The organism is Vreelandella songnenensis (genome assembly GCF_003002925.1).
GTDB classification, from domain to species: Bacteria; Pseudomonadota; Gammaproteobacteria; order Pseudomonadales; family Halomonadaceae; genus Vreelandella; species Vreelandella songnenensis.
The window spans coordinates 1-41,154 of record NZ_PVTK01000014.1; the positions used below are offsets into that span (position 1 = coordinate 1).

Genomic DNA, 41,154 nt, shown 5'->3' on the forward strand with positions numbered 1-41,154 from the left:
GGCATAGCTCCTTGATGGGCAGTCCTGCTTCGGCTTCGCCCAGAAAACCGATGATCTGTTCTTCGCTGAAACGCTTCTTCATGTCCAATCTCCTTACGCATAGGATCGGACTCTAAAGTGTAGCGCTACTCAATCAGGGGGTGACGTCGCAGTTTGCTCAATAAATTTAGTGAGGATCAGCTAGTAGCTGATTCAGCTGGTAAGATTTTGAAATCCGTGTATTTCCAGTATTTATGCTAATAATGGCTAGCCATATCTCTTATTCTATATGGGGATATGCTTATGGCATATAAAGAAGGATGGTAGGCTATTAAAACCATCACTCACAGGCCATGAGGGAAGTAGCATGAAGACGTTTGCACATTCAGCGAGTACGGGTAACGGGATGCCGGAGGTTGCGGGTTTTTTCGATCCGCGTACCTTCAGCGTTCAATACATCGTCAGCGACCCTGTGACGCAAGCGTGTGCCATTATCGACCCGGTGCTGGATTTCGATGAGAAGTCCGGCGCCACGGCCACCCACCATGCCGACGAGCTGCTGGCCTACGTGGCCAAAAACGGCCTGCGCGTCGAGTGGATACTGGATACCCACCCCCATGCAGATCACTTTTCCGCCGCCCATTACCTGAAACAGAAAACCGGCGCGCCGACGGCCATCGGCCAGCGCGTGACCCAGGTGCAGGCGCTCTGGAAAGAGATCTATCACTGGCCTGACATGCCAACAGATGGCCGCCAGTGGGACACTCTGTTTGCCGAGGGGGACACCTTCGCGATTGGCGAGCTCAAAGGCCGGGTAATGTTGTCGCCGGGCCATACGCTGGCCTCGATTACCTACGTTATCGGCGATGCGGCGTTTATTCACGATACGCTGTTTCAACCGGATTTTGGTACCGCGCGGGCGGATTTTCCCGGGGGGAGCGCCGAGGCACTCTGGGATTCGATCCAGGCCATTCTTGCGCTGCCGGATACCACCCGCCTGTTTACCGGCCACGACTACATGCCGAACGGGCGGGAACCCGCGTGGGAGAGCCGCGTGGCCCAGCAGCGGGAAAACAACCCGCATCTGACGAGCAAGCATCAGGCGGATTACGTGGCGCTGCGCAACAAGCGCGACGAGGAACTGCCCATGCCCAAGCTGATGTTACATGCGCTGCAGGTCAACACCCGCGGCGGGCGTCTGCCGGAGCCCGAAGCCAACGGCAAGCGCTACCTGAAGATTCCCCTCGACGTGCTGGGCGGGGCGAAGTGGGACTAGCTCATTCGCGGCGCAGCGTGATCCGGGTAAGCTCCGAGGGCTTGCCCAGGCGCAGGGCGAAACCGGGCCACAGGGCGGTGCCGTTGTTGACGTAAAGCGTCATGCCGTCGACCTCGTAAAAGCCGGAGGCGAAGCCGTTGTTGGCCTTCGCCACGACCCGATCAAAGCCTAGGATCATGCCTCCGTGGGTGTGCCCGGAAAGCTGAAGATCCACCCCGTGGCGCGCCGCATTGGCGGCATTTTTCGGCTGGTGATCCAGCAGAATGACCGGGGCATCTTCCGGGGCGCCCACAAGGGCCTGTTCCACGCTCGGCGCAGCAAACCCCTTGCCCCGGGCGGAGAGATCCGTCACTCCGGCAAGCGTCAGCGCCGCACCCTCGCGCTCGACCACCGCGTGCTGGTTGGCCAGCATCTGGATACCCAGCGCCTGATAGTGCGCCATCCACTGCTCATAGCCGAAATAGTACTCATGGTTGCCGGGGCTGGCGTAGACGCCGTCCGGGGCTGAAAGCGCCTCAAGCGGTGCCACGTCGTCCCGGCGAACGTCAAGATGGCCGTCGATCAAGTCACCGGTAATCACGATCAGATCCGGCGCCAGGGCGTTGGTCTTGGCCACGACCGTCTCCACCCAGGGCGCTTCGAACAGACGACTGATATGCAGATCCGTCAGGTGGATGATCTGATAGCCGTCAAACGCCTCGGGCAGCCCGGCAATCGTCACCTCAACTTCCTTCAGCGGCGGTATGCGCGCCGCTTGGCTTACCCCAAACGCCGCCACGCCAAGGGCAACAGCGGCCAGAGCGTAGCGCAGGCGTGCGGGAATCTTGAGGCGCTTGCGCCTGACGGCCGCCACGGCCAGGGTGACGAGATCCACCGCCAGCTGCAGCGCTGCCAGCAGCAAGATGGCGCCGAACAGGGTGTTGATCAGCAGTACCAGCGGGCGCGGCACCTCCGGCGAGAACATGCTGCCAAAGGCCAGCCGTGTCAGCAGGTGGTGCTGGGAAACAAGCAGCAGCAGTATGCTCAGCAGGGCCTTGATCCACATCGGCCAGCGCAGCGGCAGCAGACACCGGACAATAACGATCAGGCAGGGGATGGTAACAGCGTAGTGGAACATCAACAGCTCTCGTGTAGAAGGTAGGCGCAAAGGGGTAAGCAAAGCACTAAATCATTCATTCGGCAAAGAAAATCGGCGCGTCACGTTGGCTCAGCTGGCAACCCGCCTTTCGCGCCACCTGTCCCAGGCGGGCGTTGGCCAAAGCGTCTGGAACAGATGATCCAGAAAGGCGCGGATCTTGCGAGTATCGGCATGGCGCTGAGCATAGAGCACGTGAATGTCGCGCCGGGTAGGGGCTACTTCGCCACGCCACGTTTCCAGTACGGGTATCAGCGCTTTCGAGGCCAGCTCGTCGGCAATCAGCCAGGTCGGGAACATGACCAGGCCCTGGCCGAGGGTGGCGGCGCGCACCAGGCTTTCGGCGTCGTTGCTGTAGAGCGAGCCGTCCACCTTGCAGACCAGCGGCTCACGCGCCTGCGGGGCGTGGAAGTACCAGCGCTGGCGGCCCATTTCGCCCTGATAGAGCAGGCAGTCGTGGTGATCGAGTGCTTCGGGGGTGGGCGGTGTGCCTCTTTGCGCCAGGTATTCGGGGGACGCCGCCACGACATAGTTCATCGGGGCGAGGCGGCGCGCCACCAGAGTGGTATCGGCCAGCTCGCCGACGCGAAAGGTGATATCGATACCTTCGCGGACCGGGTCGGTGAGCCGGTCGGTCAAGAGAAGCTCGGCCTTGACGCTTGGGTAGCGGCGCTGAAAGGCGCTCAAGATCGGCACGATCTGGCGCTGGCCGAAGGCGACCGGCGCGTTGATGCGCAAAAGCCCCGACGGCTCGCCGCCCGGCGCCTGCACGGCTTCGGTGGCCAGGTCCAGCTGCTTGAGAATCTCGCGAACGTCCTGATAGTAGCGCTCGCCGGCTTCGGTAAGAGTGACCGCGCGCGTATGGCGGTAGAGAAGCTGCTGACCCAATGACGCCTCTAGGGCGGCGATCTGGCGGGAGATGGACGACACCGCACGGTGAAAGTGGCGGGCGGCCGCGGTGAAGCTGCCGGTGGCGGCCACGCGCTCAAACACGCGCAGGGCATTGAGATCCATGGAGTTGCTCCTTGCGCAATAAAGATTTGCGATTTTTCCGATAGCAGCAACGATACACTTTTACCAGAATGCTTCCTATCGATAACGAACACGCACATTGCGTGTCGGTCTTTAACGGGAGTAAACGATGCGTAAAGGTACTGCATTAGTGGTTGGCGCGACCGGCATCACCGGCGGTAATCTGGCAAGCTTTCTCAACGCCAGCGGCTGGACGGTTTACGGGCTGTCGCGCACCCCGACGACTCAAACGGGCATCCTTCCCGTCACCGCTGACCTGCTGGATCGCAAGGCCACCCGGCAGGCGCTTGCCGCGCTGCCCATTACTCACGTGTTCTACTGCACCTGGATCAAGCGCGACAGCGAGAAGGAGAACGTCGAGGCCAACGGCGCCATGATGCAGAACCTGCTCGATGCCCTGCAGGGGGGCGATATCGAGCACGTGTCACTGGTTACCGGCACCAAGCAGTATCTGGGCTCTTTTGAAAGCTATGGCAGCGGCAAGACGGAGACGCCGTTTCGCGAATCCGCCCCCCGCGTGCCCGGCGAGAACTTCTACTACGCGCTGGAAGACACGATGTTCGCCGCCGCCGAGCGCGACGGTTTCAGCTGGAATGTCCACCGCCCGCACACCGTGATCGGCTACGCCCTGGGCAACGCCATGAACATGGGCGTAACGCTTGCGGTATACGCCTCCATCTGCAAGGAAACCGGCAAGCCATTCACCTTCCCGGGCTCACAAACCCAGTGGAACGCGCTGACTGACCTGACCGATGCACTCCAGCTGGCGCGCCAGATGGAGTGGGCGGCCACGACGCCTGGCGCGCATGACCAGGCGTTCAATACCGTCAACGGTGACGTGTTCCGCTGGCGGCGGATGTGGCAGGAGATGGGCGAATTCTTCGGGCTGGACGTGGCCGACTGCCCAGAAACGCCACAGCCGCTGGAAGAGCAGATGGCCGACAGCGCCGACACCTGGAAGCAGATCGCCGCGAAGCACGACCTCGTCGAGGCAGACGTGACCAGATTGGCCTCCTGGTGGCACACCGACGCCGACCTGGGCCGCGAGCTCGAATGCGTCAACGACACCACCAAATCGCGTGATTTCGGCTTCGACCACTTCCGCGAAACCCGCGGCGCGTTCTTCGATCTGTTCACCCGCCTGCGCGCCGAGCGCATCATTCCCTGAGCCTGTACTTTAAAGCAGATAAACCGGGGTGCCTGCTGGCACCCCGGTTGGCGTTCAAGGCGTTCAAGACCGGCTAGGGCAGTACCCCCGAGTGCAGCTTGAGGTTCAAAAGTGCTGCGGCGCTCTCGCCCGCCACGGCGCCCAGCACGACCGCGCTCAGCAGGCCGTTGCCGGAAAGGTAGCCGCTGTCGCTTGAACCGGACACCCCGCGGGCGGCCCCACCGGCGGCGAACAGGTTGGGCAGCGCCTGGCCCTGGGGAGTTAGCACTCGCGCCTGAGGGTTGATTTCGAGCCCGCCCTGGGTATGAAACAGCGCCCCGGTCACGCGAATGGCGTAGTAGGGCGGCGCGAGCAGAAGGCTTGGCTCGAACCGGCGGCCAAACGTGTCCACCGTTTTCTGGTCTGCGTGCTGCTCCATGGCGGCAAAGGTGTTCTCGAGGGCAGCCAGGGGCAGGTTCAGGCCGGCCGCCATCTCGTTCAGGCGCTCAAAGCGGCGCACGGCGCCGGCTTCGAACGCGTTGCGGTAGTCCTCGAAAGCCAGCATTGACGCGTGAATGCGCTCGTCGAACACGTTCCAGGCGATCTTGTCGGGCTGAGCCAGCACCTTGGCCGCCTGCTCCGAGTAGCCGCCGTGCTCGTTGGAAAAACGTGCGCCCTGCACGTTGACCTGAATACCGCCCTGCATCATCACCGCCCAACTGATCAGTGTCTGGTGCGGCGTGGCAAGCGAGCCGTGGCCCTGGCAGGCGCCAAGGTCCTTGGTGCTCACCCCCATGGCCTGACCCCACAAGAGCGCGTCGCCCTGGTTGCCTTCGTGGCCGTAATAGAGCGCGTGCTTGAGCGACGGAATATGGCGATCCACCAGTTCCGGATTGCCGCCGTAGCCGTTGCAGGCGAGTATCAGCGCGTCGCAGCCGATGGTTTCCCGGCTGCCGTCGGGGCGCTCGAGCGTCACACCGCGTACCCGCCGAGCGTCATCCACGTGCAGATCGACAACCCGCGCCTGGGTAAGAATATCCACTCCGGCGGTTTCCACAGCACCCAGCAGCGCGCCCATCAACTCCTCGCCGGTGCGCCGGGGCGTGGCGTGCATGCGCAGGTGGGTATGGCCCGGGTAGAGAAAACCCTCTACCAGCTCGAAAGGCAGCCGGTGCTGCTCGGCAAGCCATTCGATGACGGGGCCCGAGCGCGTCGCCAGCACATCCACGATGGCAGGGTCCGCCTCATGGCCGTTCTTGCGCTGAATGTCGGCAGCCATCTCGGCGGGTGTGTCGTTTACACCCAGGGCCTTTTGAAAGCGCGTGTTGGCGGCGGGAATGAAGCCTGAAGACATCGCCGTGCTGCCCCGGGGGAGCGCGTCGCGCTCCAGCACCGCAAGCTCGATGCCCGCTTCCTGAGCGGCCAGTGCCGCCACCAGCCCGCAGGCTCCGCCGCCGATGATCAAAAGCGGCAGGTGGGCATCGAATTCAGTGGTGTGGGTGTAGGGAACGATCGCCATTACGCCTGCTCCGCGTGAGTGAAGGCATCCAGAATCTCGCCCGCTGGCGCCTGCCACACTTCAGCGTGCCCGCTGATATGCGCAAGCACTTCTTCCAGACAGGCGATGCGGTGTGGCTGGCCGACAAGCCAGGGGTGAAGGTTCAGGGCGAACAGGCGCCCGCCGGCGGTGCGCGACTCCTCCAGCAGAAAATCGAACGCATCCTTCACCTGGGTCACCCAGGCATCTTCCGAGTGCAGGTTCTGGCTCATCACGAACTGATCCTCGATCTCGGTGGAAAGCGGCATCATGGTGAGTGTGTTTTTTGAGGCCGTCTTCCAGACATAGGGCAAATCGTCGTTGACCCAGTCGGCGCAGTAGGTAATGCCGTTCTCGGACAATAAGTCCGGCGTGTTGAAGCTCTGGTGCTTGGCCGGGCTCAGCCAGCCGCGAATGCTCTGGCCGGTCACGCGGCGCAGGGTCTGTACCGAGCGCTTGACCAGCTCGGCCTCTTCCTCGATGGGCTGGCCGCCGTAGTGCAGGTGGTCCATGTTCCAGCCGTGGGCGATGAACTCGCCGCCGTGTTCTTGAAGACGCCTGACCAGATAAGGCGTCTGCTCGGCGAGCTGGGCGTTGATCGCGAAGGTGGGCGTAATATCGTGTTGCTTGAGCGCCTTGAGAACGCGGTAGATGCCGACCCGGTTGCCGTAGTCGCGCAGCGAAAAATGGCGCAGGTCCGGGTAGGGCATGGTCATGCCGTTGGGGACCTTGAACGGCTCGCCGCGCTGGTTTAACGGGTAGAACTGCAGCGAAATATTGATCCATACCGCCAGCGTCTTGCCGCCGGGCCAGGTAATCGGGGGGCGTTCCCCGAGCATCGACCAGTCATAGCGGTCGTGGTCGTAGCCGTGGCGGCGCTTGGGGTAATCGAGATAGTCGTCGTTGAGCGCCATGGCGTTACGCCTCCCTGCCGGCGGTGGCGGCCTGGACGGCCATGCTGTCGAGTGCCGCATCAAAATAGTGCTTCAGGTAGTAGTCGGCGATTTCGCGGCCGGTGGCGACCCACACGTCCGGATGGCCGGTAATGTACGCGAGCGCCTCTTCGAACGCCTTGATGCGGTGCGGGCAGCTCACCTGGTAGTTGTGAGTGGGGATGCACATCACCGTGCCGGACTCGGCGCCCTCGGCATACAGCCGGTCGAAGTGGCGCTTGAGCATGGTGGCATACTGGCGCGGCTCCACCTTGTTCACCGCATAGACGATGGTATCGTTCATCTCGAGCGAGTAAGGCATGGAGATGAACCGCTTGCCGGAGCGCACGCGTACCGGCGTGGGCTGGTCGTCGTGGAACAGGTCGCAGGTGTAGAGTCCGCCATCGCTTCCAAAAAGCTCCTCGCCCACTTCGGCGAACAGATCCAGCGTGCGCTCGGAGTGCGAAAGCGCCGGCGCCAGATACCCGGCGCAGGCCTGGCCCGTATGCCGGTGAATGGTCTCCATGCTGTCGCGGATCATGGCGCGCTCCTGGGCCTCGCTCAGACCGTAGGTGTAGCGCGTGTTGTAAATGCCGTGGCTGAAGAACTCCCAGTCGCGCTCCTTGCACATCTGGATGATTTCCGGATGGTGCTCGCAAAGCGCCGTCGACAGCGAAACGGAGCCGCGAATGCCGTACTTGTCCAGCAGCGCCATCTGGCGCTGGTGGCCTACCCGGTTGCCGTAATCGCGAATGCTGAAGCCCGGAACCGCCGGATGTGGGTGCGGCCAGGGCTTACGGCTGGGGTTCTGGGGCGGGTCGAGCTCGTAATACTCGATATTGGGCGCGACCCAGAAGGCGACCTTCGCACCACCCGGCCACTCGATTTTGGGACGCTGGTCATAGGCCCAGTAGTCGTATACGCCAAGGGATTCCTTCATGGTTTGCTCCTCAGCCCTCGAGCCATGCCAGCACGTCGGCCACGGGCATGACGTCGGCGTATTTCAGGTGCAGGTCGGTCAGGTTGGCGTAGTGGTAGCTCTCGTGCTTGTCGGCCACGCACTCCATCGGCACGATGGTGCGATAGCCGCGGGATAAGCTCTCTACCGCGGTGGCGCGAATGCAGCCCGAGGTCGAGCCGCCGGTGATGATCACGGTATCCACCTGATGCCACACTAGAAGCGACTGCAGCGGGGTCTCGAAAAACGCCGAGGGCATGCGCTTGGTGTAGATCACATCGCGGGCGCGGTCGATCTCGGCGCGCTCGTCGAATTCGGCACGCTCAGAGCCGTACTTGATGTTCTGCAGCGAGTCCGGGGTGTCGGTGCGCGTGCCCCACACGCCGGCATCTTCGGCGGAGTCCAGAAAGGCCACGTGAGTCCAGACCACAGGCCACCCCTTTTGCCGAAAGCCGCGGGCCAGCTGATTGGTGTACTCGAGCTGTTTCGGGTCGGTTTCGTAGGCGGTCTTGAAAAGATCCGTGCGGGTATAGGCCTTCTGCGGGTCGACATTGACCAGTACGGCCTTCCTGCCGAAGCCGAAGGGCACCCGCTGAGGGTTGGCCATTACCTCAAAAAAGATTTCCTTGGCCGTCTTGTCGGTGGTCTGCATGGTGGTCTCCTGCATTTTATTTATTCACGTAAAGCCATGATTGCGCACATCGATGATCAAGAACTATCGCTTGTCCAGAATCAGCGGTTGTCGTACTGCTCACCCAGCTCGAGCATCTTCTGGGTGCCCAGGTAGTCGTTGAGTTCTTTGAAATCGAGCATCTGATCGCGGAAAGCGTCGGTGGTGCCGTCTTCTCTGAGCGTGGCGAAGAAGCGGCTGGCCATATGAGTGATCGCCCGCACCAGTGCACCCGGGAATATCACCAGCGAGAAGCCCAGTGCCTCGAGCGCCTGGGCGTTCTGCAGCGGCGTATCGCCCCCTTCCACCATGTTCGCCATGATGGGCACCTTGCCCTTGAACTGTGCCATGATCTTCTGGATATCCTCGTCGCTGCGGATACCCTCGATGAACAGCATGTCCACGCCGGCATCACTATAAGCCTGGGCACGCTCGATGGCGCTGTCGGTGCCCTCGACGCCCAAGGCATCGGTGCGGCCAATGATCAGCGTCTTGTCACTTTCCCGGGCGTCGAGTGCGGCATGCAATTTTCCGACCATTTCGCCTTTGGGCACCAGGGTCTTGCCGCGCAGGTGGCCGCAGCGCTTGGGGTAGGTCTGATCCTCGAGCTGGATGGCGTTGGCACCGGCGCGCTCCAGAAGGCTTACGCTGCGCATCACGTTCATGGCGTTGCCAAAGCCGGTATCGCAATCCACCACCACCGAAAGGCGGGTGCGCTCGCGAATGTGCGACATCGCGGTGCAGATTTCGGTAATGCTCAAAAGCCCGATATCCGGCCGGCCGAGCTGGGTGTAGGCAAGGCTCGCGCCGGAAAGGTAGACCGTATCGAACCCGGCCTGCTCGGCAAGCGAGGCGCCGAGGGCATCGAATACGCCGGGGGCGACCACGATGGGAGAGTCGTGCAGCTTCTGCTTGAGATGGCTTGGCTGGTGTGCAGACGATGGTTGGCGTGTCATGGCGTTCTCTTTTTCCAGGTAAGCGTTAGCGGCGAATCAGCGCCAGGTCGTTCCACACGTCCTGGCGGGTAATCAGGCCACCGGTGAGTTCAAAGCGGTCGATAAAGCGCACCCCGTAAAAGGTGCTGCCATCCAGCCACACAACGCTCAGTTCACCGTGGCATACCACGACCGAACGGTTGTCCGTGACCATGGTGTCGAAGGCGTGAAAGGTCTTGCGGACATGGCGATAGCGGGTTTTGGCCCACGCCACCAGATCGCTCAGCCGGTACATGGGTGGCGCCTCGGGAAACTGCATGACAGCACCCGGGGCCAGCAGCGCCTGTGCGTCCGGCAGTTGGCGCGCCTCCATGGCGGTCAGAAAAGCGCGTACGCGCTCGGCGTCGTTGTTGATTGTGTCAGCGGATGCCGGGTTGGCCATGGTCGAATTTTCCTGCAGGCAACCGCACGCTCGGGCCCACTGCCTGCGCTACTGGCGCGGCGGTGATTCTGCAATAATGGCCGTTGGGCAAGCGGTAATTGTGTTGTTGATTGTCGTTGTATATGTATTATGTGTAATACATTTTTATGTCCATTATTAGCACCGCGTCAAGCCTGGGATAAAATTTTTTACACAACAACTCGTACACAGCCAAGGGAGAAGCGGGGATGAGCGAGGCGCAATCCTCTGCGATGAGCGGGACAAAATCGCACCGAATTTATCTGCTGTTGAAAGACGCCATCCTGAGCGGGCGCCTGCCGGCAGGCAGCAAGCTGCCGGGTGAGAACAAGCTGGCCGAGCAGCACGGCGTATCCAGAGTCACCGTGCGGCGTGCCATGGAGGCACTGCAGGCAGCAAAGCTCGTTGCCCGTCGGGCCGGCGTCGGCACGGTGGTGCTCGAATACCCGCTGGATGCCACCGTCATGACCGCCAGTGTCTCCAACCTGATGCCCAACATGCTCAAGATGAGCCAGGCCTCCCAAGTGCGGCTTCTGGAGTTTGCCTACGTACTGCCGCCGGAAATGATTCGCGAGCGCCTGGGCATGGCCCATGGCGGCAAGGTGCAGCGCTCGGTACGCGTACGCATGGTGGACGACAAGCCGTTTTCGCATCTGGTCACGCACGTGCCCGAGTCGGTGGCACTGCACTACAACGAGATGGACCTGGCCCATACGCCGCTGTTCGTGCTGCTCGAGCGCAGCGGCGTGAAGGTCGATCACGCCTCCCAGTCGATTTCCGCGACCCTTGCCAATCACGATGTCGCCGAGGCGCTGGGTGTCGCCGTGGGCTCACCGCTGATCTCCCTGACGCGGGTAGTGTTTGATGAGCAGGGCCGGGGCGTCGAGCATCTGGACGCGCTGTATCGCCCGGACCGTTACCGCTTCCAGATCGACCTTGCGCGCAACGGTGAAGACGACTCGCGCTACTGGGAGCCCAAGGTGGGGGGGATGCCGACTCAGGGCGAAGGAACATAAGCGGTATGGATGATTTTTAATGTATTAAATTTAATACCGATATAAAAATACAAAAAATACATTTGACCTGTGTTGTTATAGTGCGCTAGTTGTATTGGGGTAGAGGCAGGGCAGTCGTCAGGAAGCGTTTTTTGATGCCAAGAATAATTGCCTGAAAAGCCCACGTAGACCGAGCCGAGACAATGAGCCAATACAATGAGTACACCCACAACGCTGTTTGACAAGGTCTGGCGTGCCCACGAGATTCACCGCGGTGAAAGCGGGCAGAGCCTTCTGTGGATCGATCGCCACTTTGTCCATGAAGGGTCGTTTCACGCGTTCAACAAGCTTGCCGAGCGCGAACTTCCCGTTGCCCGGCCGGATCTGACCTTCGGTATTGCCGACCACTACGTGCCTACGCTTGCCCGCCGGCTCGATGGCGTGGCGGACCCGAAAGTGCGTTCCATGATCGAGCAGCTTTCAAGCAACACGAAGCGCCATGATATTACCCTGTTCGGCCTGGACGACCCGCGTCAGGGCATCGTTCACGTCATGGGCCCCGAGCAGGGGCTTACCCAGCCGGGGCTGATCATGGTGTGCGGCGACAGCCATACCGCCACCCACGGCGCGTTCGGCAGCATCGCCTTTGGTATCGGCGCCTCGGAAGTGGCCCACGTGCTGGCCACCCAGACGCTCTGGCAGAGCAGGCCCAAGGTGATGCGCATCACTCTTGAGGGAACGCTTGCTCCGGGCGTGACCGCCAAGGATATCGCGCTGACCTGGATTTCACGCCTGGGCGCCGACGGCGCCCGCGGCTACGCCATCGAGTACGCTGGGGAGGCGATTCGCGCACTCTCGATGGAGGCACGGCTGACGCTGTGCAATCTCTCCATCGAAGGCGGCGGGCGCTGCGGCATGATTGCTCCGGACCAGACCACTTTTGAGTATCTGAAAGGCCGCCCCTACAGCCCGAAAGGCGAGGCGTTCGAGCAGGCCTGCGCCTACTGGTCCACGCTCTACAGCGACCAGGGCGCCACCTTTGATCTGGACGTCACGATCAACGCCGCCGACATCGCGCCCACCGTTACCTGGGGCGTGTCGCCGGAAGAGGCGCTGCCAATCGACCAGCACGTCCCCGTGCCGGACGACGCTACGGACCTGGCCAAGGCGCGCCAGATTCGCGCAAGCCTCGACTACATGGGGCTGAAAGCTGGGCAGAAGCTGACCGATATCGCCATTGATCGGGTGTTCATCGGCTCGTGCACCAACGCGCGCATCGAAGACCTGCGCGCTGCCGCGGCGATATTGAACGGGCGTAAAAGCCGCGTGCCCGGCGTCGTCTCGCCAGGCTCCACCCAGGTGAAGGCGCAGGCCGAAGCCGAAGGGCTCGACCGGATCTTCGTTGATGCGGGGCTAGAGTGGCGCCACTCGGGCTGCTCGATGTGCGTGGGGATGAACGGCGATACGGTACCCAGCGGCGAGCGCTGCGCCTCGACCACCAACCGCAACTTCAAGGGCCGCCAGGGGCCGGGGGCGCGCACGCATCTAATGTCGCCGGCCATGGTCGCCGCCGCTGCGGTCAGTGGCCACCTTGCGGATATTCGCACGCTGTCTTTGGCCAGCGCGCAATCGCCACGCTCAGAAGGAGCGCCGTCATGCAGCCGATAACCGTACTCGATACCCAAGGCGTGGCGCTTGCCGCCGCCAATGTGGATACCGACCAGCTGATTCCGGCGCGCTTCATGAAAGAGCCGCGCAGCGTCGGTTACGGCCAGTTTCTGCTTTACGACGTTCGCCACGACGCAAAGGGCACGCCTGACCCGGCCTTCATTCTGCACCGCTCCGGGGCTAACGATGCCGAAGTGATGGTCAGCCGGCGCAACTTCGGCGCCGGCTCCTCGCGGGAGGCGGCGGTGTATGCACTGGTGGATTTCGGCTTTCGCTGCGTCATCGCACCAAGCTTTGGCGATATCTTCGCCTCCAATGCGGTGAACAACGGCATGCTTCCGGCGGTGGTGGAAGAGGAGGACGCCGAGCGTCTGCTGGCGGCGCTCGGCGATGAGCCCGCCCCGATCCGGGTCGATCTCGAGGCCCAGCGCATTCGTGTGGCAGAAGTGGAGGTCAGCTTTTCGGTAAGCCCGGTGTGGCGCACCAAGCTGCTCAACGGCTGGGACGATATCGACCTGACCCGCCAGCACGCGGATACGATCACCCGCTTTGCCGCCGACTATGCCCAGACATTTCCGTGGGCAGCACCTCGACCGCAGGCGTTCGACTTGATCGGCAAAGGATAGCCAGTAAGCCTGGCCAACAAGCTCCGCCAGGCTGCCCCGTACGTCCAATAACAACAGTACACACGCTTGCCGCAACGAATTAACACTACAACGACCTCATGACCGATCCTCTTGTGCAGGAGATATATAATGAAAAAAACAGCAATCACCTTTGGCGTACTCGCGGCCATGGCGTCAGGCCAGGCAATGGCGCTTGACCAGATTACCGCCGTTCACGCATTTCCCCCTTCCTTGATCTACACCCAGAGCTTTCTGGAGTTCGTCGACAAGGTCAACGAGCGCGGTGAAGGCGTGGTGCAGATCAACGTGCGCGGCGGCCCCGAAGTCATCGGCCTTTCCGAGCAGCCCGACGCCGTGCGCAATGGCGTGGTGGACATGGCCTATACCGCGGCGAGCTTCTACGCCGGCACCGTGCCCGAGCGCGATGCCATGGTCGCCTCCAACACCAACGCCATCTACGCGCGTGAAAATGGCGGTATCGACCTCTTGAACGAGATCCATCAGCAAAAGATGGGTACTTACTATCTGGGCTGGTTCGACAGCGGCGTGAGCTACAACCTGTATACCATCGAAGAACCCAAGGTCGATGGAGAGGGCAACCTGAGTATTTCCGGCCTGCGCCTGCGTAGTAACCCGGTATATGACGCCTTCTTCCAGGATTACCTGGGCGCGCAGCCCATCAGCCTGCCCACCACCGACGTGTACGCGGCGCTGGAGCGCAGCGTGGTCAATGCCACCGGCTGGACCCAGATCGGCCTGAAAGACCTCAACTGGGACCGCTTTCTGAACTACCGGGTCGATCCTGCGTTTTTCTCCACCGACATGGGCGTGATCGTCAACCTGAACAAGTGGAACCAACTGAGCGAAGAGGCCCAGCAGATCCTTCAGGAAGTGGCCATCGAGCATGAGCGCGAAAGCGCCGAGAAGCTCGAAGCGCTATCAGAAGAGCAGCAGGCCCAGCTGGAAGCCGATGGCATGCAGGTGATCACGCTGGAAGGTGAGGCCAGTCAGCGCTACGCCGATGCCGCACGCGATGCCACCTGGGCGCGCATGCGCACGCAGATGGAGCGCCACCCCATGGGGCTTGAGCATTTTGAGACGCTGATCGAGAAATTCAACGATCTGTAACCGCGTGCCGGGCGCCAGCGTCGCTGGCGCCTTTTCCTATGGGGCTTTTTCTAGGGTGCCTTATGCGCTATGCACAACGCGGCTATTCGCTGCTGCTTAACGGCATGGCCCTGCTTGCCGCCATCATGCTGGTGTGGCTGATGGTGGCGGTGGTGCTATCGGTCGTGATTCGTAATCTGGGGCTTCAGCCCTCGGCGTGGTTTTTCCTCTCCACCGAATACGCCATGTTCTACCTGACGCTACTCGGCGCGCCGTGGCTTGTGCGGCAGAAAGGTCACGTGCATATCGAGCTTCTCACCGCCGCGCTGCCCTTGCCGGTGCTCAATGTGCTGAGTCGGGCAGTGTCGCTTCTCTGCGTGGTGGTGTGCGGGGTGCTTGCGTGGAAGGGGCTCGATCTTTTGCTGCTCAATCTCGAACGTAACGACTACGACGTGCGCGCCTTCTTTGTGCCCAAGTGGATGCTGACGGTCGTGTTTCCGCTCAGCTTTACCCTGATGGCGATCGAATTCGGCCGCTTCGTGGTCGGCCGGGACATTCTTCACAGCGGCGAAGCGGGGATTAAAGAATGATGGAATGGTACTTTGCACTCGCTTTTCTGCTGTCGCTGATTCTGATCTTCATGGCGATCGGCACGCCGATTGCGCTGGCGTTTCTGGCCGCCAACGTGATCGGCGCCTGGCACTTCATGGGCGGCCAGACCGGCATCCTGCAGATGCTCAACAACGGTTTCGGCGCGCTTTCGAGCTTCAACCTGGTGCCCATACCGCTGTTTCTGCTGATGGGGGAGCTGTTCTTTCGCACCGGCCTTGGGATGAAGATGTTCAACGCCGTGGATCAGCTGCTGGGCAAGGTGCCCGGACGGCTTTCGTATGTGACCGTGGTCGGCGGCACGGCGTTTTCGACGCTGAGCGGCTCCTCCATGGGCTCGACGGCACTGATGGGGTCGCTTCTGGTGCCCGAGATGGAGCGTCGCGGCTATAAGAAGAAGATGGCCATTGGCCCTATTCTGGGTACTGGTGGGCTGGCGATCATCATTCCGCCCTCGGCGCTGGCGGTACTGCTGGCAACCCTTGCCAAGGTGGATATCGGCGCGCTGCTGATCGCAGGCATCCTGCCTGGCCTGACGCTGGCCGGCTTCTACATCGTCACCATCTTTCTGCAGACCAGGCTCGACCCGGATGCGGCGCCTGCTTATGAGCTTGAGCCGGTCCCCTTGAGCGCCAAGCTCAAGCTGATCGTGACCGACATTCTGCCCATGCTGAGCGTGATGGTGATCATCGTGGCGCTGATGCTGATAGGCTTCGCCACACCCTCGGAAGCGGCCGCCTTTGGCGCACTCGGGGTGATCATTCTGGCTTTCATCTTCCGCTGCATGACCTGGGAGGCGTTCAAGCTTTCGGTATCAGGTGCGCTCAAGGTCACGCTCATGGCCTATCTGATCGTGTTTGGCTCGGCAACCTTCAGCCAGCTGCTGGGCTTTTCCGGCGCCTCGGGCGGGCTGATCCAGTGGGCCACCAGTTTCGATCTCTCGCCGATTCTGATGCTTCTAGCCATGTTCGCGGTGCTTTTGGTGCTGGGCACCTTCATGGAGCAGATCTCGATCATGATGCTGACCGTGCCGATCTTCTTCCCGCTGGCCCAGGCGCTGGGGTTCGACCTGGTGTGGTTTGGTGTGGTGGTGCTGCTGGCACTCGAGATCAGCTTTTCGACACCGCCCTTGGGGCTTTTGCTGTTCGTCATGAAGGGGGTTGCACCGCCTGGTACCACCATGCGTGAAATCTACTCCGCGGCGATTCCGTATATCCTCTGTTCGATGCTGCTGGTGGTAGTGTTGATCATCTTCCCAAGCCTTGCGACGTGGCTGCCCGGCATGGTGCGCTAATGGTTTAAATGGCAACAACAAAAGAGAGAGGCCTCGGCCTCTCTCTTTTTTATGCACTGTCTATCAGGTGATTATAAACAATGCTCACAGACCAAACGGTAATTCCAGCAGATACCAGAGGAAGAACAGGCTGCTCCAGCCGGCCAGAATGGCAAGGGAGTAGGGCATGGCAATGGTCAGCAGGTGGCCGAGCGTAAACGATTTGTTGTAGAGATGAATGACCGCCAGCACCAGTGGCAGGTAGGGGTTGATGGGCGAGATGACGTTGGTTGAGGAGTCCGCGATCCGATAAGCTGCCTGAATGGCTTCCGGCTCAAGTCCCACGAGCATCAGCATGGGCAGGAAGATCGGTGCCATCAATGCCCACTGTGCCGAGCCGCTGTACAGAAACAGGTTGACAACCGCTGCCAGCAGAATGAAACACAATAAGGCCATCGGCGTCGGCATGTTGATACTCAACAGCCAGTCGGCTCCATTGACCGCGCTGACGATGGCCAAATTCGACCAGTTAAAGATGGCAATGAACTGCGCCACCATGAACACGATGACGATAAACCCGCACATGTCGCGCATCGCTTCTTCCATCAAGCGCGGCACGTCGCTTGCCTGTTTGATCTTGCCGATGGTAATACCGTAAACGATGCCGCACAGGCTGAAGAACAGCACGATGATGGGTACCAGGCCGCTCATGAACGGCGAGGGCAGCAGGCCGCCTTCGGCATTACGCAGTCCAGAACTCTCGGGCAGGATCAGCAGCAGAACAGCCGCAATATATGCCAGGGCCGCCAGGCCGGTATAGCGCAGCGCACGGCGCTCCCTGTCGGTTAGCTGTATATCCTGCTCCCCTTTTTCCTCGGTGCCCTGATCTTCAAAACGCGCCAGCATGGGCTCGACGTACCGATCGTTCATCACCGTGATGATAAGCGTGATGAGCGGCACCGAAGCGCACATGAAGAACCAGTTGGACACAACGCTGACTTCATAGCCTGGGCGAACGCTCTGCACGACTTCGGTCGATATTCCCGAAATCAGAAGGTCCGTTCCGGCAATGAAGACGTTGGCGCTGAAACCGGCAAAGACAGCGATGAATGCCACGATAATACCGGCAATCGGGTTGCGGCCAACCGTTTTGAACATGAGCGCTGCAAGCGGTGGAATAAGAAAAATGGCGGCATCCGACACCAGATTGGCGAGGATGGAAGTGACAATCACCGCCGGCGTAATGAGTGATGGTGCCACGTTGCTCAGCATGCGCCGGATGGTCGCGTCGGCAAGACCGGTTTTCTGAATCAGCCCCAGCGCCAGCACCATGACAAGCACCAGGCCAAGCGGGCGGAAGCTGGTGAAATTGGTCACTGCCCCGGTCACCATGAATCTCAGCCCGTCCCAGCTAAGCAGCGAGCGAACCTGTACGAGTTCATCGGTAGCAGGGTGGCGAACCGGGGCGACCCACTGGCTCATCACGGCGGACAGGCCCAGCGTGACGAGAAAGAGGATAAGAAACATGATGAAGGGGTGGGGCAGAGCATCGGCTATGCGCGCAATACGATGCATGATTCCGGTGTCGCCACCGGAAATCCTGGTTTTACTGGCTTCCATGTTGTTCTCCGCTTTATGTCAGGAAGTGCCTTTTGAATGTTGTATTTTTTGAAGTGCTTAATGCGCGGGGAGTTCGCGCTTGATGAGCTGGACAAAGTAGGAGGCGCCTGCCGGGATGATACTGTCGTTGAAGTCGTAGCTTGGGTTATGAACGCTGACACCCCCGGTTTCGCCTTCTAAGCCATTGCCCAGAAATACATAGCAGCCCGGAATCGCCTGCAGCATGAAGGAGAAGTCTTCGCTGCCGGAAACCGGCAGGCAGTTCGTGTTCACTTTGGCATCGCCGACTACATCGCGGGCAACGTCGGCAGCCAACTGTGCGGCGTGGGAGTCGTTGACCGTGGCCGGATAGCTGCCAGGGCGAAAGGCGAGCGTGGCGGTGGCGCCATAGGCGGCCGCGGTACTTTCCACCAGCTGCTTCAACCGTTGGATGGCATGCTCGCGAACGGTGTCATTGAAGGAGCGGATACAGCCCATCATGGTAGCGTTGTCGGGTATGACGTTGAACGTGCCGGAGCCTGCGTGCAGGTCGGTAAACGAGAGCACCGCCGCATCCAGTGGAGAGGTATTGCGGCTGACGATGGATTGCGCGCCGCTGATGATGGCACTCACGATCAGCATCGGGTCAATAACGTGCTGCGGCATGGCTGCGTGACCGCCCTTGCCGTGTATGTCGATGGTGAAGCGGTCGGAACTGGCCAGCAGTGCACCATCGCGAAGCCAGAATTCGCCTTGAGGAATACCCGGCATATTGTGGATGCCGTAGATACGATCACAAGGGAATCGGTCAAACAGACCTTCGTCCACCATGACCTTGGCGCCGCCCAGACCCTCTTCAGCAGGCTGGAAAATGAAGTGCACGGTACCGGAAAAGTCGCGATGCCTGGCCAGATACCACGCGGCGGCCAGCAGCATCGTGGTATGTCCATCGTGACCGCAGCCGTGCATCTTGCCTGGAGTGAGTGATGCATGACCGAACTGATTGTTTTCAGTCATGGCAAGGGCATCCATGTCGGCACGCAGCCCGATAGTGCGAGAACTGGGCGTCTTGCCCCGCAGCACACCCACAACGCCGGTGGTCGCGATGCCGGTATGCACTTCGTCAAACCCCCACTCTGTCAGCCGGTCAGCCACTAACTTGGCAGTACGCTGCTCTTCGAAGCCCAGTTCGGGGTGCTGGTGGATGTCGCGTCGCCAGGCGGTAAACAGGGCATTGTGCTCGGAAATTTCATCGATCATGGTCAATCCTCATGAATTCATCAAACGATAGCTAAATATTATGTTGTGATGCTGGGTGCAGCTTTTTTAGCCTTACCCAACTGTATACTGGCTCTTTTAAGCAGTTATATTGATTTTTGATTATCGAAGGATGACGAAATGTTATGGCTTATCGAGGGTTTACGGATAGTCAGATAGAAGCCTTCATGTGGATCATGAAAACCAGCAGTGCAACGGAAGCCGCCAGCAAGATGCTGATTTCGCAACCGGCTATCAGTCGTTTGATAAAACAGCTGGAGGCAAGGCTCGGGTTCGATCTTTTTGAGCGCCATAACAACCGCCTGCTGCCGACCCGGCGGGGCACGCTGTTCTATGACGAAGTGGAGCGGGTTTATGTGGGGCTGCATCATCTGCGTCAGTTTGCTGAACGGCTGAAGGATCAAGCGGCTGGCCAGCTGAGGGTGGTCAGCATGCCCTCGTTTGCCATGAGCCTGGTACCGGATGCCGCAACGCTGCTGGCCGAGCAGTTTCCCGAGCTTGAGATCAGCCTCTACTCCTATCGCTCAAGCCAGATACCCGATGACATGGTGGCCCAGCGTTTCGATTTCGGCATCACCAGTGATACCCGTGTTGATCCGCGTTATCAGAGTTTCCAATACTCTCTGCCCGGTATGTGTCTTATTCCCTCAGGGCATCCGCTGGAGGACAAGGCACTTATCGATATCAAGGATTTTGCCGACGAAACGCTGATTTGCGGGGAGCCCAAGGAACAAGGGCGTCATCTGATCTCACAACGCCTGGCGAGGCACGCCGTTTCGCCCAGGAAAATATGGACCGTCTCATTGGGGGAGATGGCAATTCGTCTGGTGGCGAATGGCGCAGGCCTGGCCGTCTTGAACGCGGTGTCGGCCAGCGATGCCAAGCGCGCGGGCGTGGTGGTTCGCCCGCTCGGCTTTGATCTGTATTACGACTTTCAGATCATTCTGCCGCTGGAAAAGAATCTCGAGCCCGCCATCAACGCCATCAATGTCGAGCTGATTGCATTAGTCGAGCAAAAAATCTTCGAAAGCCTCAAGGTATTCGATTAATCATCGTGCACTGTCCGTCGATCTTTAAATGTTCGATTAATGAATACTCTATTACTGAGTCCATATTTTGATATTCAAAGCGTTTTCAAGAGTAATTTATAACTAACAAGCCGCAGTTATTCCGAGCGCTGTTATGCTTAAAAAAAGCATAGTCGCCCTATTTGATTTTTCGTTTTACGCGTTACTATAAAAGCAACTGCGTAGGGGTTTACTAGACATTAGATAAGGGTGGAGGTCCGCGCGTTAACGAATGCGGATAGTTGTAGTGGAAGGCTGCGCCAATTTGAGGCGCAGACGAAACGTCGCCAAGAGTGATCAATGCGCCCTGCGCAATCGCAGGTAACGCTATCGAGAGCGAAGGGCTGTGTTGCCATAATTCACAGTAGCCGCACTGCGTATGCCAATTCGCCAGAGCGTCGAAAGCCCTCAGTTCACTCGCGGTATCAAGTGAATGACCCGAGGGGGCTATAGCGGACGTGGGGTGGTGATGGTGGCCAGTGTGGGCGGAATGGGCATCTTGATGATGCTGGGCGGCCTGGAATTGGGAAATGATTGGCCCTGCAAATAACAGGCACATTGCCACCCACGCCATCGCGAGCGTGCAGCGGTAGTAGAGCATGCGTGCCCCGCGGGATAGCGGCATCGTCAATCGGTTTCCAGAGGCGTTTGCAGATGAAGCGATTGTAGCAGCTTGCCTTCCGCGGCCCTAATCGTCGGTGGTGGATAAATGCAGCAAGCCTTAAACGCCTGAAGCTTCTTTAATATAAAGCCACACCTGTACAGGTTTAAAAGATTGCCTGGCGTATGGGCGGTAGTTAACGCTTTCGCCAATGTTTATAGCTTGTTTGCGTATAGCCGTCTTTCGTAAACTTATCGGGAAAGATAGAACATGCCATCGAAAAAAGCCGAATTACCACCGCCCAGGCGAAGTGGAAAGATTCTTTTTGCCTTACTAATGCGTATGCACTTTTACGTAGGGTTACTGGTAGGGCCTTTTATACTGGTGGCGGCATTGACCGGCATGGTTTATGTACTGACGCCCTCGGTAGAGTCCTGGCTATACCGCGATGCGTTGACCGCAAGCGCCGAAGGCGCGCCACAGCCGCTGGCCCGGCAAGTCGACACCGCCCGACTTGCGGCAGGGCAGGACGTACTGCCAGCGGCGGTTCGCCCCGCGCCGGATGCGTACAGCACCACGCGAGTGATGTTTGCCGACACAGCACTTGGGCCATCCGAGCATCGCGCCATCTTCATTGACCCGGCAACCCTTGAAGTGAAAGGCGACATGACGGTGTACGGCACCAGCGGTATCCTGCCGTTTCGTACCGCCATTGATCACTTCCACCGCGGCCTGCTGCTCGGCGATACCGGACGGCTCTATAGCGAGCTTGCCGCCTCCTGGCTATGGATTATCGCCCTGTTAGGCCTGATGCTTTGGTTCACAAGGCGTAAAGCGCTCAATGGCACCAGCCCACGCATGAAGCCTAGGCGCCACCACGCCACTGTGGGTGCGCTGGCGCTGGTCGGGCTCTTGTTCTTTTCGGCCACCGGGCTTACCTGGTCGCAGTGGGCTGGCGGCAATATCGGCGAGCTGAGACAGGCCTGGGGCTGGGGGACGCCCAGCGTATCGACCGTGCTTTCCATGCCCGGCGATGCGCCTATTCATGGCGCCCACGATCATCACGATATGCATGCCGACCATGGCGTGAGCCGTGCTCCACACGTCGGGGAGTATGCAAACGCTGAAGGGTTTGACCAGGCGCTGGCAGCGGCAAGAGGCGCCGGCTTGATGGCCGACAGACTTCAGATAGAGCCGCCCGCCGGTGAAGGCCGGGCGTGGCGGGTGTCTGAAATCGATCGTCGCTGGCCTACCCAGGTAGATCAGGTCACTCTGAACCCCGGCGATATGCGGATTCTCGATCAAACGGATTTTGCCACTTTCCCGCTGGCGGCAAAGCTGACGCGCTGGGGCGTCGATTTACATATGGGCGTGCTGTTCGGGCTGGTGAACCAGCTGGTGCTGGCGCTGTTGGCGGCTGCGCTGGTTTTTTTGATCGTATGGGGCTATCGAATGTGGTGGCAGCGTATCAAGAGTGCCACGGTCAATCAGGCGCAGACCCTGACGGCGCTGTTCGTCATGTTACCTCTAGCCATTCAGGCAAGCCTGCTCGTCGTTCTGGTGCTGTTAGGCTTCGCCTTGCCGGTACTGGGCGGGAGTCTGGTCGTCATCGTTCTCATCGATGCGCTGCGCTTTGCCGTTTCTCGAAAGCGGCAAAGCGTCTGAAGCGCGGCTATCAAGGTGTAACAGAAAAGGCCCCGGATCGTTATCCGGGGCCTTCGGTGGGTTCGGTCACTTATTCCCAGGCAGGAAAGGGGTCCGGCAGCGTTTTCCAGCTTTCGGCCCCGGCGAGCAGTTCGTCCTCGCTCAAAAGGCAGTCATCCAGCGCCTGACGCATCCGCGCCTGATCCAGGTGCTGGCCGATAAATACCAGCTCCTGGCGCATATCGCCAAACGGCTCTTCCCACTTTTCCAGGATGAATTCGCGGTACTCTGCGTCCTCCGGCCAGCGCTCTTCCGGAATCGCCTTCCAGAACATGCCGGCCACGCCGTGGTGGGCGATGCCGCCAGCCTGGCTCCACTGCCCGGCCCACTGGGGGCGCGTCGCCAGCCAGAAGAAGCCTTTCGAGCGCAAGAGGCCTTCGCCAAACCACTCTGAATGAAGCAGGTCGTGAAACTTCGCGGGGTGAAAAGGGCGGCGCGCATGGTAGGCAAAGCTGCCAATGCCATACTCTTCGGTTTCCGGCACGTGCTCGCCGCGCATCTCCTTGAGCCAGCCTGGCGCCTGCTGGGCGCGCTCAAAGTCGAACTTGCCAGTATCCAGCACCTTATCCAGTGGTACGCTGCCCTGGCGGATCGGTACCAGTTCCGCATCCGGGTTGAGCGAGTGCAGGATGGCTTTCAGGGAGGCAAGCTCGGTTTCACTGATCAAATCCGTCTTGCTGATCAGCAAGACGTCGCAGAACTCGATCTGATCGACCAGCAGGTCGGCCACGTTGCGCTCGTCCTCGTCGCCCAGGCTTTCTCCCGCTTCCGCCAGGCTTTGCGCCTCGCGGTACTGGGCCATGAAGTTGGCACCGTCCACCACGGTGACCAGGGTATCCAGCCGCGCCACGTGAGAAAGGCTTTGACCACTTTCGTCTTCGAAGGTGAAGGTTTCCGCTACCGGCAATGGCTCGGAGATACCGGTGGATTCGATCACCAGATAGTCAAACCTGCCTTCGCGGGCCAACTGGCCGACCTCGACCAGCAGATCTTCGCGCAGCGTGCAGCAAATGCAGCCATTGCTCATCTCGACCAGACGCTCTTCCGAGCGGTTGAGCGCCACTTCGTTATCCAGGATGGATTCACCGGGACCACCGCGCACCAGCGCGGCGTCGATATTCACCTCGCTCATATCGTTGACGATCACCGCCACGCGCAGGCCTTCACGGTTGGCGAGGATATGATTTAGCACGGTGGTCTTGCCTGCACCAAGAAAGCCCGACAGCACGGTAACGGGCAGGGGAGAAAACGCAGTCATTGCCAGAACGCCTCTAAAGGGAGTTTATGTTATGTAATAATATAACAATTTAGTGGCAATTAGAAAGGCGTTGTCTTGAAGTGCTTTCAAGGCTTTTCTGAAGCGTCAGCGTTTGTACTGAGTTGGGCAGTAGCCGCGCTGTATGGCGGGGGAGCGCAGGGCGCGATGCTTGGTGGCGCGGCCGGTCACGCGCTTGCGCCAAAGCCTGAACGAGCCGGGCTTCAGCTCACTGCGCATCACCTCGATCACATCGGGTTCGGCAAGGCCAAAGAGCGTTTCGATGGCTTCAAACGGCGTGCGGTCTTCCCAGGCCATTTCGATCACCCGCGACTGTTCGTCCTCGGGCAGGCGGCGAAAGCGTTTTACCGATGCGTTGGGCATGCTGGTACCTTGGTCAATAAATGAGCGGCGGCGTAAGGCCTGCACTATAAGGCAACAGACGCGCTTCGTTGTTCAGGCATTCTCGAAATTGGCGCGAAATGTGCTTATAGAATATGCGGGGTGGGGCGTAGCCCTGAACGTCAGGCGCCGCTATCTTAAAAGGCGCTAGGGTTAAACCCGGTAACTTTCTATTTCGCAATGCTTGGCGTTGGGAAAATAAATACAAGGAACCTCCATGGCTCAGACCTATCACTCCACGGTGGGAAGCCGACACTATCACTTCAAGAGCTTGGCGGCGCTGATGGCCAAGGCGACCCCGTCGCGTTCCGGTGACCGACTGGCGGGCGTCATTGCTGAAAGCGCCGAGGAGCGCGTGGTCGCGCAGATGGTGCTGGCGGAACTGCCGCTGACCACCTTTCTGAACGAGGCGCTGATTCCCTACGAAGATGACGAAATTACCCGGCTGATCATCGACGACCACGACATCAAGGCATTCGCGCCCATCAAGCATCTGACGGTCGGTGATTTTCGCAACTGGCTGTTGTCCGACCACGCCACACCCGAGGTGCTGCAAAGCGTGCGCGCGGGCATCACCCCGGAGATGGCCGCGGCGGTGAGCAAGCTGATGCGCAACCAGGACCTGATCCTGGTAGGCAAGAAGTGCCAGGTCGTCACCGCGTTTCGCAATACCATCGGCCTTCCCGGCAGGCTCTCCACCCGTCTTCAACCCAATCATCCGACCGATGATGTCACCGGCATCGCGGCAAGCATTCTGGATGGGCTTCTCTACGGCAGCGGTGATGCGGTGATCGGCATCAACCCGGCCACCGACAACGTCGCCCAGAGCGTGAAACTGATGCGCCTGATGGATGAGGTGATCCAGAAGTACCAGATCCCCACCCAGTCCTGCGTACTCACCCACGTGACCAACACCCTGGAGGCGATCGAGCAGGGCGCCCCGGTGGATCTGGTGTTCCAGTCGATCGGCGGTACCGAAGCCACCAACCGGAGTTTCGGATTCGACCTGGCCACGCTTGCCGAGGCCGAGGCGGCAGCGCAGTCGCTTGCCCGCGGAACGGTGGGCAACAACGTCATGTATTTTGAAACCGGTCAGGGAAGCGCGCTTTCCGCCGACGCCCATCATGGGCTCGACCAGCAGACCTGCGAGGCGCGCGCCTACGCCGTGGCGCGCAAGTTCAACCCGCTTTTGGTCAATACCGTGGTCGGCTTCATCGGCCCGGAGTATCTGTTCGACGGCAAGGAGATCACCCGCGCCGGGCTTGAAGACCACTTCTGCGGCAAGCTTCTGGGCGTGCCCATGGGCTGCGATGTGTGCTACACCAACCACGCCCAGGCCGACCAGAACGACATGGATAACCTGCTCACCCTGCTGGGGGTGGCCGGGTGCAACTTCTTGATGGGCATACCGGGCTCTGACGACATCATGCTCAACTATCAGACCACCTCGTTTCACGATGCGCTCTACGCCCGCCGCGCGCTGGGCCTGAAAGCCGCCCCCGAGTTCGAGCGCTGGCTCGAGGAAATGCAGATATTCCAGGATGTGAGTACCCACCGTCTGAACGATCAACTGCCCGCCGCGTTTGCCGAAAGCCTGCGCCACCTGCACAAGGAGCCGCGCCATGCCACCTGATGAAACGTCACCCATCGTGGTCGAAAACCCCTGGGAGCGGCTGCGCGCGTTCACCGATGCGCGCATCGGCCTGGGCCGCGCCGGGGTCAGCCTGCCGACTCGCAAGCTGCTGGAGTTTCAGCTGGCCCATGCCCAGGCCCAGGATGCGGTGCACTGCCTGCTGGACGTGGACGGACTGGCCTGCGAGCTGCAGGAGGCGTTTGAACTGGCCCAGGCGCCGCAGCGCCTGCATAGCCAGGCTCAGGACCGTGCCATGTACCTGCAGCGCCCCGATTACGGCCGCCGATTGAATGAGGCGTCGCGCGAGCAGTTGCAAACCGCAGCACCCTCGACGCCCCGCGTGGATCTGGCGGTGGTGCTGGTTGACGGGCTCTCGGCGTTGGCCGTTCAACAGAATGCAAAGCCCTTTCTGAAAGCGCTCTATCGGCAGCTCGAGCAGGACAGCAATGCTTGGGAAATGGCGCCGCTCACCATCGTGGAGCAGGGCCGGGTGGCGATTGGCGATGAAGTTGGCGCGCTGCTCAATGCCGATGCAGTGCTGGTAATGATTGGCGAGCGGCCGGGGCTCAGCTCGCCGGACAGCCTGGGGCTCTACATGACCTGGGCGCCGGCGCCGGGGCTCAAGGATGATCGGCGCAACTGCATCTCCAACGTGCGCCCGGCGGGTCTGGCGATGGAGGAAGCCGCCCGGCGGCTGTTGCTGCTGCTCAAGGAGGCGCGCGAGCGCCAGCTTTCCGGCGTCAAGCTCAAGGACCGCAGCGAAGATAACGTGCTGGAAAGCACAGGCTCCACCCGAAACTTTCTGGTGGCTGATTAGGCTGCGCCTGACCAGGCCGCTGCAACACCTGAAACGACGACCCGAATAACAATAGGGACCGCTACCAGCTGGCACGCCGCTCACCCTGGTTTCGTTCCACACTCAAAGGGCAAGACAATGACACAACCGACTGTCGATCAAGCGTACCTGGCAAAGCGCCAGCTGCGTAAGGGCACCGCTGGCTGGCTGCTGCTGGCCGGCCTTGGGGTTTCGTATGTGATTTCCGGCGACTTTGCCGGGTGGAACTTCGGCATTGCCGAGGCCGGGTGGGGCGGCTTTGCGATAGCCGCCTGCCTGATGGCGCTGATGTACCTGGCGCTGGTGCTGTCGCTTGCCGAGATGTCCGCCGCGATTCCCGCCGCCGGGGGCGGCTACAGCTTTGCACGGCAAGCCATGGGGCCTGCCGGCGGTTATCTGACCGGGCTTGCCGTATTGATCGAGTATGCCCTGGCCCCGGCCGCCATCGTGATCTTCATCGGCTCTGCGGTAGAGGCGCTGGTGGGGATCGATGGCCCGCTGGTCTATCTACTGTTTTATGCCGTGTTCATCGGCATTCACCTGACCGGCGTTGGCGAAGCGCTGAAGGTAATGATGGTGATCAGCGGCCTGGCAGTGTTCGCCATTCTGGCCACTGCCGTGGCCCTGGTCGGCGACTTCAATGTCGCCAATCTGTTTGATATTGCGCCCACCGAGGCCGCCGGAGCCAGCACCTTCATGCCCTATGGCTGGTACGGGATCTGGGCGGCGCTGCCGTTTGGCATGTGGCTGTTTCTGGCGGTCGAAGGCGTGCCGCTGGCCGCCGAAGAGGCCAAGGACCCGGCCCGAGACATGCCCAAGGGGATTATCGGTGCCATGCTGTTTCTGCTGTTTACCGCGCTTCTCGTGGTGGTGCTGCTGGCCGGGGCGGCCGGGGCCGAGATGATTGGCCAGAGCGGCGTGCCGCTGGTGGATGCGCTCAACGCAGCGGGCAACCCGACGCTCGCCACACTGGTCAACGTGCTGGGGCTTGCGGGCCTGGTGGCTTCGTTCTTCTCGATCATTTACGGCTACAGCCGGCTGGTATTTGCCCTGTCGCGTGCAGGTTATCTGCCAAGGTCGCTGTCGCTGACCAGCGAACGCAAGGTGCCTTACCTGGCGCTGGTGGTGCCGGGTGTGTTTGGCTTTTTGGTGTCGTTGAGCGGTGAGGGGGATCTTATCCTGGCAATGGCCGTCGTGGGCGCCACTATCTCTTATGCGCTGATGGCGCTTAGCCACATTCTGCTGCGTGTGAAGCGCCCGGACCTGCCGCGCCCCTATAGAACACCGGGCGGGGTGGTCACGTCGTCAGTAGCGCTGGTGCTGGCACTGGTAGCGCTTACCGGGGTGTACGCCTTTGATCCCCGCGCGTTCAACTACACCATCGTGCTGTTCATTGCCGGGGCGGCCTACTTCTTCCTCTACAGCAAGAACAAGCTGGTGGCGAAAACCGCCGAGGAGGAGTTTGCGCTGGTGGTCGCCGACCCGGCAGTGCCAGGCGCCAACGTGTAACGGCGCTGGCCTTCCTGATAAAGCCCCCGTGCTCGATAGCTCGGGGGCTTGGCATCGTATAGGCTGGAAGAAAACGCCAAGAGACCCGCCTGTGAAAACCACGCCCGCCTACCGCCTGGCCGCTACGCTTCTGCATGGTTTCGATGCGTATCGTACGCGCTTCAAAGCGATTACCCAGGACGCCAGCCGGCGGTTTCGTGAGGGTGCCTGGCGCGAGGGGCAGCAGGCCTCGATTGATCGCATCAACCTCTACCAGCAGAAGGTAGAGGAGGGGCTTTCAAGCCTCAGGCAAGCGTTTTCCGAGGACATGCTGGCCCACTGCGAGCTCTGGCGGGAAGCGCGCGGCCACTACGCCGAGCTGATCAGCCAACGGCTGGATTACGAGCTGGCCGAAACCTTCTTCAATTCGCTGTTCTGCGCCGTGTTCAATCACCGCCATATCCGCAACGACTGGATGTTTGTTGAGAGTTCGCGCACCAACGCCGCACACCGCTCGGGGATAGAGCTGTGCCGGCGCCACCGGGTAAACGGCAACTGGCAGAAGGCGTTGAAATGGGCGCTTGAAGGCGCCGAGCTGGAAAACCCCTTCGCCGATATGAATCGCGATACGCGCCTGGGCGCGAAGCGGCTGGAGGCGCTTCTACCGAGTGCTATCGCGCACGCCCAGGACGCCAGCATCGAGCTGCTCAACAGCGTTTTCTACCGTAACAAGGGCGCCTACCTGGTAGGGCAGATAAGGGGTGGCGGCCGGCACGTACCGTTGGTGCTGCCCATTCGCCACAGCGAACGCTTTGACGAGCAGGCGGGGGCAGACCCCGGGCTGCACCTGGATACCGTGCTGATCGATCCCGACGACGTGGCGATTGTCTTCTCGTTCACCCGCGCCTATTTTCAGGTCGAGGTACCGGTACCCGGCGAGTTCGTCGATTACCTGCAGACCCTGATGCCGCACAAGCCCGCCGGGGAGCTTTACGCGGCCATCGGCTTTTTCAAGCACGGCAAGACCGAGTTCTTTCGTGCCCTTAACCGCCAGGTCGCCAAGCGCGAGGACCGGTTCGTGATCGCCCCGGGGGTGCGCGGAATGGTGATGGCGGTGTTCGTGCTGCCGAGTGCCCGTACGGTGTTCAAGATCATCAAGGACCGGTTCGATCCGGCCAAGGACGTGACCCACGCCGTGGTGCGCGAAAAGTACCGTCTGGTAAAGCGCCATGATCGGGTGGGGCGCATGGCCGACACTCAGGAATTCTCCAACTTCATTGTCCACAAGGATCACTTTGCCCCGGAGTGTCTGGCGCACCTGCTGGAGGTCGCGCCCGCCACGGTGTCGCTCAAGGGTGAGAAGGTCATCATCAGACACTGCTACACCGAGCGCATGATGACGCCGCTCAATATCTACCTTGAGCAGTGCAGCGAAGACGCGCTGCTGGCCGCGCTCAGGGACTATGGCGACGCCATCAAGCAGATGGCGGCGGCCAACATCTTCCCTGGCGATATGCTGCTGAAGAACTTCGGCGTTACCCGTCAGGGGCGGGTGATCTTCTACGATTACGACGAAGTGTGCTATCTCACCGAATGCCGTTTTCGTGCCATGCCCGCCGCAAGCGGTGGTGACTATCTGAACGGGGGAAACGAAAGCTTCTCCATCGGCCCGAACGATATCTTTCCCGAGGAGTTTGGCCCGTTCATGTTTGCCAATCCGGAGCGGCTGCGGCGGTTCAGGACATTTCACCCGGAGCTGTTCGAGGTCAGCTACTGGCAGGGATTGCAGCAGGCCATTGTCGATGGCCGGATCATTGACGTGTACCCTTACGGGAACGCGCAGCGCTTTGTAGACGCTGACCCATAAACACGTTGAAACAGAGGCAACCATGACGACAGCGCGCCATCTGGTGGTATTTACCGGCTCCGGGATCAGCGCCGAAAGCGGTATCAAGACCTTTCGCGCCAGCGACGGGCTGTGGGAAGACCACCCGGTGGAAGAGGTGGCGACCCCGGAAGGCTTTCAGCGTAACCCCGAACGGGTGCTGGCATTCTATAACCAGCGCCGCGAGCAGATCCGCAAGGCCAAGCCCAACGCGGCGCACCGCGCACTGGCAAGTTTGGAGCAGGCGGGGTTCAAGGTCACCATCATTACCCAGAACATTGACGACCTGCATGAACGCGCAGGCTCCAGCGAGGTGATTCACCTGCACGGCGAGATTCTGAACGCCCGTTCAAGCGTGGATGAGCGCATGCGCTACCCGCTGCCCAAGGGCGGCATCGCGCTGGGTGATACCTGCGACAAGGGCAGTCAGCTGCGCCCGGACGTGGTCTGGTTTGGCGAGAGCGTTCCGCTGTTCGATGAGGCCTGCGCGTTGGCTGCTCAGGCGGATTTTCTGCTGGTCGTGGGCACGTCGCTTGCGGTCATGCCGGCCGCGTCGCTGCTCTCCTACATCGACTACGACACGCCCTGTGCGCTGATTGACCCCGACGCCGAGGCGCTGAGCCCGCCCGGCGTGGCGGCCATCAAGGCCACCGCCGGGGAAGGCGTGCCGGCACTGGTCGCGCAGTGGAAGGCGCGGGGCACGCTGGAGCTACCGTAAGTCTTGATTATTCAGCGGTACCGGGACTCGGAAAACCAGGCTTTCATGACATCGGTAATCTGGGTCATCTCCGAAGGCGAAGTGATATAGGCGGGCATGGTGTAAAGCCAGCGGCCAAACGGGCGCAGCCATACCCCGTGCTTTCGGGCGAAGCTTGCCACGCCTGCCAGCGCGTCAGCGGTAGGTGTTTCGATGACCGCTGTGGCGCCCAGTACGCGTACATCGGCCACCGCCGGATGAGCATTCAACGCGCGATCGTCGAGTAGTTCGCGGCGAAGGGTTTGATTAAGCGTGGCGATCTTGGCGAGATAATCCTCTTCCTCGAATACCCGCAAGCTCTCAAGCGCCACGCGGCAGGCCAGCGGGTTGCCCATGAAGGTGGGGCCGTGCATGAAGGCGTGCTGTGCGCTATCACCGATAAAGGCCGCGTGAACGCGGTCCGTGGCAAGCGTTGCCGCATGGCCCAGATAGCCGCCGGTCAACCCTTTGGAGAGCACCATGATATCCGGGGTGACGCCTGCATGGTCGGCGGCAAACAGCTTGCCAGTGCGACCAAATCCGGTAGCTACCTCATCAAACACCAGCAGCACCCCGAACTCGTCGCACAGCGCTCGCGCACCGCGCAGGTAATCCGGCGAGGTCATGTTAAGCCCGCCGGCGGCTTGCAGCAGTGGCTCCATCAGCAGGGCGGCGATCTCGTCGTGGTGGCGCTCGAGCACGTGACGCAAGGCGTCAAGATCCGCTCCGACCTGCGCCGGCGAGCCATCAAAGGGGGCGGTGGGCGCAGGCGCAAAGTGGTGGCTTGGCAACAGGCCGGCAAACAGGCTGTGCATGCCCTCTTCCGGGTCGCAGACCGCCATGCAGCCGGTGGTGTCACCATGGTATGCCTTCATCAGCGACAGCATTCTGCGCTTGCTGGGGTAACCGGTGAGCACCTGATACTGAAGCGCCATCTTCATCGCCACTTCCATGCCTACCGAGCCGCTGTCGGAGTAGAAGACGTGATCAAGTCCATCCGGGGTAATGCGTACCAGCTCGCGAGCCAGCTGGTCAGCGGGGCCGTGGGTCAGCCCGCCCAGCATGACATGGCACAGCGTACCTGCCTGCTCGCGAATGGCCGCCACCAGTCGCGGATGGCCATAGCCGTGAATCATGCACCACCAGGAACAGGTGGCATCCAGCAGTCGCTCGCCGCTTTCCAGTTCAAGATGGGCGCCGCTGCCGCCGACGACTCGCGGGGCGGGCGTCTGGGTCTTGAGGTGCGCGTAGGGATGCCAGACCGGCGAACTCATAATGCCTCCAGAGAGAGATAGGAATGGGCGGTGGCGGCATCGGGCGTTGTCAGATGAGGCACGACACCCAGGCAGGGCGCTGCCAGCCTGGCGTCCAGATGAGTGATATTGGCGGCAAGACGGGCAGTATCCGCCGCAAAGGCGGGGTCGACCACGCTGCCTGCCCAGCCTGCCAGCGTCAGGCCGTCGGCGCGAACCGCTTCGGCGGTCAAGCGGGCGTGATTGAGGCACCCAAGCTTCAAGCCAACCACCAGAATGACCGGTAGCTTCAGCGCGATGGCAATGTCGGAAAAGTCTGCCTGTTCGCTTAACGGTACGCGCCAGCCGCCGGCACCCTCGATCAGCGTGAAATCCCGGAGCGTTTGATCAAGCGTTGCGCGCAGCCGCTGGGTGATATCGCCAGCGTTCAGTGACGAGCACGCTTCCAGCGCCGCCAGGTGCGGCGCGATGGCTGGCGCAAAGGCGAAGGGGTTGACCGTGGCGTAGTCGACCGCAGGCGCGCTTTGCTGCTGCAGTGCCAGCGCATCGCCGTTGCGCAGCCCGTTCGGGGTGGGCACGCTGCCGGAAGCGATGGGCTTGAGCCCCAGCGTGCTCAGGCGCCGATGGCGGGCCGCGTAAAGCAGCGCGCCGGTGACCAGCGTTTTACCGGCATCGGTATCGGTGCCGGTGACAAAGAAGCGCTTCATCGCGGAGCCTCCAGCTGCAGGGTCAGGCAGTGGTAGCTGACCGGCAATCCCCGGGGCTCACGCAGCTGCTCAAAGCGTGCGGTCGCCGCTGCCAGGTCTGCCCGGGTGAGCGTCGCATGGGGTCTGGCCACCTGGGCACCGACCCCCTTGATGGACGCCATGACCGCCTTTACGTCAGGGTAAAAGAGCGTCTCCACTTGGGTAGATTGATATAACGCGAGCAGGCCACTTTTGCGGATGGCGGTTTCTAGCACACCACGTTCTGGCGTTCTCAACAGGGCGTCCGGACGCCGCCAGGCGAAGGCAACTTCGCTGAGCGTGCCGGGCAGCAGCGTGGTGATGAGCGCTTGGCCGCCGGGCGTCAGCACGCGATACAGCGCCTGCATGACGGCCAGGCTATCGCGGCACCACTGAATCGCCAGATTGGAAAATACAAGATCAAACGCGCTTGCGGGCAGCGGCAGGGACTCGGCGCTGCCCTGCTGCCAGCTGATGCTGTCGCCATGCTGCGCTCGGGCGTGCTCCAGCATGCCCGGGGCAATATCCAGCCCGGTTACCCGTGCGGTGGGATAGCGTGTCGCCAGCCGTCTTGACCAGTAGCCGGTGCCGCACCCCAGGTCAAGCACGCGCTGGGCGCTGCCCGGAAGATGGCGCCATAGCGTTTCACCGATATGCCGCTGGGCGCCGGCCAGCGCGTCATAACGAGGTGCCGCTCGCGAGAAGGCGTGGGCCACTTTGGCCTGCCAGTCAGCTTCAGGTAGCGGTAACGGTTGTGCAATACCGAGGCTCATGCGATCTCCTCTGTCGATACCAGGTCGGCCTGGGCGGCGAGCAGGGAGGCGAGATGTGCTGGCTGCGAGAGCATCGGACCATGTCCGCAGCGCGCAATAGGCAGCGCCTCTTGGCGCGCTGCGTGGCTTGCCAGCGGGTCATGCTCACCTATCAGGTGAACCACCGGGCAAGGGGGCGCTTCAAGGCGCTGGCGGTTATCCAGTGTCGCGAGCCAGTGAAGGCCCGCGGCCAGGGTAGAAGGGTCTGCGCAGGGTGTCTTGCCCAGCAGGTCGCGAAGCTGAGTGTATGCCTGATGGGGCGCTGGCTCGCCTTGGGCCTGCCAGCGCAGGAAGTGGCGCCAGGCCGCCTCGGGGCGGCGTGCAAACACCGCCTGAAAGTCGTCAAGCTCGGCGGCAAGCGGGCTGCCTGGAACGCAGAACCTGGCGCCTGCCCCGAGCAGCACCAGCCCCTTCGGCGCGGGCAGGTGGTCGAGCAGGGCGGTCGCCAGCAGACCACCTAGCGACCACCCGACCCATACTGCATCGCGTGGCAAGTGCTCCGCCATGGCCGTGGCAAGCTCGCCGAGGGAGGCGCCGCCAGGCAGGGCAGGCATCTGCCCATAGCCCGGCCAGTCAACGGCGGCGATATCCAGGTTGCCGGGCCAGTAAGGCTGAAGCGGCTGCCAGATACGCCGGTCGATCCCCCAGCCTGAAAGCAGTACCAGACGTGTCATGATACTTCCTCGTGGCAGGCATCCAATATCTCAAGCAGCTGGTTGATATCGCTGCGCGAATGGAGGGCGCTCAGGGTTATACGCAGGCGCGACTCGCCTCTGGGCACGGTAGGTGGGCGAATGGCGCCAACATCGATGCCCGCGAGGTGCAGCCGTTCGGCCCACCGCAGCAGGCGCGATTCGCTGCCCAGCAGCAGCGGCTGAATGGGCGTGAGCGAGTTGCCCAGTGGCAGGTTCAGGCGCATGGCCTCTTCACGAAAATAACCGATATGGCGTTCAAGCCGCTCACGGTGTTCGGGTTCGCGCTGGACAATGGTGAGTGCTTCCAGCGTTGCGGCGGCGATACCGGGCGGTTGCGCGGTAGTGTAGACATAGCTTCGGGCGAACTGGGTCAGGTGGTCGATCAGTAGCGCATCGCCTGCAACGAATGCACCGGCCGTGCCAAGCGCCTTGCCCAGAGTGCCTACCAGAATCGGCACCTGCGTGCTTCCCCAGCGTGTGCCAACACAGCCGCTGCCGTTAACGCCAGTAACGCCAAGGCCATGGGCATCATCGATCATCAGCCAGGCGTCATGCTGCTGGCTTACCCGCACCAGGGCGGCAATATCGGCAATATCGCCGTCCATGCTGAAGACGCCATCGCTGACCACCAGCTTATGTGTAGAGATACTGCGTGCCATCAGACGGCTCAAGTCGTCAATGTCGTTGTGGTGATAGCGCCGCGAACGAGCGCCACTCAGCGCGCTGCCGTCTAGCAGCGAGGCGTGGTTGAGCCGGTCGTGAAAGATGGCTGTGTGAGTATCGGCCAGCGCCTGCAGTATGCCCAGGTTCGCCATATAGCCGGTGGAGAACAGCAGCGCGCGCTCGCGTCCCGTCCATGCGGCCAGGGCCTCCTCCAGCGCCTCGTGAATCGCCAGATGACCGTTCACCAGATGTGATGCGCCGGCGCCGGCACCCAGCCGCCGAGCCCCTTCGGCCTGGGCTGCCTGAACCCGTGAATCCTGCGCCAGGCCAAGGTAGTCGTTACTCGCGAAATCCAGCGGGGCCGGTTGCCTGATGCGACGAGTTCGCCACTGCTGGGCGCACTGGCGAGTGTCGCGGGCACTGATCAGGCGCTCATGCCACGCTTTAGACACCGGCATCCACCGCAAGCTCGGCGGCACGCTCGTTGAGCCGCTGCTGCTGTGCCTGCTGGGCAAGGCGTGTGGCCTGGGAATCTGTACTTTCGCAGGTCTCGCGCTGCTCCGGGTGCAGGCCCAGCTTGGTAAACAGGGCGCGGTCGCGGTCGGCCTGGGGGTTGCCGGTGGTCAACAGCTTGTCGCCGTAGAAGATCGAATTGGCGCCTGCCAGAAACGCCAGCGCCTGGGTGGATTCGCTCATCTGCTCACGCCCGGCAGAGAGGCGCACGTGGCTTTGCGGCATCATGATGCGGGCCACGCCAATGGCGCGGATAAATTCGATAGGGTCCAGGTCCTCGGCGTTTTCCAGCGGCGTGCCGGGGACCTTGACCAGCATGTTGATCGGCACGGATTCCGGGTGCGGGGAGAGCCTGGCCAACTGCTGCAGAAGAGCGCTTCTGTCCTGGGCGTCTTCACCCATGCCTAAAATGCCGCCGGAGCAGACCTTCATGCCCGCTTCGCGCACCGTCGCCAGCGTCTCCAGGCGGTCGCTGTAGGTGCGCGTGGTGATGATTTCGCCGTAGTAGTCCGGCGAGGTGTCCAGGTTGTGGTTGTAGTAATCAAGCCCCGCGCTTGCCAGACGGCTGGCCTGCGCGCCATCCACCATGCCCAGCGTCATGCAGGTTTCAAGTCCCAGGGCCTTTACCTGGCGAACCATCTCTTCGACCTGCACCAGGTCCTTGTCACGCGGGCTGCGCCACGCCGCGCCCATGCAGAAACGGCTGGCGCCGGCGGCTTTCGCCGCCCGGGCTTGTTCGACGACCTTTTCGATCTCCAGCAGCTTCTCTTTTTCGAGCTGGGTGTTGTAGTGGCCGGACTGCGGGCAGTACTTGCAGTCCTCTGGACAGGCGCCGGTCTTTATCGATAAAAGCGTGGATACCTGCACCGCGTTGGCATCGAAATGCGCCCGGTGAATCTGCTGGGCCTTGAACAGCAGATCATTGAACGGCAGCGCAAACAGCGCATTGATTTCATCCAGAGTCCAATCGTGGCGGGGGGCAGCAGTTGCAGTCATCGGTAAACCATTTTAATTTGATAGGTTGACCAGACTCTATCGGCGCCAAGAGCGCCGTGTCAACTTTATAGATTTTTATGGTTTACATCGCGGGGTTCGTCATTCCAGGGGCGCTGCTTTATACTCTGCGCCCTTTTCTTCTCTCTGGAGCGCGGATGTCTGCCTCTGATACTTCCTCTGAGTGTGATCCGGCAACCGGCCATCCGCGACCGCCGCGGCGCGAATTCAAGGCGCGGGGCAGTTTTGTCATACGCTGCGAAGGCTGCAACCTGCCCAAGCTGAACTGCCTGTGCCCGTATCAGGTAAAGGCGGAAAGCCACGCTCAGGTATGGCTGATCACCCACTCGCTGGAGCACTACAAGCCGACCAACACCGGGCGCTTGATCGGCGACGTGCTGGCGCAGACCAAGGTGTTTACCTGGTACAGAACGGCGCCGGATGCCGCTTTGACAGCGCTTTTGGAAGACCCGCGCTATGTGCCGTTCGTGATCTTCCCCGATGATCAGCCCGATTACGCGGATCGCGTGGTGGGCATGGACGCCGTGCACCGCGCCAGAGAGCAGTCCCGCATTCCGGTATTCATCATTCTGGATGGCACCTGGCGCCAGGCGCGGCGCATGTTCCGCAAGAGCGCTTACCTGGATGCGCTGCCGGTGTTACCTCTGCATACCGAGCGCGAAACCCGCTACCGGCTGCGCAAGCCCGCCTCGAAAGCGCATCTGTGCACGGCAGAAGTGGCCATTGAGCTGTTGCGCCAAGGAGGCGATGAAAACGCGGCGGCGGTGCTGGATGACTACTTTGACGTGTTCAACGACAGTTACGCTGCCAGCCGCTTCTACAAGAAGATTGCCGAACCCACAGAAGCCATGCAGCGGCTGCTGGCACGAAAGGCCGCGCCGGAAAGCTAGCGGGCCGCTCCCGGCAGCCAGCGCAGAATCACCTTGCGCACCCAGTACCAGCGGTTGATCAGCAGGGCCGCGAAGATGAGTCCGCAGCCGAGCAGTTGCAGCGGGGCCATGGTTTCACGAAACCACAGCGCGGCGAGTAGCGCAGTCCAGACCGCTTCGAGCATTAAAATGACCGAAGCGTGGCTGGGGGTCGTCATCCCTTGAGCAGTGATCTGAAGGAAAAAGCGCAGCGCGCTTGCCAGCAAGGCGCTTGCCAGGAACCAGCCGAGGATGGACGTATTCAGCGCCACGGGCTGGCGCTCGAACGCAAGTGAAGTCAGCGTCAGCACGCCGCCTACGGCCAGTAGCTGAAGCGTGGTCAGCGGCAGGGCGGGAACGTTGCGCACTACCCGGGTGTTGACGTTGATCAGAAACGCAAAGCAGAGCGCGGCGCAGGCCATCAGCAGCTGGCTGGTTTCCACTCGAAAGCCCGCGTTGAGCGACAGCAGCGCAAAGCCTGCAAGCGCCACTGGCAGGGCAACCCAGGTCGAGCGCGGCGGGCGGTCGCCAAACAGCAGCCTGGCTACCACCGGCACCAGCAGGATGCCAAGGCTATTGATGAACGCGCTTTCCCCCAGGTGGCTTGAGGTCTCAAGCCCCATGATCCAGAAGCCAATCGCCACGCTGAACAAAAGCCCGACAAACAGCCCGCGCCGGATGCGCCGTGCGGGCATTCGGCGCAGTGCCGGCCAGGCAAAGCCCAGCAGAATCAGCCCGGCAAGCAGGAAGCGGGTGCCGATAAACAGCAGCGGCGGCATGCCGGCCAGGGCTTCCTTGGAGAAAATCCAGCCTCCTGCGGCCAGCACCGTCACCAACAGCAGCAGGGCATCTGCCTGCCAGGGCGCGCGCTTGAGCGTGCTCACGCGGCGTCGCCGCCAAACAGGGCACCGGCGATTCTGAAACCGGCCACCCAAGTGCCCACTGCCGAGCCGAGCGTGGCGAGTATGAACACCAGCAGAGTGCGCGACACGCGGTTTTGCCACCAGCCTTTAAGGTGGGTGACATCCTTGCGCAGCGAGGAGAAGTCGCGCACCTTGGGCTTTCGCATGTAAAGCTCCACGCCGGCCGCGACAAAGCCTGCGCCAATGGTGGGGTTCAGCGAGGTAAGCGGGGCGGCAAAGAAGGTAGCAATCACCGTGACCGGGTGGGCCAGCGCTATGATGGTCGCACCGCCGGATAGAATGCCGTTGATCAGAAACCACTCCAGCACCAGCTGCCAGCCAAGATCCGTATTGCGCGAGAAACCAATCGCAAAGCCGGTAATCACCAGGATGGTAATCAGCCAGGGCAGGGCTTTCCATAGTTTGGAAGGCGGTGGCGTGGCTTCCAGCGCTTCGCGCTCGACCGTTGGATTGTCAGGCAGCGGCGCTTCAAGGTGTTCGACAGTGCCTTTCAAGTGCCCGGCACCCAGCACGACCAGCACATTCTTGAAGCGCCCAGGCGGGGCCTGTTCGGCAAGGCGCAGCGCCATGTAGCGGTCGCGTTCGCGAATCAGCGGGGTGTAGAGTGCCTCGGATTCGGCGGCAAACTCGCTGAAGGTCGCCTCCAGCATGTCACCCTCCTTGAGCTTTTCGATCTCCTCCTTGGAGACGTCCTGGCGCGACAGCACGCTGCCGATCAGCCCCGAGAAAAGCGAAAAGCGCTGCCACCAAGGCACGTTGCGGTAGATGCGCTTCAGGGTCACGCCTACGTCGCGGTCCACCAGCAGCAGCGGCAGATTGCGCGAGCGGCACTCTTCAAGGGCGGCGCGCATTTCCGCACCCGGCTCGATGCCGGACTGTTCGGCGATGCGCTGCTGGAAGGCGCCCAGCGCCAGGCTGGCTGCCACCATGCCCGCCTTGCCCTGCTTGAATACCTGAAACAGGTCCTGCTCGCCCATGGCATCGGGGTTGTTCATGCTGTGATGGCGGGCATCGCACAGCTCGATGGCGATGGCATCGAACTGGCCGCTGTCGGCAAGGTTGCGCACGTCATCGGCACTCTGGGCCGACACGTGCGCGGTACCCAGCAGCGTGTAGGTAGTGTTGCCAACGGTAACCGCTTTCAGCGGCCCGCTGGTGGCCGGCAGGGCGGCAAAGGGTGCGCTCGGCGGGGTGGTTTCGTCTTGGCTCATCGTATCTCAACTCGAATATGAAACGGCAAAAGTACTGGCAGAACGCACAGGAAAAACCTATCAACGGCGCCAGAACGCCGGCGTGAACAGCACCAGCACCGTGAAAATTTCCAGGCGGCCGAGCAGCATGGCAAGCACCAGAATCCACTTGGCAAGGCTTGGAAGCTCGCCGTAGTGGCTGCTGGCCTCACCAAGCGCAGGCCCCAGGTTATTAAGTGCAGAACCCACCGACGACCAGGCGGTAATCTGATCGACCCCGGTGGCCATGACGCCTACCATCATCAAGAAAAACAGCATGACGTAGGCCGAGAAAAATCCCCACACGGCCTGGGCGATGCTGTCCGGCACGCTCATCTTGCCGACCTTGACGGCAATCACCGCGTTGGGGTGAATCAGGCGCATGACTTCGCGCATCCCCTGCTTGAGTATCAGGATGATGCGGATCACTTTCATGCCGCCCGCGGTCGAACCGGAACACCCGCCCACGAAGGCTGCAATGAACAGCAGAAAGGGCAGCGCACCGGGCCAGGCCGAGAAGTCGGCCACCGAAAAGCCTGCGGTCGTGGCCACCGACACTACCTCGAAAAGACCGTAGCGCAAACCGCTCAGCGTATCGTAGGTCTGCGTCAGCCACAGCGTGATCACGGTAATGGTGATCAGCCCGGCCATAAACAGCATCAGAAAGCGCGCTTCCGGGTCCTGAAAGTAGTGCAGCAGGCGTTTTTCACGCCAGGCCATGAAGTGCAGACTGAAGCTGAACGCGGAAATCAGCATGAAAGCCACGCAGATAAGCTCGATGGAAGCGCTGTTGAAGTAGCCGATGCTGGCATCGTGGGTGGAGAAACCGCCAATCGCCACGGTGGAGAAACTGTGCCCCAGCGCATCGAACCAGTTCATGCCCGCGAGCATGTAGGCCACCATGCAGGCGATGGTCAGTGTTGCGTAGATATACCAGAGTGCCTTGGCCGTTTCGGTAATCCGCGGGGTCAGCTTGGAATCTTTCAGCGGCCCCGGAATTTCGGTGCGGTAAAGCGCCATGCCGCCGACCCCAAGCGTGGGAAGAATCGCCACCGCCAGCACCACGATCCCCATTCCGCCCAGCCACTGCAGCTGCTGGCGGTAGTAGCGGATCGATTCGGGCAGAAAGTCGATGCCCGTGATGACCGTCGCCCCGGTGGTGGTAAGCCCCGAGAACGACTCGAACACTGCATCCGTGATGCCCAGCGCCGTATCGCCAAACAGCATCAGCGGCAGCGAGCCGAACAGGGCCAGCACCGTCCAGAACATGGCGGCGATCAAGAAGCCGTCGCGAATGCGCAGCTCCTTGCGCGCCTTGCGGTTGGGCAGGTACAGCAGCAGCCCGGTAGCCACCGAGATGGCGATGCCGCTCATGAAGGCGTGCCACACGCCGTCGCGAAACCACAGGGAAATCAGCATGGGAGGGAGCATGGTCAGGCTGAACAGCATCAGCAGCAGCCCTAATATGCGTAGAATGACCCGCAGACTCATGGTTGGTGCATGCTCCTAAAAGAACGTCAGGCCGACCTGGAACAGACGCTCCACATCGCGGATGCGGCGCTTGTCGATCACGAACAGGATCACGTGATCGCCGCTC

At 61.2% G+C, this 41,154-nt stretch carries 39 protein-coding genes; 16 read left to right on the forward strand and 23 right to left on the reverse strand.

Annotation, left to right across the window (positions count from 1 at the left end; all coding sequences use genetic code 11):
• A partial coding sequence (locus B0H98_RS17365) for a transposase (protein WP_217901937.1) occupies nt 1–82 on the reverse strand: 82 nt, incomplete at its 3' end.
• A gap of 264 nt (nt 83–346) precedes the next feature.
• On the opposite strand from B0H98_RS17365, the gene B0H98_RS16135 reads away from it, so the two are divergent.
• On the forward strand, nt 347–1,255 hold the full coding sequence (locus B0H98_RS16135) for an MBL fold metallo-hydrolase (protein ID WP_106376093.1): 909 nt from the start codon (nt 347–349) through the stop codon (nt 1,253–1,255).
• Between the two features lies 1 nt (nt 1,256).
• Here B0H98_RS16135 and B0H98_RS16140 read toward each other — a convergent pair whose 3' ends face one another.
• Both B0H98_RS16140 and B0H98_RS16145 read right to left on the reverse strand, forming a co-directional pair.
• Nucleotides 1,257–2,372, reverse strand: coding sequence for a metallophosphoesterase (locus B0H98_RS16140; RefSeq protein WP_106376094.1), 1,116 nt, complete (start codon nt 2,370–2,372; stop codon nt 1,257–1,259).
• 90 nt (nt 2,373–2,462) lie between these two features.
• Nucleotides 2,463–3,404 carry a LysR family transcriptional regulator gene (locus B0H98_RS16145; RefSeq protein WP_106376095.1) on the reverse strand — a complete coding sequence of 314 codons (942 nt, stop codon included), beginning with the start codon at nt 3,402–3,404 and terminating at the stop codon, nt 2,463–2,465.
• A gap of 127 nt (nt 3,405–3,531) precedes the next feature.
• Here B0H98_RS16145 and B0H98_RS16150 point away from each other — a divergent pair, with 127 nt between their 5' ends.
• Nucleotides 3,532–4,590 carry an SDR family oxidoreductase gene (locus tag B0H98_RS16150; protein ID WP_106376096.1) on the forward strand — a complete coding sequence of 353 codons (1,059 nt, stop codon included), beginning with the start codon at nt 3,532–3,534 and terminating at the stop codon, nt 4,588–4,590.
• A 73-nt stretch (nt 4,591–4,663) separates the two neighbouring features.
• Here the strand turns inward: B0H98_RS16150 and B0H98_RS16155 are convergent, their stop codons facing one another.
• The 6 genes from B0H98_RS16155 to B0H98_RS16180 form a co-directional block, all read right to left on the reverse strand.
• On the reverse strand, nt 4,664–6,088 hold the full coding sequence (locus B0H98_RS16155) for an FAD-dependent oxidoreductase (protein WP_106376097.1): 1,425 nt from the start codon (nt 6,086–6,088) through the stop codon (nt 4,664–4,666).
• On the reverse strand, nt 6,088–7,020 hold the full coding sequence (locus B0H98_RS16160) for a polysaccharide deacetylase family protein (RefSeq protein WP_106376098.1): 933 nt from the start codon (nt 7,018–7,020) through the stop codon (nt 6,088–6,090). Before B0H98_RS16160 ends, B0H98_RS16155 begins: the two co-directional genes overlap by 1 nt.
• A gap of 4 nt (nt 7,021–7,024) precedes the next feature.
• Nucleotides 7,025–7,978, reverse strand: coding sequence for a polysaccharide deacetylase family protein (locus B0H98_RS16165; protein ID WP_106376099.1), 954 nt, complete (start codon nt 7,976–7,978; stop codon nt 7,025–7,027).
• Nucleotides 7,979–7,988: 10 nt separating this feature from the next.
• A complete protein-coding gene (locus B0H98_RS16170; RefSeq protein WP_106376100.1) occupies nt 7,989–8,648 on the reverse strand; it encodes an isochorismatase family protein in 660 nt (219 codons plus the stop codon).
• 80 nt (nt 8,649–8,728) lie between these two features.
• The gene (locus tag B0H98_RS16175) at nt 8,729–9,622 is read right to left on the reverse strand and encodes an isocitrate lyase/PEP mutase family protein (protein ID WP_106376101.1); all 894 of its coding nucleotides are present in this window, start codon (nt 9,620–9,622) and stop codon (nt 8,729–8,731) included.
• A gap of 25 nt (nt 9,623–9,647) precedes the next feature.
• Nucleotides 9,648–10,043: a nuclear transport factor 2 family protein gene (locus tag B0H98_RS16180; RefSeq protein WP_106376102.1), complete on the reverse strand. Its 396-nt coding sequence runs from the start codon at nt 10,041–10,043 to the stop codon at nt 9,648–9,650.
• Between the two features lie 251 nt (nt 10,044–10,294).
• Between B0H98_RS16180 and B0H98_RS16185 the strand changes: the two genes are divergently transcribed.
• From B0H98_RS16185 to B0H98_RS16210, 6 genes are all read left to right on the forward strand, one after another.
• Complete coding sequence (locus B0H98_RS16185; protein WP_244183205.1) at nt 10,295–11,077, forward strand: GntR family transcriptional regulator; 783 nt, start codon at nt 10,295–10,297, stop codon at nt 11,075–11,077.
• Nucleotides 11,078–11,272: 195 nt separating this feature from the next.
• Nucleotides 11,273–12,724: a 3-isopropylmalate dehydratase large subunit gene (gene leuC, locus B0H98_RS16190; RefSeq protein ID WP_106376104.1), complete on the forward strand. Its 1,452-nt coding sequence runs from the start codon at nt 11,273–11,275 to the stop codon at nt 12,722–12,724.
• On the forward strand, nt 12,712–13,350 hold the full coding sequence (gene leuD / locus B0H98_RS16195) for a 3-isopropylmalate dehydratase small subunit (protein ID WP_106376105.1): 639 nt from the start codon (nt 12,712–12,714) through the stop codon (nt 13,348–13,350). The genes leuC and leuD overlap by 13 nt, the downstream gene beginning before the upstream one ends.
• 129 nt (nt 13,351–13,479) lie before the next feature.
• Nucleotides 13,480–14,478, forward strand: coding sequence for a TRAP transporter substrate-binding protein DctP (gene dctP / locus B0H98_RS16200; protein WP_106376106.1), 999 nt, complete (start codon nt 13,480–13,482; stop codon nt 14,476–14,478).
• A gap of 62 nt (nt 14,479–14,540) precedes the next feature.
• On the forward strand, nt 14,541–15,047 hold the full coding sequence (locus B0H98_RS16205; protein ID WP_106376107.1) for a TRAP transporter small permease: 507 nt from the start codon (nt 14,541–14,543) through the stop codon (nt 15,045–15,047).
• Complete coding sequence (locus tag B0H98_RS16210) at nt 15,044–16,360, forward strand: TRAP transporter large permease (protein WP_244183206.1); 1,317 nt, start codon at nt 15,044–15,046, stop codon at nt 16,358–16,360. Before B0H98_RS16205 ends, B0H98_RS16210 begins: the two co-directional genes overlap by 4 nt.
• Before the next feature lie 84 nt (nt 16,361–16,444).
• Here the strand turns inward: B0H98_RS16210 and B0H98_RS16215 are convergent, their stop codons facing one another.
• Nucleotides 16,445–17,959, reverse strand: coding sequence for an AbgT family transporter (locus B0H98_RS16215; protein ID WP_106376108.1), 1,515 nt, complete (start codon nt 17,957–17,959; stop codon nt 16,445–16,447).
• Between the two features lie 57 nt (nt 17,960–18,016).
• Nucleotides 18,017–19,198: a M20 aminoacylase family protein gene (locus tag B0H98_RS16220; RefSeq protein WP_106376109.1), complete on the reverse strand. Its 1,182-nt coding sequence runs from the start codon at nt 19,196–19,198 to the stop codon at nt 18,017–18,019.
• Nucleotides 19,199–19,341: 143 nt separating this feature from the next.
• On the opposite strand from B0H98_RS16220, the gene B0H98_RS16225 reads away from it, so the two are divergent.
• Nucleotides 19,342–20,265, forward strand: coding sequence for a LysR substrate-binding domain-containing protein (locus B0H98_RS16225; RefSeq protein WP_106376110.1), 924 nt, complete (start codon nt 19,342–19,344; stop codon nt 20,263–20,265).
• A 211-nt stretch (nt 20,266–20,476) separates the two neighbouring features.
• On the opposite strand, the gene B0H98_RS17335 is transcribed toward B0H98_RS16225, so the two are convergent.
• Nucleotides 20,477–20,908, reverse strand: a complete 432-nt coding sequence (locus tag B0H98_RS17335) for a DUF2946 family protein (RefSeq protein ID WP_106376111.1) — start codon at nt 20,906–20,908, stop codon at nt 20,477–20,479.
• A 246-nt stretch (nt 20,909–21,154) separates the two neighbouring features.
• Between B0H98_RS17335 and B0H98_RS16235 the strand changes: the two genes are divergently transcribed.
• Nucleotides 21,155–22,549, forward strand: coding sequence for a PepSY-associated TM helix domain-containing protein (locus B0H98_RS16235; RefSeq protein ID WP_340162386.1), 1,395 nt, complete (start codon nt 21,155–21,157; stop codon nt 22,547–22,549).
• Between the two features lie 70 nt (nt 22,550–22,619).
• On the opposite strand, the gene zigA is transcribed toward B0H98_RS16235, so the two are convergent.
• Entirely contained in the window at nt 22,620–23,846 is a 1,227-nt protein-coding gene (gene zigA, locus B0H98_RS16240) for a zinc metallochaperone GTPase ZigA (RefSeq protein ID WP_106376113.1), read from the reverse strand.
• Between the two features lie 105 nt (nt 23,847–23,951).
• Complete coding sequence (locus B0H98_RS16245; protein WP_106376114.1) at nt 23,952–24,227, reverse strand: TIGR03643 family protein; 276 nt, start codon at nt 24,225–24,227, stop codon at nt 23,952–23,954.
• A gap of 235 nt (nt 24,228–24,462) precedes the next feature.
• Here B0H98_RS16245 and B0H98_RS16250 point away from each other — a divergent pair, with 235 nt between their 5' ends.
• From B0H98_RS16250 to B0H98_RS16270, 5 genes are all read left to right on the forward strand, one after another.
• Entirely contained in the window at nt 24,463–25,878 is a 1,416-nt protein-coding gene (locus B0H98_RS16250; RefSeq protein WP_106376115.1) for an ethanolamine ammonia-lyase subunit EutB, read from the forward strand.
• Complete coding sequence (gene eutC / locus B0H98_RS16255) at nt 25,868–26,695, forward strand: ethanolamine ammonia-lyase subunit EutC (protein ID WP_106376116.1); 828 nt, start codon at nt 25,868–25,870, stop codon at nt 26,693–26,695. Before B0H98_RS16250 ends, eutC begins: the two co-directional genes overlap by 11 nt.
• A 117-nt stretch (nt 26,696–26,812) precedes the next feature.
• Nucleotides 26,813–28,222: an ethanolamine permease gene (eat, locus tag B0H98_RS16260; RefSeq protein WP_106376117.1), complete on the forward strand. Its 1,410-nt coding sequence runs from the start codon at nt 26,813–26,815 to the stop codon at nt 28,220–28,222.
• Nucleotides 28,223–28,313: 91 nt separating this feature from the next.
• Nucleotides 28,314–30,068: a bifunctional isocitrate dehydrogenase kinase/phosphatase gene (gene aceK / locus B0H98_RS16265; RefSeq protein WP_106376118.1), complete on the forward strand. Its 1,755-nt coding sequence runs from the start codon at nt 28,314–28,316 to the stop codon at nt 30,066–30,068.
• Between the two features lie 22 nt (nt 30,069–30,090).
• Entirely contained in the window at nt 30,091–30,804 is a 714-nt protein-coding gene (locus B0H98_RS16270) for an SIR2 family NAD-dependent protein deacylase (protein WP_106376119.1), read from the forward strand.
• 11 nt (nt 30,805–30,815) lie between these two features.
• Here the strand turns inward: B0H98_RS16270 and bioA are convergent, their stop codons facing one another.
• From bioA to bioB, 6 genes are read right to left on the reverse strand one after another with little or no spacing between them, the layout of a single operon-like run.
• Complete coding sequence (gene bioA, locus B0H98_RS16275; RefSeq protein ID WP_106376120.1) at nt 30,816–32,096, reverse strand: adenosylmethionine--8-amino-7-oxononanoate transaminase; 1,281 nt, start codon at nt 32,094–32,096, stop codon at nt 30,816–30,818.
• Nucleotides 32,093–32,782, reverse strand: a complete 690-nt coding sequence (gene bioD / locus B0H98_RS16280; protein ID WP_106376121.1) for a dethiobiotin synthase — start codon at nt 32,780–32,782, stop codon at nt 32,093–32,095. Before bioD ends, bioA begins: the two co-directional genes overlap by 4 nt.
• Nucleotides 32,779–33,573, reverse strand: a complete 795-nt coding sequence (locus B0H98_RS16285; RefSeq protein ID WP_106376122.1) for a methyltransferase domain-containing protein — start codon at nt 33,571–33,573, stop codon at nt 32,779–32,781. The genes bioD and B0H98_RS16285 overlap by 4 nt, the downstream gene beginning before the upstream one ends.
• A complete protein-coding gene (locus tag B0H98_RS16290; protein WP_106376123.1) occupies nt 33,570–34,286 on the reverse strand; it encodes an alpha/beta fold hydrolase in 717 nt (238 codons plus the stop codon). Before B0H98_RS16290 ends, B0H98_RS16285 begins: the two co-directional genes overlap by 4 nt.
• Entirely contained in the window at nt 34,283–35,428 is a 1,146-nt protein-coding gene (bioF, locus tag B0H98_RS16295) for an 8-amino-7-oxononanoate synthase (RefSeq protein ID WP_106376124.1), read from the reverse strand. Before bioF ends, B0H98_RS16290 begins: the two co-directional genes overlap by 4 nt.
• Complete coding sequence (gene bioB / locus B0H98_RS16300) at nt 35,415–36,479, reverse strand: biotin synthase BioB (protein WP_106376125.1); 1,065 nt, start codon at nt 36,477–36,479, stop codon at nt 35,415–35,417. Before bioB ends, bioF begins: the two co-directional genes overlap by 14 nt.
• Before the next feature lie 155 nt (nt 36,480–36,634).
• Here bioB and B0H98_RS16305 point away from each other — a divergent pair, with 155 nt between their 5' ends.
• A complete protein-coding gene (locus tag B0H98_RS16305) occupies nt 36,635–37,387 on the forward strand; it encodes a tRNA-uridine aminocarboxypropyltransferase (RefSeq protein WP_106376126.1) in 753 nt (250 codons plus the stop codon).
• Here the strand turns inward: B0H98_RS16305 and B0H98_RS16310 are convergent.
• The 3 genes from B0H98_RS16310 to B0H98_RS16320 are packed head-to-tail and all read right to left on the reverse strand — an operon-like array spanning nt 37,384 to nt 41,048.
• Nucleotides 37,384–38,289: a DMT family transporter gene (locus B0H98_RS16310; RefSeq protein WP_106376127.1), complete on the reverse strand. Its 906-nt coding sequence runs from the start codon at nt 38,287–38,289 to the stop codon at nt 37,384–37,386. The genes B0H98_RS16305 and B0H98_RS16310 overlap by 4 nt on opposite strands.
• The gene (locus tag B0H98_RS16315) at nt 38,286–39,539 is read right to left on the reverse strand and encodes a TraB/GumN family protein (protein WP_106376128.1); all 1,254 of its coding nucleotides are present in this window, start codon (nt 39,537–39,539) and stop codon (nt 38,286–38,288) included. The genes B0H98_RS16310 and B0H98_RS16315 overlap by 4 nt, the downstream gene beginning before the upstream one ends.
• A gap of 60 nt (nt 39,540–39,599) precedes the next feature.
• Complete coding sequence (locus B0H98_RS16320; RefSeq protein WP_106376129.1) at nt 39,600–41,048, reverse strand: TrkH family potassium uptake protein; 1,449 nt, start codon at nt 41,046–41,048, stop codon at nt 39,600–39,602.
• Nucleotides 41,049–41,154 lie beyond the last annotated feature (106 nt).

Excerpts from the sequence above, each read along its gene's own strand:
- B0H98_RS16135 (WP_106376093.1), top strand. The coding sequence starts at position 347 with ATGAAGACGTTTGCACATTCAGCGAGTACGGGTAACGGGATGCCGGAG.
- B0H98_RS16140 (WP_106376094.1), bottom strand. The coding sequence starts at position 2,372 with ATGTTCCACTACGCTGTTACCATCCCCTGCCTGATCGTTATTGTCCGG.
- B0H98_RS16145 (WP_106376095.1), bottom strand. The coding sequence starts at position 3,404 with ATGGATCTCAATGCCCTGCGCGTGTTTGAGCGCGTGGCCGCCACCGGC.
- B0H98_RS16150 (WP_106376096.1), top strand. The coding sequence starts at position 3,532 with ATGCGTAAAGGTACTGCATTAGTGGTTGGCGCGACCGGCATCACCGGC.
- B0H98_RS16155 (WP_106376097.1), bottom strand. The coding sequence starts at position 6,088 with ATGGCGATCGTTCCCTACACCCACACCACTGAATTCGATGCCCACCTG.
- B0H98_RS16160 (WP_106376098.1), bottom strand. The coding sequence starts at position 7,020 with ATGGCGCTCAACGACGACTATCTCGATTACCCCAAGCGCCGCCACGGC.
- B0H98_RS16165 (WP_106376099.1), bottom strand. The coding sequence starts at position 7,978 with ATGAAGGAATCCCTTGGCGTATACGACTACTGGGCCTATGACCAGCGT.
- B0H98_RS16170 (WP_106376100.1), bottom strand. The coding sequence starts at position 8,648 with ATGCAGACCACCGACAAGACGGCCAAGGAAATCTTTTTTGAGGTAATG.
- B0H98_RS16175 (WP_106376101.1), bottom strand. The coding sequence starts at position 9,622 with ATGACACGCCAACCATCGTCTGCACACCAGCCAAGCCATCTCAAGCAG.
- B0H98_RS16180 (WP_106376102.1), bottom strand. The coding sequence starts at position 10,043 with ATGGCCAACCCGGCATCCGCTGACACAATCAACAACGACGCCGAGCGC.
- B0H98_RS16185 (WP_244183205.1), top strand. The coding sequence starts at position 10,295 with ATGAGCGGGACAAAATCGCACCGAATTTATCTGCTGTTGAAAGACGCC.
- leuC (WP_106376104.1), top strand. The coding sequence starts at position 11,273 with ATGAGTACACCCACAACGCTGTTTGACAAGGTCTGGCGTGCCCACGAG.
- leuD (WP_106376105.1), top strand. The coding sequence starts at position 12,712 with ATGCAGCCGATAACCGTACTCGATACCCAAGGCGTGGCGCTTGCCGCC.
- dctP (WP_106376106.1), top strand. The coding sequence starts at position 13,480 with ATGAAAAAAACAGCAATCACCTTTGGCGTACTCGCGGCCATGGCGTCA.
- B0H98_RS16205 (WP_106376107.1), top strand. The coding sequence starts at position 14,541 with ATGCGCTATGCACAACGCGGCTATTCGCTGCTGCTTAACGGCATGGCC.
- B0H98_RS16210 (WP_244183206.1), top strand. The coding sequence starts at position 15,044 with ATGATGGAATGGTACTTTGCACTCGCTTTTCTGCTGTCGCTGATTCTG.
- B0H98_RS16215 (WP_106376108.1), bottom strand. The coding sequence starts at position 17,959 with ATGGAAGCCAGTAAAACCAGGATTTCCGGTGGCGACACCGGAATCATG.
- B0H98_RS16220 (WP_106376109.1), bottom strand. The coding sequence starts at position 19,198 with ATGATCGATGAAATTTCCGAGCACAATGCCCTGTTTACCGCCTGGCGA.
- B0H98_RS16225 (WP_106376110.1), top strand. The coding sequence starts at position 19,342 with ATGGCTTATCGAGGGTTTACGGATAGTCAGATAGAAGCCTTCATGTGG.
- B0H98_RS17335 (WP_106376111.1), bottom strand. The coding sequence starts at position 20,908 with ATGCCGCTATCCCGCGGGGCACGCATGCTCTACTACCGCTGCACGCTC.
- B0H98_RS16235 (WP_340162386.1), top strand. The coding sequence starts at position 21,155 with ATGCCATCGAAAAAAGCCGAATTACCACCGCCCAGGCGAAGTGGAAAG.
- zigA (WP_106376113.1), bottom strand. The coding sequence starts at position 23,846 with ATGACTGCGTTTTCTCCCCTGCCCGTTACCGTGCTGTCGGGCTTTCTT.
- B0H98_RS16245 (WP_106376114.1), bottom strand. The coding sequence starts at position 24,227 with ATGCCCAACGCATCGGTAAAACGCTTTCGCCGCCTGCCCGAGGACGAA.
- B0H98_RS16250 (WP_106376115.1), top strand. The coding sequence starts at position 24,463 with ATGGCTCAGACCTATCACTCCACGGTGGGAAGCCGACACTATCACTTC.
- eutC (WP_106376116.1), top strand. The coding sequence starts at position 25,868 with ATGCCACCTGATGAAACGTCACCCATCGTGGTCGAAAACCCCTGGGAG.
- eat (WP_106376117.1), top strand. The coding sequence starts at position 26,813 with ATGACACAACCGACTGTCGATCAAGCGTACCTGGCAAAGCGCCAGCTG.
- B0H98_RS16270 (WP_106376119.1), top strand. The coding sequence starts at position 30,091 with ATGACGACAGCGCGCCATCTGGTGGTATTTACCGGCTCCGGGATCAGC.
- bioA (WP_106376120.1), bottom strand. The coding sequence starts at position 32,096 with ATGAGTTCGCCGGTCTGGCATCCCTACGCGCACCTCAAGACCCAGACG.
- bioD (WP_106376121.1), bottom strand. The coding sequence starts at position 32,782 with ATGAAGCGCTTCTTTGTCACCGGCACCGATACCGATGCCGGTAAAACG.
- B0H98_RS16285 (WP_106376122.1), bottom strand. The coding sequence starts at position 33,573 with ATGAGCCTCGGTATTGCACAACCGTTACCGCTACCTGAAGCTGACTGG.
- B0H98_RS16290 (WP_106376123.1), bottom strand. The coding sequence starts at position 34,286 with ATGACACGTCTGGTACTGCTTTCAGGCTGGGGGATCGACCGGCGTATC.
- bioF (WP_106376124.1), bottom strand. The coding sequence starts at position 35,428 with ATGCCGGTGTCTAAAGCGTGGCATGAGCGCCTGATCAGTGCCCGCGAC.
- bioB (WP_106376125.1), bottom strand. The coding sequence starts at position 36,479 with ATGACTGCAACTGCTGCCCCCCGCCACGATTGGACTCTGGATGAAATC.
- B0H98_RS16305 (WP_106376126.1), top strand. The coding sequence starts at position 36,635 with ATGTCTGCCTCTGATACTTCCTCTGAGTGTGATCCGGCAACCGGCCAT.
- B0H98_RS16315 (WP_106376128.1), bottom strand. The coding sequence starts at position 39,539 with ATGAGCCAAGACGAAACCACCCCGCCGAGCGCACCCTTTGCCGCCCTG.
- B0H98_RS16320 (WP_106376129.1), bottom strand. The coding sequence starts at position 41,048 with ATGAGTCTGCGGGTCATTCTACGCATATTAGGGCTGCTGCTGATGCTG.